Raw genomic sequence first — 57671 nt, forward strand, 5'->3', positions numbered from 1 at the left:
AATTTTTGCCTTGTTATCGACGAGGTTTTATTGCCTCAAAATAGACCACTTAATTAAGCGAATTGGTATAACTCTTTACTAAATTGTAGGCAAAAGAAAAGCGCGTACTATCACTAGTCGCGCTTGCGGAATCTTCTTAATTTTTTGCATCCTGCAATTGAATCTAATCAACTCCCTAAACTTTGCCAATCCATGCGATTACACTTTACTTATTGGTTCTGTGCAATATAAGGCAATCCAGCCTTGTTTCCTTTTTAGTCCTTTACATCCTTGCTGGTAATTACTTTACCATTCCCTTACGTGCCATCCTAACACTATCCCTTTACTTGCAAATCCATTGCGATGCCCTAACGGCCTGTCCTTTATTCCACTTTTTGAACTTCCTGTATAACAACGTCCTGCTGTTATGCCATTCCACATCATCCTGATGTTGTCCGTAGGTTGTCACTCCATTGCGTTACTCTTCCTGAGCCTGTCCTTGATTCCTTATTCTCCTAATGAACCTTATTCCGCGGTTTTATGAGTAATGCTTCCTTATCCATCTACTCATTAAGCTTCTTGCTTAGTTGATGTAAGTAATTATAGAGAAATAGGAAGCGCTGAGTAGGTCAAAATCTTGTTTAAACTGCTGGTTATTTTATTGTCATTTAAACTAAGTTGTTTTATTTCAGCTGGTTATGGGTTTTTGTGCAGTGTTTGCTGGTGCTTTTTACTCAATAACTGCCATGCGGGTGAGATATTTCTTACATGTAAATTCCCAAATGGCAGCTTGGTTAGTTTATTTATGAGTTTAAACGGGTGCACTTTGCCCTAACTCTAGGTAAAATATTTTGATAATTGTTATTATTTAGGTGTAATAAAATGAAAAAAACAGCCTTTGTATTACTTAGCGCATTTTTAACTGCGCCAGCATTTGCTGCTGATGTAGTAAATATTTACTCGTTTCGCCAACCGTTCTTAATTCAACCTATTTTGGACGATTTCACCAAGCAAACAGGCATTAAAACTAATGTGGTATTTGCAAAAAAAGGGCTGATTGAGCGTGTTAAGCGCGAAGGTAAACACAGTAAGGCTGATTTAGTATTAACTTCAAATTTTAGTGCACTTATTCAACTAGAAGATTTAGGTTTAACGCAGTCAATCAATAGTGATGTGGTAAACGCGAATGTGCCAAGCACCTTTCGCGATGCAGATGGTCAGTGGATAGCACTTACTAAACGCGTACGTAATGTTTACTCTTCAAAAGAGCGCGTTGGTGCACTTGCAGAGCTAACTTACGAAGATTTAGCGGACCCAAAATACAAAGGTAAAATCTGTACTCGCTCTGGCAAACATCCATACAATTTAGGTTTAGTTGCTTCTATGGTCGCTCACCATGGCGAAGCAAAAACTAAGCAATGGCTTGAGGGGGTTAAAGCCAATTTAGCACGTAAGCCGCAAGGGAATGACAGAGCGCAAGTCAAAGCAGTAAAAGAAGGTTTATGTGATCTGGCGTTAGGTAACAGCTACTATTTTGGTAAAATGATGCAAGATGAGCAGCAAAAATCATGGGCTGAAGCGGTTTATATTAACTTTCCTAACCAAACAAACCGAGGTTCTCATATCAATGTATCGGGCGTTGTTATGACCCGTTATGCTAAAAACCCTGAAAATGCCTTGAAACTGATTGAGTATATGACCGACAATAAGGCGCAAAATATGTATGCTTCAGTGAATATGGAATACCCTGTAAAGCAAGGGGTTGCATTATCTGAGATGGTTGCATCATGGGGTGAGTTTAAAGAAGACAGTCTTCCTCTTGATGAGATAAGCAAATATCGCCCTGTGGCACTGAAGCTGATTGATGAAGTAAAGTTTGATTTATAACGAGAACATTCCTCGTTACACAATTTTATAAAAGCTGTTTTTTAACAGCTTTTATTTTATCTGGTATTAATCCACTTATGCATGTGAAGTTTTCGCTGTCGCGTTGGCAGCTTACAGCCTGGCTTATTGGCCTGTTGCTTGTTACGCCATTAGGCTTTTTGTTATTTGAATCTCTGCAAGGGGATTCAGATGTATTTCAGCACCTTTTCGATACGGTGCTGTGGGATTATACCCGTAATACGCTAATTCTCATTGCAGGGGTAGGGCTGTTAAGCTGTATAATTGCATTGCCGCTAGCTTGGTTAACTGCATACTGTGACTTTCCCGGGCGTAAGCAATTTGAATGGGCGTTAATGCTGCCTTTAGCAATGCCAACTTATCTTATCGCCTACGTGTATACCGACTTACTTGATTACGCAGGGCCTGTACAGATCGCACTCAGAGACTGGTTTGGTTGGCAATCACCAGACGATTACTGGTTTTTTGATATTCGTACATTGACTGGGGCTATTTTTATGATTGCCTTGGTACTCTATCCTTACTTATACCTAATTTTTAAAACTGCACTCAGAGAGCAGTCTTTTAAACTAGTACAAGCTAGTCAGCTGATGGGTTTATCGCCATTACAGAGTTTTTTGCGCGTTAGTCTGCCTCTTGGTCGTGGGGCGATTGTGGCAGGGGTTACATTGATCAGTATGGAAGCTATGGCTGATTTTGCTACTGTTAACTACTTTGCTGTGAGCACACTGACGACCGCTGTTTACGATACATGGCTTGGCTATTACTCATTAACTGCTGCGGCGAAAATCTCAGGTATCATGTTACTGATTTTGTTTTTAACCATCATGGTTGAACGCTTTAGTCGTCGCAATCAAGCCGTGTATGAACGTCAGTCAAGCGTAAACAGCGCAACCTTGTATCGCTTAAAAGGCGGTGCGGCGTGGGCTGCAAGCTTTGCTTGTACAGTTGTGCTGGTATTGGCTTTTATCCTACCGGTTGGGGTGTTAGTTAAATACGCCATTGTCTATGCAGATGAAGCATGGAATGGGGCATTTTTTAATTACGCTTGGCAAAGTTTTAAAGTGGCTGTTGTGGTGAGCATTGCAACTATCCTATTGAGCTTATTGGTATTGTTTTATCAGCGCATTGCTAAACAAGCTTACCCTTTGCTCCCAGGGCGTTTAGCAAGTACTGGCTACGCCTTACCTGGTACTGTGTTAGCGATTGCCGTATTACTGCCATTAACACAGCTGGATGATGCATTAAATAATTGGCTTGAGCCTTTTGGTTTATCACCGGGGTTACTTTTAAGTGGCACTTTATTTGCGATGATCTTTGCTTACGTTGTGCGTTTTTATGCGATTGCACATGGCGCACTTGAAAGCAGTTTTTTACGTATTAGCCCATCACTTGATATGGCCAGCCAATCAATGGGCAAAGGGCCCTTACAAACACTTTGGCGAGTACATTTACCGCTATTAAAACGCGGCATTCTAACAGCTGGCTTATTAGTGTTTATTGAGTGTATGAAAGAATTACCGGCCGCTTTATTACTTAGGCCTTTTAATTTTGAAACGCTGGCCACCCATGTTTTTCAATATGTTAGTGATGAGCAATTGGAGCTTGCGTCAATTTCGGCCTTGTTTATCGTGTTAGTTGGGTTAATCCCTTTGTATTTCGTTAATCGTTCGATGGAGCAAAATCACTCATGAGTCATTTGATAATTAAAGACTTAGCTTATCAGTACAATGCGACTCAGGTGTTGAGTGAACTAAACCTCAATGTTGAACAAGATGAAATCGTCTGTTTGCTTGGCGCAAGTGGCTGCGGCAAAACCACAACCTTAAAGGCAATTGCCGGGATTTTACAGCCTGAGCAAGGCTATATGAGTATTGATTCAAAAGTGGTTAACGATAGTGGGCTATTTGTTGCACCGGAAAAACGTAATATTGGCATGATGTTCCAAGACTATGCGCTATTTCCTCATTTAACGGTGAGCGACAACATTGCGTTTGGCCTTAGCAACATGAGCAAAGCACAAAAGCGAGAGCGTGTAGATGAAATGCTTAGCCTTGTTAAACTCGATGGTTGTGCACAGCGATACCCGCATCAGCTTTCAGGTGGCCAGCAGCAACGAGTGGCAATAGCCCGTGCACTTGCTTACAAACCAAGTTTATTATTACTTGATGAGCCATTTTCGAATATTGATACACAAGTACGTTTTGAGCTTATCGCCGATATACGCCGCATTATTAAAGCTCAGCAGGTTTCTGCGGTATTTGTTACCCACTCAAAGGAAGAAGCTTTCGCATTTGCTGACACGCTTGCTGTTATGCATGGTGGAAAAATCGCCCAACAGGGCTCTCCGGAGCAGTTATTTAGTCAACCTAACTCAAAGGTGGTTGCAGAGTTTCTTGGTACGGGCATATACTTAACGGCAAAAGTATTAACGCCAACTGAATACGAAACGGCGTTTGGTGTGGTTCAGTCATTGACGGCAAGCAATACTAATTGCCAGCAAGGTCAAGTGTATATAAGACCGCACCATATTCAGTTGTGTGAAGCTGCGCACAGTGACGCAAACAGTTTAACTATCTTGCAAAGACGTTTTATCGGCACGCGTTATGTGTACCGTATCAATATTGCAGGTCAAGAGTGTGAAGTTGCCGCAGAGCAAGATCGCGTGTTAGCTGTTGAGCAGCCTGTAAAAATAAAAATAATGCCGCACACAGTCAATTTTTTTCATGATTAGTGATAAATAACAATCTTGAATCCTTGGCTTTGTGCAAATAACGAGAAGCTAAGGATTCACTATGGCGCAAGCGCAATCTGGGATTTGTGCTGAAGCAAACTTACATGGTTTGCACCTGTTTTTTAATGTTTACGATGGCCATGATGAGTCATTACGTAAAAAACTAAAACGCGTCAGCGTCATTCAAGATGAGTTTGCTGATCAGTTCTCAGAAGCCATGCTGTCGTGCGTGGTTGCCCTTGGTGCTCAGTATTGGCCGCATATCTTACCCGAGTTTATTCCTAGTCAATTGCAAAGCTTTCCGAATGTAACTCACAGTGATCATGTGATTAGTGCCCAGCCATTTGATTTGTTTGTACAAATTCGCTCAGACCGCGAAGATGTCAATCATCTATTTGCTCTGCAAATCCTAAAATTATTAACACCGGATGTTGAGCTGGTGGAGCAGGTTCGTAATTTTCGATTTTTAGACGGGCGTGATTTTAACGGCTTTATCTATGCGGGTGATACGCCGCATGGTCGCCAAAAGCGTAGTACAGCACTTATCGATAAACCGGGTCACTTTGAAGACCAAGGCAGTTATATCCATGTTCAGCGCTTTGTGCATGATTTGAGTGTCTGGCAGCATTTATCGTTATCTGAGCAAGAGCAAATCATGGGGCGCACGCGTTTAGATAACACCTTGATTGTGCCTGCTGTAGAAACCAGTCATGCGGTTCGTAGTGAATTAAAAGATGATCATGGCCAGCCACTATTGCTAAACCAAAGCATGCCATTTGGTGATGTGCATAAGCAGGGAATTTTAATGGTTTCGTGTGCTGCGCAAGGGGATGCGTTTGAACAGGTATTAAAGAGTCGCTTAGGGCAGGGCGATTGCTATGATCATTGGCTCGATTTTACTCAAGCCGATATGGGTTCTGCGTTTTTCGCCCCGTCAGTAAACTTCTTAAAGCAGCTTTAAACGGTATCGAATAAAGTGCGCACGCGCTCAAGCGTCACATCGATTTCAGAAATCTTCGCAGGGGCGATAAAAATAGTGTCGTCACCTGCAATCGTACCTAGTACACCATCTGCTTTACCGAGTGAATCAAGTAAACGAGCAATTAATTGTGCTGCGCCTGGACTGGTGCGAATAATGATCATCATTTCGTTATGCATAATATCAATAACAAGTTGGCGAAGCGGGCTTTTCGCTGTTGGCACACCCATTTCAGCTGGTAAACAATACACCATTTCTTGTTTTGCATTGCGAGTACGTACCGCACCGAACTTGCTTAACATGCGAGAGACTTTACTTTGGCTAATATTATCAAAGCCTTGCTCTTTTAATGCTTCGACAATCTCACCTTGTGAGCCGAAGTTTTCTTCTTTTAATAGCGCTTTAAACGCTTTGATCAGTGCTTCTTGTTTGTCTTGTGGTTGCATGTTGCCGTTTCTTTATTCATAAAATGTAGGGTAATTCTACACAACTCTGCATATTTATGCAGTATTAGTTTACAAAGTCGTCCAAAATGCTGTGTCTTTACAGCCAAGTTTACAACTATGGTCGAAATTATACGCGAAATAAGCAGGATAAATTTGTTTTTAGTCGCTAATTTCATTATCTTTAGGGCCACAAATATTTCCTACCTCAAATTACGGAGAATTCCAATGAAAGTTGCTGTTTTAGGCGCAGCTGGCGGTATCGGCCAAGCATTGTCTTTATTATTAAAAACAAGTTTACCTGCAGGTTCTGAATTATCGTTATACGATGTTGCCCCTGTTGTTCCTGGTGTAGCGGTTGATCTTTCTCACATTCCAACAGACGTTAAAGTTGAAGGCTTTGGTGCTGACAGCCTAGACGCAGCATTAGCTGGTTGTGATATCGTTCTTATCCCAGCGGGTATGCCACGTAAGCCAGGCATGGACCGTGCGGACCTTTTCAACGTAAACGCAGGTATCATCAAAACATTAGCTGAAGGCATCGTTAGAAACTGTCCTAAAGCGTTAGTGGGTATCATCACTAACCCAGTTAACGGCACTGTGCCAATCGTTGCTGAAGTATTCAAAAAAGCAGGTACTTACGATGCAGGCCGTGTATTCGGTATCACAACACTTGACGTGATCCGTTCAGAAGCATTTGTTGCTGAACTTAAAGGTTTAAGCGCAACTGACGTTAAAGTTCCAGTGATCGGTGGTCACTCAGGTACTACAATCCTTCCTCTTCTTTCTCAAGTTGAAGGTGTTACTTTCACTGACGAAGAAGTTGCAGCATTAACTCCACGTATCCAAAACGCAGGTACTGAAGTTGTTAACGCTAAAGCGGGTGGCGGTTCAGCGACTCTTTCAATGGGTGCTGCAGCAGCACGCTTCTGTATGTCTTTAGTTAAAGGCTTACAAGGTGAAGAAGTTGTTGATTACGCATACGTTGCAGTTGAAAACGGTGATGCAGCCTACTTCGCACACCCAGTTCGTTTAGGTAAAAACGGCGTTGAAGAAATCCTTTCTTACGGTGAGTTAAGTGCATTCGAAGAGCAAGCTAAAAACGACATGCTAGCTACTCTTAACAAAGACATCCAAGAAGGTGTTGATTTCATCAACGGTTAATTCCGACAGATGATAGGCGGTTTTTTAAATCGCCGAAAACAAAAAAGCCTGCATATGCAGGCTTTTTTAATGGCTCGAATAAATAGCGTTTAATGATCGCGGGCAACGGCGATGCGTGCCAAACTCTCTAATGCTTGTTTGTACGGTGTGTCTGGTAAGAAAGCAATGCAAGCAATCGCTTTGTCAGCTTCTTGCTCAGCTTTTTGCATTGCAAACTCAAGCGCTTTAGTATCAGCTAATGCTGCTAGAATGCTCTCTAAGTGATCCATACCATTGCCAAGCTCAATAGCGTCTCTAATTAGCTTCACTTGCTCTGGGGTGCCTTTTTGCATTGCGTAGATAAGCGGTAGGGTAGGTTTACCTTCAGCTAAATCATCGCCAATGTTTTTACCAAGTTGCTCAGCATCGGCGTTGTAATCAAGTACATCATCCACTAATTGAAATGCCGTGCCAAGATGCATACCGTATAAGTTTAATGCTTCAAGGGTTTGCTCATCTTGCTCGGTAATAATTGCAGCAAGGCCAGTTGCAGCTTCGAACAATTTTGCCGTTTTGCTGTAAATAACCTGCATGTAGCTTTGTTCTGTCGTGTCTGGGTCATTACAGTTCATTAGCTGTAATACTTCGCCTTCAGCGATGACATTCGTTGCATCAGCTAGAATTTGCATAATTGGCATTTTACCTAGGCCAACCATCAACTGAAATGAACGTGTATAGATAAAGTCACCCACCAAAACGCTCGCTGCATTACCAAATTCAGCATTGGCTGTTGGTGTACCACGGCGTAAATGTGACTCGTCGACAACGTCGTCATGCAATAAGGTCGCGGTATGAATAAACTCGATGATAGTAGCAAGCGTAATATGGTCTTTGCCCTCATAACCGAGTGCTTTTGCCGCTAAAATGGCCAACATAGGTCGAACGCGCTTACCACCGCTGTTTACTATGTATAAACCGAGTTGGTTAACCAATGCGACATCTGAGCGCATTTGGGCGTGTATAAGTTGATTGACGTCATCCATTTCATTTTCGATTAACGTCTGGATAGCTTTTATATCCATTGATCTCCGAGCCAATATTTATGGGTATACGGGGCTGATTGTACAACAAAAAAAGCGCTTGCTCGATATTTTGTGATGATTCATTAAAAAAACACTGTAAAGTTTTTTATTTCAGATCAATTTTGCTGACATAAATTTATAACCTTGATTAATAAGTGATCAGCTTTTTGAATTCACAAAGTCTGTATTATTGGCGTAATTTAATTGTCATGAGATCGTAAAAACCGCTTGGCATGTGGTGTTTTTAGGATAGAATAGGGGAAAATATTGAATTGCTCTCAATGCAGCTATTTTTTATTCATTTTATCGAAAAAGAGGCTTGCTAGTTTTTGCACATTAGCGTAAACTTCGCGCCCTATTGAAGAATATTTTAGTTGCGTCGATTTGAGGGCGCACAGACGGAGTTAATTATGTACGCGGTTTTCCAAAGTGGTGGTAAACAGCACCGTGTGACTGAAGGTCAAACAATTCGTCTTGAGAAATTAGACGTTGAAACTGGTGCAGCAGTTGAATTTGATTCAGTACTTTTAGTTGCTGATGGTGAGAAAATCGAGATCGGTGTACCGTTCGTAAACGGTGGTAAAGTAACAGCTGAGGTTGTTTCACACGGTCGCGGTGAGAAAGTTAAGATCGTTAAATTTAGACGTCGTAAGCATTCTCGTAAGCAAATGGGCCATCGTCAATGGTTCACTGAAGTTAAAATCACTGGCATTAGCGCTTAATTTAGAGGTACTGAGAAATGGCACATAAAAAAGCAGCTGGTAGTACTCGTAACGGTCGCGATTCAGAAAGCAAACGCCTAGGTGTTAAGCGTTTTGGTGGCGAATCAGTTCTAGCGGGTAGCATCATTGTTCGTCAACGTGGTACTAAGTTCCACGCTGGTGCAAACGTAGGTATCGGTAAAGACCACACTATCTTCGCAAAAGCAGATGGTAAAGTTCAATTCGAACAGAAAGGTCCTTTAAACCGTAAATACGTAAATATCGTAGCTGAGTAATCATCTCGATATTTGAAAAACCCCGCCTTTGCGGGGTTTTTTGTTTTGAGGCGCATACTAATGCGCATAAATATATACCTAAGCTAAGCCTGCAATCAGAAGGGCTTAGGTATATAATAGAGTTATTAACAAGCCAATCTTAAAGTGAGTAATCATGAAGTTTGTAGATGAAGTAGAAATTCGTTGTGACGCGGGTGATGGCGGCAGCGGTGTCGTATCTTTCCGACGTGAAAAATATGTACCAGACGGCGGTCCTGATGGCGGCGATGGCGGCGATGGCGGCAGCGTTTATCTACAAGCCGATGAAAACTTAAATACCTTAATTGACTATCAATTTGAGCGTTTTCATAAAGCAGAGCGCGGTACAAATGGCCAAAGCCGTAACATGACAGGTAAAAAGGGCGCTGATTTGACGCTTAAAGTACCTGTAGGTACGCGTATCACTGACGTTGATACAGAAGAGTCACTAGGTGATTTAACTAAACATGGTCAAAAAATTGTAGTTGCGAAAGGTGGTTTCCATGGCTTGGGAAATGCACGTTTTAAATCAAGTACTAACCGTGCACCACGTCAAAAGACACTAGGTACACCTGGTGAAGTTCGCAGCTTACGCCTTGAGTTAATGCTACTTGCTGATGTTGGCTTGCTGGGTTTACCTAATGCTGGTAAATCAACATTTATCCGTAGTGTTTCGGCGGCAAAACCAAAAGTGGCTGATTACCCATTTACAACGCTTATTCCTAACCTTGGTGTAGTACGCCCTGATGCGAATAAATCATTTGTTATTGCAGATATTCCTGGTCTGATTGAAGGCGCTTCAGAAGGTGCGGGTCTGGGTATTCGCTTCTTAAAGCACTTAGAACGTTGTCGTGTATTACTGCATATTATTGATATTATGCCAGTTGATGGTACTAACCCAGTTGATAATGCCTTTGCGATTATTAACGAGCTACACCAGTACAGCCCCAAACTTGCTGAAAAGCCGCGTTGGTTAGTATTTAACAAAATCGACTTATTGCCAGAAGATGAAGCCGAAGCCCTGTGTAATGAAATTGCCGAAGAGCTAGGTGAAGAGGTTAATGTTTACCGTATTTCTGCTGCAAACAAGCAAAATACCCAAGCATTGTGTCATGACATTATGGCGCTGCTTGATAGTATGCCGAAAGAGAAATTCGCTGAAGAAGAGAAAGAAGAAGTTGAATTTAAGTGGGATACTTACCATCAGAAAGCAACATCTCAAGATGATGATGATTGGGATGACGACTGGGATGATGATGACTACGATGTAGAAGTTATCTACCAACGATAAAATTTTAAACTGAAAAGGAGCCATGCGCTCCTTTTTTATTAATAAGAAAAAAGTATTAAGGTTTAGTGTGAAAATTTCAATGATTGCTGCTATGGCAAATAACCGAGTAATAGGCCAAGACAACCAGATGCCATGGCATTTACCCGCCGATCTACAGCACTTTAAAAAAGTAACTATGGCAAAGCCTGTGATCATGGGCCGTAAGACGTTTGAATCCATTGGTCGCCCTTTACCTGGACGTCAAAATATTATTATCACGCGCAACGCTGATTACACAGCAGAAGGGATTGAGGTGGTTACTTCACCAGAGGCTGCGCTGGCATTGGTTGCTGAAGTTGAAGAAGTTATGATTATAGGTGGCGGAAATATCTACGAACAATTTCTATCTCTGGCAGATCGACTATACTTAACATTCATCGATCTTGAAGTAAGCGGTGATACGCAGTTCCCAGATTACGAAAGTGTTGCTAATTGGACAGTTGTCGAGCAAGAACAGCATCAGCCTGATAACAAAAACCCTTACTCGTATACGTTTGTAACCCTGTACAAAAATTCGTAACATTATTGCGGTAAAATTAATTAGTTGGTACAATATTACACAATCTTGGTAAGAAGAAAGTATTACATAAGGGCAAAATATGATGAAGTTACCAAATATGTTACTTGCAGCGGCTGTTGTTTCAGCGTCAGTTGCGTATACAGCACCAGCAAAAGCTGATGATCAATTAGCGGTTTCAATCTGTGAGTATATTGCAGCAGATGATAAAAACCGTTTACGTGATAAGCTTAAGAGCTCACGTGTTAAAATCCGTAACATCTTTGATGCTGTACAGTGTAATGGTAATAACATGCTTCGTCATGCAATCGAAAGCGGCGCAGCAGATACAGGTGAATACATCGTTAAGAACCTATCTAAAAGTTCTTTAGAAGACGGTGCAGACATCGCATGGGCTGAAGCAAACGGCCACGGTGGTTCACCACTAATCGCTGTTATTAAAGACCGCGCAGGTCTTTAATTTAAAAGCCAATAGAATTTAAGAAACCGCACTCGTTGCGGTTTTTTTATGCCTGAAAAACGCTTCGCTAAATTAATTCCTACTCGCTGTAATACGTAATTATTTGCTATTAAAAAATGCGCCTATTTGGGAGGGGAGGCAGGCTAATATTAAGTGTAGTCAGCTCACAAGATAGGCGAATTGATATGAATACATACAAAAAAGCCGTGTTTTTTTTCACAAACACGGCTTCTATCTTTGTTAACTCGTAACTCGTAACTCGTAACTCGTAACTCGTAACTCGTAACTCGTAACTCGTAACTCGTAACTCGTAACTCGTAACTCGTTTACAGCTTCTTAAACTTTAAACGCATCGACCGATAAACGTAGTTCTTCTGCTAACTTAGCAACTTCTGAACTTGAAATATTGGTTTGGTTTGCGCCCTCAGCTGTTTGCTCTGCAATTGCCACAATCGACTCTAAGCGTTCGCTAATTTCTTGTGATACTTGTTGCTGTTCGTGAGCGGCTGTTGAGATCTCTTCACTTACATTATGAGCTTGTGCAACGGCTGCAGTGATTGAATCAAGGGCTGTGTTGGCAAGGTCTGACTGCTCAACACACGACTCAGCTTGTTGCTTACCTTTCGACATCGCCGATACAGCAGCCTCAGCGCCAACCTGAAGTGATTCAATCATAGCTTGGATCTCTTGGGTCGACTCTTGAGTCTTGCTTGCTAAAGAGCGAACCTCGTCAGCTACAACAGCGAAGCCTCGGCCTTGTTCGCCAGCACGTGCAGCTTCAATTGCAGCATTAAGCGCAAGTAGGTTAGTTTGCTCTGCAATGCCACGAATAACATCTAAGATACCGCCAATTGATGCGCTGTCTTTGTGTAGTTGATTGATAACTTGTGATGCATCATCAACTTCACGGGCAAGTTGTTCAATGGTTGCTTTATTTTGTGAAGAAATACCTTTAACACGGTCTGCTTCTTTATCCGCGTTTTTAATTTCACTCAGCGCTTGTTGAGCACTGCTGCTTACCGCTTGTGATGTACTGCTCATTTCAGTGGTTGCAGTTGCAGCTTGTTCAACTTGTGCTTGTTGATTACGAATCGCCTGGCTTGACTCTTCAGTGATTGCTGAAGTTTCCTCAGAAGCCGCAGCAAGCTGTGTAGAGCGAGAAATAATACCTTGAATAAGCGTACGCAAACTTTCGATGAGTGTATTACAGCTTCGTGATAACTCACCAAACTCATCTTTAGCTGAATCATCTAGGCGTTGAGTCATGTCACCACTAGCAACAATATCAAGAATTCGATTAACTTCAGATAGAGGTTTAGTAATACGGTTAACTGTAATCGCTGCTACTGCAATAGCAATTAAAGTCGCGATAACCATGGCAATCCAAGTCCAAATAGTCGCCGTTGATACATTACCGCTTACATCTTGCTGTAAGTCAAAGGCAAGGACAGTTGCTTGATCAACCAGCTCTTTAAGTTGTTTCAGGGCTTCGGTCGTTGATTTTTCTGCATTGGCTAGTTCAGATTCAGTTTGTGCAATTGCATCAATTAGGCGTTTTTTATTTGCAGATAAACTGTTGTTGCCGCGCACGTTATTGGCAAGGCTTTCAAAATAACCATTTAGGTCATTATATAAGTCAGCATTATTATCAATGATAGCTGGGCGAATAAGGCCAAGGCTTCGTTCAACTTCTTCCAAATAGTAAACTTGCTCGTTTTTAACAATATCTAACGTGTTAAGGGTTTTAACCGTTAACATATCAGTACTATTAGTGACGACTGACTGGAAGTTGTTTTCCATGTTGTTGGCAGCTTGATAAGCACGTGAGTGGTTTTCTTCAAGGCCATCAATATCAATGATATCTAGCACAACTGAGTTAGCATCTTCGGCGCTGATCTCGATACTTTCAAGCTGCGTGCGTAGCGTTTTATTCAGTTCTAGCTGAGTTTGTTTATCTGCGAAAAGGTTATCAACAGATTTAGCAAAACGTTTATAAGTTTGTTCAACTTCTTGGCTGCTTTGTTTCAGTTTAGGATCGTTACTCACTATCTGCTGTAGCTCTTGGTAAGAGCTATCGTAACGCTTTTTCTGTTCAGTAAAATTCTTGCGAAGAGCCGCTAACTCATCTTGTGATGTGGTGTAAAAGCTGGCTTGTGCCGATTTACTCATCAAAATGAATTCAACCTGCAACTCATAACTTTTATCGAGAGCCGGTAATGACAGCTGATTAACTCGCTGCGTTGATTGATCAATGTTGGTAATTCTGATCAACGAGTTACCACCAATAAATAGCAGGAGTAACGTAATAACAATAAAGCCACCCCAAATACGCTGTCTAACGGTCAAGTTCATATGTAATTCCAGAAAATAGTACTAATCAACACTTATCGGCAAGGTTGCCAATTAGTTAAGTATTTAAATTTAATTAGCTTTAAATTAAATTAACTTTAATTGTTATAAATCTAACAGATGTTCAGCTATTTTTCAGTTTATTTAGATAAAAGAGTGGGATTTTTCGACAAAACAGCCTTTTTGGCTGAGTTCCATGAGTGTCATAGCACCTCCCCATACACAGCCGGTGTCGAGAGCGTGAATATTTTTAGCTTTAACTTTACCTTCTAAAGCAGCCCAATGACCAAATGTGATCTGTTGCTTGAGCTTACTAATATTCGGATGCTCGAACCAAGGGATTATTGAGCTATCTTCACTAATGCTGGTTTTGTTACTGAAATCGAGTTCACCAAGCAAATTAACAAAGCGCATGCGCGTGAAGTAATTAACGATATAACGAAATTTAGCCTCGTTAGGTAATGTTGATTGCCATGCTAATGGATGAGGGTCATACATATTGGCAAAGTAATGGCTTGCATCAGCACCTTGATAGCAACGCTCTGCAAAGCGAGCACGCTTTAGTGCTTTTTTTATCGACCAATTAGGGTTTAAGCCAGCATGGCTTATGAGCATGTCATAGCGTTCAAGCCATAAGGCTAATGGTTGCTGTTGCAAAAAGTGAATATATTCAGCGCGTTTTGGGCTATCAAAAACATCAGCAAGTTTATCTTTTGGGTTTGCTGGTTTATTTAGATAATGACAAGCAATAAGGTGTAAATCATGATTACCAAGGGTAATACTGACACTGCCTTGCATTGTATAAAGGTGCTCGAGGCAGGCGAGTGAATCAGGGCCTCGAGCGACAATATCGCCGACTAAGTAGAGATGATCTTGGCTTGGGTTAAAATCGACACGTTTTAAAAGCGTATCAAATTCACTATAACAGCCCTGTAAGTCACCAATTGCGTAGTCAGCCATTGTTACCTAGTGCAAAATGTTTGGACGGGCTAAACGAAACACCTCGATTGGTGCTTCAAATTCAGTACCAAACTCGTTGCGCATGGTGTAGTGGCCTTGCATTGTCCCTACAGGGGTATCAAGTACCGCACCGCTGGTGTATTTGTAACTTTCACCAGGGGCAATGGTCGGTGTTTCACCAACAACGCCTTCACCTTGTACTTCCACTTCTTTGCCATTGGCATCGGTAATTAACCAGTAACGACTCAAAAGCTTAGCACTACATAAACTGTGGTTTTTTATGGTGATTGAGTAAGCAAAAACGTATTTATCTTGTTCAGGCTCTGATTGACCTTCTACATAGAAGGTCTCAACCGACACCTTAATTGGAGAACCTAAATTACTGCTTGTTGTCATAAATCCAATTAGCTATATCAATAAATTGTTGTAAAGACAGGCTTTCTGCACGAAGAGTGATATCTATACCGATACCTGTTAGCTCTTCAGCTGTAAGCAAGTTAGCTAAGCTGTTACGCAGTGTCTTACGGCGTTGATTAAACGCTTCTAAACATACTGTATTTAAAAGTTTAGTGCTTTTAGCTGTGCGTTGCTCTGGCTTTTTCGGGATCAAGCGAATAACCGCTGAATCAACTTTAGGAGCTGGCTTAAAACACTCTGGTGGCACATCAATTACTGGCATTGCGTGGCAGTAATATTGTGTCATTACACTTAAACGGCCAAACGCTTTACTGCCTGGGCCTGCTACCATACGCTTGACCACTTCTTTTTGTAGCATAAAGTGCATATGCTCAACGTTATCTGCGAACTCAAATAAATGGAATAGCAGTGGGGTCGATACGTTATAAGGTAAGTTACCAAAAATCTTTAATTTTTCGTCAGACTTGATCAGAGTGCTAAAATCAAACTTCATTGCATCGCCTTGATGCACCGTTAATTTTGGCCCTAAGAATGGGTGGCTTGTTAAACGTTCTGCTAAGTCTTTATCTAGCTCAACAACAGTTAGGTGGCCACTTAAATCAGCGACTGGCTCAGTGATTGCACCAAGACCCGGGCCGATTTCTACTAAATTGTCTTCAGGTTTAGGATCGATAGCCGTGACGATTTTGTCGATGATCATGTCATCGTTTAAAAAGTTTTGACCAAAACGCTTACGTGCGCGGTGTCCTAAATGTACTTTATCTGTCATTGATTCTGTGCTTTTTCATGGGCGAGCTTAATTGCTTCGCGGATCGCTAATTCAAAACTACCTACATCAGCAGTACCCGTGCCGGCTAAATCGAGCGCCGTACCATGGTCTACTGAGGTGCGAATAAATGGCAGGCCAAGGGTGATGTTGACCGAATTGCCGAAACCTTTGTATTTTAGCACAGGTAATCCCTGATCGTGATACATTGCTAGCACTGCATCTGCTTGCGAAAGGTATTTATCTTGAAAAAGGGTATCAGCAGGCAATGGTCCAATTAAGTTCATGCCTTGGTTATTTAACAGCTCTAACGTTGGCGCTATGGTATCAATTTCTTCAGTGCCTAAATGACCATCTTCGCCAGCATGTGGATTGAGGCCACAGACGAGGATACGTGGTTTTTCAATACCAAACTTAGTTTGCAAGTCATGGTTTAAAATAGTGGCAACTTTACTTAAACGCTCAACGGTGATTGCGCGCGATACGTAAGCAAGCGGTATGTGCGTCGTGACAAGTGCTACGCGCAAGCCTTCGGTTGCTAACAACATCACGACATCAGCAGTATTCGATTGCTGTGCAAAATACTCAGTGTGACCGCTGAATGAGATACCTGCTTTGTTGATAATTCCTTTATGTACTGGGCCTGTAACAACTGCGGCAAAGGTACCGTCCATATTTTTTTCACTGGCGATACGCAATGTATCGAGTACATATTGACCATTGGCGTCATTTAGTACACCTACTTCAACGTCTGTGCCTAAATCTACTTGGTGTAAGTAAACACTGCCAGCAGGCGCAATACTAGGCGTTTGGCTATCATCAAAGTCAATTAAGTTAATGTCTAAGCCAAGCAACTTGGCGCGCTGTTTTAACAGCGCACCATCAGCAATCACCACCAGTTGGGCATCCCACTGGTGCTGCGCTAACTTGATAAGTAAATCAGGGCCAATACCGGCTGGCTCACCTGGGGTAATTGCAATTCTAATGGTCATAATTTTTATTCTGTTGGGAAAATGTCAACGTGTGCTTGCTCACGCATTTCTTGCTGCCAGTTGAAACTTTCTTCTTTAAATTTACGATTAAACAGTAGTTGGTGAGCGCGGTTACGCTTAGCTTGCTCTGTTTTATCTGCTACACGCTTGTCAAGTAGCTGTACAATGTGCCAACCAAACTGTGTTCTGAACGGCTCGCTGATTTCATTTTTTTCTAGCGAAAGCAGAGTATTTTTGAACTCTGGTACATAAGTACTTGGGTCTGTCCAATCGTACTCACCGCCTTTTAATGCAGAACCTGGGTCTTCAGAGTACTCTTTAGCAAGCTCAGCAAAGTCAGCTTTACCTTCTCGAAGGTCTTTTGCAAAGCCTTTAAGCATGTCACGAGCTTTTTCTTCGCTTAAAATAATTGATGGTTTAACTAAGATATGACGCGAACGAACTTCAGTAGTTTCAACTACTTGACGGCCACGAACATCTTGTACTTTAATAATGTGGAAACCAGCGCCAGAGCGAAGCGGGCCAACGATATCATCTTTTTTATGACCTTTTACCGCTTCAGCGAATAGTGATGGCATTTCGTTAATGCTCATCCAACCAAGCTGACCACCTTCAAGTGCTTTTGAACCACTAGAAGATGAAATAGCGATACGTTTAAATTCTTTGCCTTCTTTTAAAAATTCGATAACTTTGTCCGCACGCGTTTTAGCACTGGTGATTTCATCCGGTGTTGCATCACTTGGAATATCAATCAGGATGTGACCAATATCGTACTCTTCGGCACTTTTACCTTGAGTTTCCATAATTTTTAAAAGGTTATCGATTTCTTGCGGGCTGATATAAATGCGACGGTCAACGTTCGCACGCATAACTTGTTGCGTGGTGATCTCTTTACGAATTTCTTCACGGTATGCTGGGTAGCTCTCGCCTGCAGCTTCAATTGTACGGCGTAAATCAGCGATTGAACCACCTTGCTCGCGCGCCATGTTTTCTAGCGTTTGGTCTAACTGAGAATCAGAGATTTCTAAGCCCATGCGTTCAGCAAGTTGCATCATCAGAGTTTGGTTAACTAAACGTTCAATTGCTTGAATGCGAAGCGTGTCATCAGAAGGTAATTCTTGACCTTGCTCTGCAGCTTGAGTTTTTACTCGGTTGATTATGGTATCTACTTCACTTTGTAAAATAACACCTTGGTTAACTACACCAACGACTTTGTCGATTTCGACAGGTTTTGCGAAAACGCTTTGGCAAAGGCCAACTGTTAATAATGCAGATGCAAATAATTTTTTTAAATTCATACTTTTTCTAATACTCTTGCTAATAGTACTGCGGTACTAGTTATTAAGAAAATACGGTCTACGATAGCCAAAAATACCTTGTTGTAATAATTTTTGTGCATCATAACGGCTTTTACTTCCAAGCCCTTTTAATACGATATTGAAGCCAATACTGGTATCAAAGGTTGCTTGCTCTTGACCAATCGCCTGGTTTAAATCAGTTTCGATTTGACGACGGCCTGTGATTTGAAACGCCCAACAGCACGATTCATACTGAAGACCGCTGAAAACCTCAATACTACGACCACTTTCTAAATCGCGGTGATAGCTGCCAACAAACTGCCAATCTTGCGATAGCGGAATGCTGGTAAATAGACCAACTTGCTCGATTGTATTGCCTGAGACATCATTTGCATAGCGATGGTTCAATTGCACGAGCTGTTTATCGTCACCTTTATAATCTAAGGTGATATTTGATTGAATAATTTCTTTACCATCAGTGTCGTATTGAATACCACCTGATAAATACCAGCGACGGTGCCAATGTAACATGGTTTGCGCTGCGAACAAGGCATTGTAGTTAGTATCAACATTAATACCTTGTGATGTAGGTTTAGCATCATCACTTAAATAGAATATTTGGCCAGCGCTGAAATTAAATACTTCTTCGTTTTCACTGCTAAACAGGCGAGTTGTCGCACCTAACGTAAATTGGTTCGCAGTGGCAATGCGGTCGATGCTTGAGAATCGACGGTCTCTAAATAAACCAAAAAAGTCGTCTTGTAATTTTGTTGTATCGTAAAGGCCAATGTTTGATTGGTCTTTATTAGGGGTGTACAAGTACTGAATTTGTGGTTCAAGTGTTTGAATACCATCTTTAAAGAAAAACGCAGTATCACGCTCAAAATTTAATTGGCTGTATAATCGCACTTTTGGCAGGGTACGGGTGACTTTTTCGTCGTAGTCGGTACCTGTTAAATCACCATGCTGATTATATTCTGTATGCAGTAAACTGAATTCAGATAAAAACGACCAGGCATATTCTTGATAACCAAAACTTGCTTTCGGTTCTATGTGAACACGGCTTGCTTCATCAATGACGGCATCATCATTCGTGAAGTAGCTAAGCTCACCATCTAAGGTTAAATCAACGCCATAAAAGTTATAGGCATCAGTTTGCGAAAAGCTAATTTGTGGCAGCGCCGCGTATGATTCGCGGTGATCACCAAGCACTTCAAAACTTTGCAACTTGATATTAGTACGCCAAGTGTCACCTAAGTGGGTGAGTGAACCTGTGCGGTATAACTGAGTGTCTGTACGGGTCGCATAACCAGAATTTAAATCGGTTAAGTAGTTATCATCACTAACGTTAGTAATATCGATATTACCGCGCCAGTTCTCACCAAAGTAGCTTTGCTGCTGCCAATGGAATAGATAACGCGAGTCAACATTTGGCTCTTCATCATCTTTATCTAAGTATTCAACGGCAATGAGACCGTTGTTTTGCTCAGTTAAATAACGAAACTCACCAATCATTTGTAAGCCGCGCTTCGACATATAGCGAGGCGTAATGGTGGCGTCGTAATTAGGTGCAATATTCCAATAATACGGAGTGATAGTTTCAATACCGTAGCGACCAGAACTTGAGAAATTAGGTGTTAATAAACCTGATTTACGGCGGTCATCTAACGGAAACGTAAAATAGGGAATATAAAGCACGGGCGTATCAAATACTCGTAATACGGTATTGTGGGTTTCGCCCCAGCCATCTTCACTTGATAAGTCAATTTCGTCAGCTTCGATTGCCCACACCGGTGTTTCGCCGGGGCAGGTAGTAAAGCTTGCGTTCATCAGGTTTAGGCCAGACTCGTTGACTGTTAGTTTTTCTGCGCCACCATGACCAAGTTGGTCGGTGAGCTTATAATCAGCACCAAGCAAGCTTAATTCAGAATTATTTAAATCCGCATTGAGCCCAGAGCTATTAATTTGGCTTACTTTATCGCGATAAACGATAGGGCCGGTTGCATTAAGTAACCCACGTTGTTTGTCAATCAGTGCACTTTGTGCGGACAAATTCATCGTTAGGGTGTTAATATCTACATTACCGGTAAATTCTGCGCTTTGGGTACCCAATAGTTCAATATCATCGGATTTGATATCGATCATATTAAGTTCAAGGCCAGGGAGCGGTTGCCAAGCTCTGGTTTGCATTGAAGTGCCACAAAAATTGTGTGTCAGTTCAGTTTCGGCGAACGATGGTGCGCTAAGTACGCTTAGCATCATTATGCCCCAGGTTTTGCTCATTTAATGACCTTAATGCTCTTTGGTTGGATATAAGCTAGACATAATAAAGGAAAACAATGGCAAATACAGTAATTGACTTAGTGAAAAATAGATATCTTACTAAATGAATCGTTATAAAAGTTTACAGCAGTTTTTAAATCCTCACTTTAAAGAGGATGAATATCAATTAGCCGCCATCACTGGGGATGCGAGTTTTCGCCGTTATTTCCGTGTAAATACAGGTGATCAAAGCTATATTGTCATGGACTCAGATCCAGACAAACTAGATAACACACCTTATATAGAACTTAACAAAGTATTTTCTCAGCATGGGTTTAAATTACCAAAAATTCTTCAGGCAGATGAAAAGCAAGGCTTCTTCTTGCTGAGTGATTTAGGCAATACTCATTTGGCTGATTTACTGGGCGACGAAGACCGCACTTTACACTACAAACATCTAATAAAGTTAAGTGCACAGTGGGCGCAAATCCCGCCTGCCCAATATATGAAAGTATTTGATGGCGATTTTTTACAATTTGAGCTAAGCATTTTTAGAGATTGGTTAGTCGATAACTTTATTGGTGAGCAACTCTCTGCTGATGAGCAGCAAATGTGGCAACAAGCCTGTGAGTTATTAATTAATAATGCGCTTGAGCAACCAATTGTTACGGTGCACCGAGACTTCCATAGCCGCAATATTATGCGCACAGGGCAGCAATGGGCAATCATCGATTATCAAGATGCCGTACAAGGGCCGGTGTGTTATGACCTTGTTTCGTTATTAAGGGATTGCTATTTCAAGCTACCAGAGCAAGAACTCGACTACCTTTTACATTACGCTTATGACGAATTTAGCGAGCAGCAGCTATTGCAAGACACCTCATTTGCGATGTTTAAACGTTGGTTTGACTTAACCGGCGTGCAGCGTCACTTAAAAGCTGCGGGCATATTTTGCCGCTTAAAATTACGTGACGGTAAGTCTGGCTATTTGAATAATGTGCTGCCAACCCTTACATACATCAGTAATGTCAGTAAAGAATACCCAGAGTTAACAGCCCTTGGTCAGTGGATAGAGCAGACAATTATTCCACAGACCAAGCAGCGTTTAACGAAAGAGTCGAAATGAAAGCAATGATCCTAGCGGCAGGGCGTGGTAAACGCATGATGCCGCTAACCGAAACGCAACCAAAGCCGATGCTAAAGATTAACGGCAAGCCACTATTAGAGCATCACATTAATAACTTACGTCAAGCCGGGGTTACCGATATTGTTATTAACCTTGCCTGGCAGGGCGACAAAATAACAGAGTATTTCGGTGATGGTTCGCAGTTTGGTGTATCGATCACTTACAGCCAAGAGCAGGCTGGGGGGCTTGAAACCGCTGGTGGTATCATTCAAGCATTGCCGTTATTGGGTGAGCAATTTATTGTCATCAATGGTGATGTGTTTACTGATTACGATGTGACTTCGTTAATGCAGTTGCACCTGCAAGTCGGTGAGGCGCATATTGTCCTTGTTGAAAATCCTGCGCATAATCCTGATGGTGATTTTGCGCTGAGTCATCTAAGCCATGATAGTCAAAAGTATACTTTTTCCGGTATAAGTCGTTATCATGCTGATTTCTTTAAAGGTCTCAGCACTGGTGTTCGTCCACTTGGGCCTATTTTGCGAGAAAAGCTCAGTGAGCATCAGGTTTCGACTGAACTTTATTTAGGTCAATGGGATGACATTGGCACACCTGCCAGACTCGACGAAATCAATCAGCGTTTCGCTTTGTAATAACAACAGAGGTTTGCCAGATTATGTGGGGAAAAGTACTCGGTTTTTGTTTTGGCTTTATGTTTGGCAAGTTTATAGGAGCCTTACTGGGCCTATACCTAGGCCATATGTTCGATCGCAGCTTAAAACAAGATTTTGATAAAGCCGGTGGTTTCTCTGGTTTGTTTAAAGGCGATGATATTAACGAACGCCAAGCACTTTTCTTTTCTAGCTGTTTTGCAGTGATGGGGCATATTGCCAAATCAAATGGCCGTGTTAGTGAAACGCATATTCGTGCTGCCAGTGTCTTTATGGACGAAATGGGGCTCTCAGGCGATGAGCGTCGCGAAGCACAAGATGCCTTTCGAAGCGGTAAAGAAGCTGACTTTTCACTAAAAGAAACGGTTCATGACTTTAAAGAGCGCTTTGCTCGACGTCATGACCTATTGCAACTATTCCTTGAAATACAAATTCAAATGGCCTTTTCTGATGGTCACCTTGCAGAGCAAGAAAAGCAGCTTTTGCAAGAGGTGAGCAAGCAGTTAGGTATATCGCGTACTCAGTTTGCAATTTTATTAAAACGCTACCAAGCCGAATTTGCATTTCGCCAGCAACAGCAACGTTTTTATGAACAGCAGCGTCAACAAAGCCAGCAAAATCGTAGCACCCATAGAGAAGAACGTGGTCATCGTGTGCCACCTAATAATGCTATGAATCGCGCCCAAGCATTAGCGCTTTTAGGCTTAAACAGTGATGCATCGGCACGAGATATAAAAGTAGCTTATCGAAAACTCATGGCTCAACATCACCCCGATAAGCTGGTATCACAAGGTCTACCAAAACATATGATGGAAGTTGCAGTAAAGAAAAGCCAAGATATTCAAGCGGCTTACGAGTATTTAAAAAAGGCGGCGTAAAAAGCCGTCTACTTCTTTGAGCAGCCGCTGATGCTGCTCAGGCTCTGAAGGAACACCAAATAACTCTCTTTGTCGGTAGTCATATTTAGCGTGTTTTCTTACCCAGCGTTTTCTGTCTTTTACACTTTGCAGTGTGTCAGGGTTACCCTCACTATAAAAAATATCCAGTAACGGTGGGCTGATAGTCGAAAGCGTGGCATTGAGATGCTGGTTTCGAACACTGTTAGGTAAATAACTTCCTAGGCTAATAAATGCGTTTAATTCGTTATTTGGAAAGCTAGCATAATGCTCAATCAATAGCCCCGCACTGGCACCTTGAGCTACTACAATAATGTTGCCGCCTTCGTCCATTGCACTGTTATACAAGGCATTGAATCTGGCAATTAGCTTTAATTTATAATCATCAAGCACGGCTTCACTAATATTAGGTTCACCTGTAACAAAGTGAGGCGCTTGTTGTGTTTCGGCTAGTGGAGCAGGAACTGCTTGCTCATCACTTTGTGTCGTAGATTCAGTTTTAGAGCTTTCTGATGGCTTAGGCGTTGCCATATCAGCAGGGTGCCAATCAATGTCAGGCATGGTCATGGCAAGGGTTGCATAGCCAATTTCGTTTAACTGCTTACGCAAAAAGTTAATACCGGCATTATTAGTGGGTAGGTGCTGCCAATCAGGAATAATGAGCACAATCCCGCGTTGGCTTGCTGCCATCGATTGACGATATAAGCTAATGAACTCATCTTCACCGGCAAGCAGAGTACGTACTTCATCACTTGGTAAAAAGCGTTGAATATCGTTAGTAACCAAACTTGACCAAGGGGTCGGTTTAATAAAATCGGCAGCATTCACATTGCCCATCAACGCAAAACAGGCTGCGTAAGCTAAGCGATGTGCGGGTTTTAAATTCATGCCGATATTACCTGAGTCTTTAATTAAATCAGTGATTAATTAACTATCGGCAGTCTTTATTAAATATTTAGCGAATTGTCTTAAAACTCAGGAGCAGCTTCAAAAATCAGTGTTTCGCCGCTGACTGGGTGAGCTAAAGTTAGCATTTCGGCATGCAGTTGTAAGCGAGGAGCCATGGCAAATGCCTCGGGATGCGCATACAACTTATCGCCTAAAATAGGGTGACCTAATGACAGCATGTGCACACGTAGTTGGTGAGAACGCCCAGTGATAGGGGTCAGCTCGACACGAGTTGAACTCTGTTCACGCTCAAGTACTTTAAAGTGGGTCAATGACGGTTTGCCATTGTCGTGATCAACCATTTGCTTTGGGCGGTTCGGCCAATCACAAATAAGTGGCAAATCTACCGATCCTGTTTGTTGATCAAGCTTACCAAATACACGAGCAATGTAGCGTTTCGCGGTTTTTCTATCTTGAAATTGAATACTTAAATTACGATGCGCTTCTTTGTGCATGGCTAAGCAAATAATGCCAGAGGTTGCCATATCTAAGCGATGAACAATTTTCGCAGTTGGAAATACACGATTAACGCGTGAAATAAGACAATCGGCGTGTTTCGGATCTTTTCCCGGCACAGTAAGTAAACCACTTGGTTTATTCACAATAAGTAAATCATCGTCTTGATAAACAATACTTAAATAAGGTGTCATTGGGGGATTATAATTGAGTAACACAGCCAGCCTCGATGATATGCAAGGGCGCTATTTTAAAGGAGTATGAGCGCATACACAATGCTAGTGCAGGTTTTCGAGTATATGCTAACGAGTCGGACTCTCTTTATTTCGGCTTGTTGTAGTTAGCATAAAAAACGCGATGTGAAAGCACATCGCGTTTTTTGCAGACGTATAAAAATCTTAATCTTTACTACTTATGATAGCTTAAGCACGTTTCCACTTCGTTCTTCGAGCCTAAGATCACCGCAACACGTTGGTGAATTGCATCGGGTTGAATGTCCATGATGCGCTCAGTGCCTGTTGAGGCAATACCGCCAGCCTGTTCAATTAACATTGCCATTGGGTTTGCTTCGTATAGTAAACGTAATTTGTTCGGTTTATTTGGATCTTTCGTGTCGGTTGGGTAAGTAAAAATACCACCACGACATAATACACGGTGCACATCACCGACCATTGCAGCAATCCAGCGCATGTTAAAGTTACGACCACGTGGGCCTGTGTCACCAGCAATTAGGTCATTGATGTAATTTTGCATCGCTGGTTGCCAATGACGTTGGTTTGAAGCATTGATTGCAAATTCGCTCGTTTCTTCAGGTACGCTTGCAAAATCTTGCGTTAATAAGAAGGTACCGTGCGTTTTATCTAAGGTGAAAAAGCGTGTGCCTTTGCCGGTTGTTAACGCCAGCACGGTAGATGGGCCATATAATACATAACCCGCTGCAACTTGGTTTTTACCCGGTTGCATAAAAATACTAGGATCAGCCGGATCAGCCCCTTCAGGCGCCGCCATAATTGAGAAAATCGTACCAACGAGTGAGTTGATATCAGTATTTGATGAGCCATCAAGTGGGTCGAATGCAACAATGTAGTTGGCATCTGGATTACCCGCAACGGTGAAGTCTTCTTCTTCAGAGGCAATGGCTTTTACGTAGCCCGATTCTAATAAAATATCTTTTAAAAGTTGGTTAGTTAGAACATCGAGTTTTTTCTGTGTTTCACCCTGAATGTTTTCGTCTAGGGTTGAGCCTAATACGCCAGATAGGGCGCCTTGACCAACACGAAATGAAATTTCTTTACATGCCGCAAGTACCGTTCTGATCAATGAGATCAGTTCACGAGGGCAACCATCTTCTAACAATACCGGTGGGAGTCTACGCATTCTATTTTCCTGATAACGTTGTAGCCAGACATTTTTAGTGTGAGAGAGAATGTCTTAGCAAGCGCTGAATTTCGTCTTAAATAGCTGATTTTTATAAACGGTACTTTATACTGCTTAATACCTATACAGTATTTAAAACGCGAATAACAAAGATAAGATTATGCAAAAAATACCATTACTACGATATCTGCTCTTAGCTGTGCTACTTACTATGATAACTCAAGCACACGCAGCAATTAAGTCTATAAATGATTTTACTGAAAAAATGACTCATTTTTCAGGCTATTTTTCATTTTACTACGACACAGAAAACGGCAAATTGTATCTTGAGGTGGATAAACTCGAGCAACAATTTTTACTACAACAAAGCCTACCTTACGGTGTTGGTTCAAATGATATTGGCTTAGATCGCGGTCAGTTAGGTGACACACATTTAGTACAGTTTGAGCGTTTTGGCGATAAGGTGATGCTAAGAGCTATCAATACTTATTACCGCGCTAATACTAATAACCTTGCGGAACAACAAAGTATTAAAGAGGCATTCGCATCGAGTATTTTAGCGGGTTTTAGCGTTGTAGCTCAGTCAGACACTGCGGTACTCGTGGATTACACCCCTTATTTATTAAGCGATGTTCATGGTGTAAGCCGTCGTTTATTGGCAACCGGGCAGGGAGGCTTTAACTTAGATAGCAACCGCAGTGCGGTATATTTAGCGCGCTCAAAAGCGTTTGAAAAAAATACTGAATTAGAAGCCGTGCTTACTTTTCAAGGTAATAACCCAGGAGAGTATGTACGCCAAGTGAGTGCAGACCCTTACGCACTGACAGTACATATGCATCACTCATTAATTGAATTACCTGATGATAATTACACCCCGCGCAAGTTCCACCCGCAAGCAGGTTTTTGGAGCATTGAGCACAAAGATTATGCGGCAGCGCTGGGCGAGTCTATGTATGTGCGTTACATCCCGCGTCATCGTTTAGCGAAAAAAGATCCGAGCTTGCCAATCAGCGAGCCCGTTGAGCCGATTGTTTATTACTTAGATCCGGGCGTACCCGAGCCAGTTAAAACAGCGTTACTTGATGGGGCTAAATGGTGGAATGATGCCTTTAATGAAGCAGGTTATAAGAACGCATTTATCGTTAAAGTGCTCCCTGATGATGCCGACCCTATGGATATTCGCTACAACGTAATTCAATGGGTGCACCGTGCAACACGTGGTTGGTCATATGGAAGCTCAGTGATTGACCCTCGAACTGGCGAAATTATCAAAGGCCATGTGACACTGGGTTCACTTCGCGTACGTCAAGATATCCTAATTGCAGAAGCATTAGCAGCTCCCTATTTTGAAGGCAATGAAGTGGCTAAGCGTTTACAAGCCATGGCACTTGATCGTATTCGTCAATTAAGCGCTCATGAAGTAGGGCATACTTTAGGTATTTCGCATAACTTTGCAGCGTCAGTGGCAGACAGAGCCTCTGTAATGGATTATCCACACCCACTACTGAGCTTTGATGAGCAAGGTAAATTAGATGTAAGCCGAGGCTATGCTGCTGGTATGGGTGTGTGGGACACCCAAGTTATTAAATATGGTTATAGTGATTTCACTAATCAAGATGAAGCACAGCAATTGGCCGCAATTTTAGCTGAAAACAAAAGCAAAGGGCTGGAATTTATTTCAGACAGTGATGCCCGCGCTCAAGGTGGTGCTCACCCAACAGGGCATTTATGGGATAACGGCAGTTCACCAAGTGATGAGCTAATGCGTGTACTTGATGTTCGTAAACAAGCACTGACGAGCTTTGGTATCGAAAACATCAAAACAGGCACTGCTTTATCGCAATTAGAAGAAATGCTGGTGCCGCTTTATTTGTTCCATCGCTATCAAGTTGAAGCGGCGGTTAAATTAATTGCCGGTGTAAATTACGAATACGAAGTACGCGATGGCTCACAACCAAAAGGGGCGCAGGTTGTTACAAAGCAAACACAACAAGCAGCAGCCGATGCAGTGCTTGCGACACTAAAAGCTGAGAACCTTGTTTTACCTGAGTTGGTATTAGCACTTATTCCACCAAAAGCATATGGTGAATCAAAATCACGGGAGAGCATTGTTGGCCGCACAGGCCTCACGCTTGATGCGATGGCACTGCCAGAGGTTGCTGCAGCACATACCTTGAGCCTACTTTTTAATAGCCAACGCATTAACCGTTTAGCGCAGCAGCAAGCACGAAGCGATGCATTTTATGGTTTAGATGCGCTATTAGCACAAACTTATCAGCAAGTTTTCGAGCAAAAAATTGCTTCAGGTATGGCTGGTAAAATTAGTCAACGTGTGCAGCTTTTAACGGCGAAACAGTTTGCTGATTTAGTGGCAAGCAATGAGGTGGCACCCGAAGTACAAGCTCAGTTACGTTACTACTTAGCTAAACTTGCAAAGAGTTACCAGCAAGAATCAATGCTAGGCAGTGCATCCGTTGGTAACAGTGCATTTAAGCAATATTTAAGCGAGCAAATCAGTCACTTTTTAGAAAGCGGTGAATGGCCTGCAAACTTTAAAGTGTTGCCAATGCCACCGGGCTCACCAATTTAATCCACCTTTCTTTTAAGACGCCTAGCATAGCTAGGCGTTTTACTTGCATAAAATTGGATATTTGCTAATCTAGCGGCCTTCCTTTTTTGTCTTTTTGAGGTGTATATGGCGTTCTTTTCTCGCTCGTTGTTAGCAGCGGCCATTACATTCTCTAGCTTTTCCAGCTACGCAACCCTAGAAAAAAAACAATGCGATGTAGAGCTAAGCCATGGCTTGATCATCACTGATGATGTCATTCGTATTGTTGATAAAGGTCAAACTCGCGTACAGATCAACAACGATAACCAATTGTTTATACGAGGTTATTGGGTTGATTTAAGCCCTGAAGAAAGCAAAGTTGTGGAGCAGTTCAGTCGAGGCATTAGGCAAACCGTCCCTGAACTTGTTGACCTGGCGACCGATGGTGTAAACCTTGGTTTAAGTGCCATCGAGCAAGTTGTTGAGGGTATGTCAGACAAAGAGCCTGAAGTGCTAAAAACTCAGCTGCAATATGTTGAGCGTGCACTGATGGATAAATTTAAGCGTGGTGATGACTTTTTCTTTATTGCCCCGCAGTCGCTGTCGAAAATCGATGACTTTTTTACCAAAGAAATCAGCCAAAAAATTCACTCTGCAGTCCACGGTTCACTTGGCGCTATTTTAGTTTCGCTAGGCGATGCTTTTAAATCGCGCGAAGGTAACATCGAAGACCGTATCAATGATATGGGGCAGCGTATGGATATCATCTCAAAAGAAATTGATAAATCACTGCAAAAGAAAGCAGAGCAATTAGAGATGAAGGCCTCAGAGTACTGTGAGTGCTTGAACTCGTTAGATGTCACCGAATCACGATTACAACAAATGGTGCCGGGGATGGCCGATTTTGATTTGGTACAAATAAAGTCTTAATACGAATTTAAAACGAGAAAGCCCAGCAGTTGCTGGGCTTTTTCGTTTTTACTTGTTTGAATTAGCTAAACTTAGCGGTTTCAGTTTCTAAATCGCTAGTAAGGCCTTTGATCAAATCGGTTGCAGTATGAGCCTGATTAGATACATTAGCCGTTTGTGAAGCCGTGTCGGAGATAGTTACGATGCGCTTGGCGGTGTCTTCACCAGCATCAAGCTGTTCTTTTGCAGCAATGGCTATTTGATGGCTCATTTGTGCAATTGCGCTGAGTGAGCTGGCAACCCGTTTTAGTTCTTCATTGGCTTTAGTCGACTTTTCAACGGTTTGTTCGCTGGTACTAATACTAAGCGAAACAGATGATTTGGCATCTTGGGTTGCAGCCTGCAGTTTGCCAATCATATTGCGGATTTCTTCAGTGCTGGTTTGTGTGCGCTGGGCAAGCCCGCGAACTTCATCAGCGACTACAGCAAAGCCTCGTCCTTGCTCACCTGCACGGGCAGCTTCTATCGCCGCGTTAAGCGCAAGTAAGTTCGTTTGTTCGGCAATACCTTGAATAACGGTAAGTACATTTGCGATGTTATTTACTTCATCATCAAGTACTTGAATGTTATTACCAGCGCTGTCAATTTGCTGCTCTAAAAGCGCGATGGTATCAGCAGCCTCGCTGGTTAAGTGGCTAGCACTTTGACCTTGCTGCTCAGCTTCTTGCACTGAGTAAGCCGCTTGCTCAGCATGTTCTACAACGGTTTGTGCTGAGGCTGTTAACTCGGTGATAGCAGAAGCAACCATTTGTGTTTCTTCGTTTAGGCTACGAGTCAGTTTATCGAGCTCAACAGAGCGATATTCGTTATCGACACTTTGGTTTTTTAAGCTATCTGTAACACCTTTAATGCCGCCAACAACGCCACGTAAACCTTGCTGCATGTAATGCATGGCAGCAATAATGCTCTCAGGTGGAGCATCTTGGCGAATATGTGAGTTTAAGTTGCCGCGAGAGACGTTTTTAACAATACCAATTACTTCGTCAATTTCGCCGCCCAAGGCATTGGTGAGCGATGAGCCAAAGCGAGCAATGGCAAAAGTTAGCGCAATGGCTATAAGCATAGATAAGCCCAGCAACCACTTTGCAGTATTCCAATAACGTTCATCAACTTCTTTGGCGCTAATGCCTGTACCAACATACCAGCCAAACAGCGGTGTTTTTTGCACGACAGAAGTTAGATCAACGGTTTCCCCATTACGCACCGAATCCCAGTGATAGGTGATGATTTTATTGGTTGTGTTGCCTACTAGCTTTTCGACCATACGGCCGATGCTGTTGCCGCTGGCATCTTTAAAGTCGTTAAAGCTGGTGCCGTGCAGTTCAGGGTCGTGCGGCGTGGCGACAAAATCTAAGTTGTTGTCGACGACATACACATATTCTGAGTCGTGGTATTTATTTTCTCGAAGTACCTGAATAGCGAGTTTTTTTGCCTGTGCTTCTTCGAGTTGATTGTTTTTAACCATCAACTCAAATTGCTCAACAATATTAGTGGTGCTCTTCATGAGCTGGTTGATACGCGCGATGTTGTCGCTTTCGCTGGCATGGCGTAAAGATTGTAAGCCGAGTAACGCTATCGCAGATAACGCAATAAACATAGCAATAGCAAATAAGGTGATTTTTGTTTTTAAAGCTAATCCTGATAACACAGTCAGCCTCCTTTATTATTTCCCCTGTTAACTTCTACCACGTTTATCTGGTTTTATTAAGGAAAAATGACAGCGTTATCATGATTTTTACTCAAGTACCTATTTAGAGCTTCAGTTCGGCTTCTGTTAGGGCACGATATTCACCGCTTGCAAGGTTTTCATCAAGGGTGATATCAGCTATTTTTTCACGATGTAATTCAACAACTTTATTACCTACAGCCGCAAGCATTCGCTTAACTTGATGGTATTTACCTTCGCAAATTGAAAGACGTAAGCTGTAGCTTGCAAGTTTTTCAACAATCGCAGGGCGAGTGAGCTCTTTTTCGTTGTGCAATTGCACCCCTTGCTCTAACGCTGCAATCGCTTCATCATCAATAGTGTCTTGAATTTCAACTAAATATGTTTTGAATTTGTTGTGCTTTGGTGCTGTAATTTTATGTGACCAGTCGCCATCATTGGTGATGATCACTAACCCTGTGGTATCGATATCTAAGCGACCAGCAACATGAAAGTCGCTCATATTTGGTTCATCAAGTAAATCAAATACCGTTGGGTGAAGGTCATCTTTGTTGGCACATACATAGCCCGCAGGCTTATTAAGCATGTAGTAGCGCTTACCTAAAAATACCAGAGGCTCGCCTTGCCAGCGCACGTCGTCATCTTGGTTGACAGAATAGTCAAATGAGGTGATCACCTCGCCATTAACGGTGGCGTATTTACGTTTGATACCTGCTTTGGTTTTACTGCGAGGTAACTCGGCAATATGGCTGATAAATTTATCTAAACGGCATGGAAATTTCATTGGGATCACATTTTTAGTCGGCTACAATGGCGGCGAGTATAGCGGATACTAGTTACCTATGACAGTACAGCAAGGACAAATATTACAGTATTACCAAGCGCAAATAGCCAAAGGTGATTTGCAAGAAGACCATGCCCAGCGCACAGCGATTAATGCTCTTGATAAACTAGCCACCGAACTGGCTTCACCAAGCCATTGGTGGCAAAGCGCAAAGCCAGTAAAAGGGGTTTATTTATATGGCCCAGTAGGGCGTGGTAAATCCATGTTAATGGACGTGTTTTTTAAGCTTGTTAATATTGAGGCTAAGCAGCGTTTGCACTTTCACCATTTTATGAAGCAAGTGCATGAGCGTTTGACTCAGCTGCAAGGGCAGAAAAACCCGCTGACGGTGATTGCTAAGGAGTGGGCAGAGCACATTCGCTTGATTTGTTTTGATGAGTTTTTTGTGTCTGATATTGGCGATGCCATGATCTTAGGTGGCTTATTCAACGCCTTGTTTGAGCAGCAAGTGGTGTTAGTGGCGACCTCAAACTGCCAACCGGAGCAGTTGTATCGTAACGGTTTACAGCGAGCACGATTTTTACCCACTATCGATTTATTAAATGAGCATTGCCATATTTTGAGTGTCGAAGGCGACAAAGATCATCGTTTTCGCTTTGGCAAACAAACCGAACACTATTTTATTGATAACAAAGAGGCGCTAACAGAGCGCTTTTTAAAGCAAGAGCAAGCGGTACAAAAGCAAACAACGATAGAAGTTTGCCATCGCAAGCTTAGCTGTATCTTGCTCGCTCAAGACGCCATTATGTTTGATTTTATGGCGCTTTGCTCAGGACCCAGAAGCACCGCGGATTATATTTATTTGGCAGAGCGTTTTCAGCGCGTTTATTTAGTCAATGTGCCGGTCATGGGGTGCGGAGCCACGGGCAAACAAATTGTGCATGGCATTGAAGATAGCTATCAGCGAGAAAAGCAGGATTTACAAGAACACTTTTTAGATGATGAAGCGCGGCGCTTTATTGCTTTGGTTGATGAGTTTTATGATCGCAGCCGATTACTGGTGATTTCGGCCAAGATGGGAATTAGCGATTTATATCAAGGTCAAAAGCTGGCATTTGAGTATGCGCGTACCGAGTCTCGATTAGTTGAGATGCAAAACTGGTAGAATTCGAAAAGATAAAAGGCGCATTAAAAATGCGCCTTTGTTGTCAGCCTAGCTGGGGATCTTCATATGTGCTTAAAAGCTATATTGAGCACCTACATACACGTAGCGACCTGCACCACCGCCGTATGCGCTATAGTAATTACCGCGTCCTGAAGGGTAGAAATCCCCTTTATTATCGAACACGTTATTTACACCACCGAATACGCGCAGTTGGCTCTGCTCACTCAGTGACATGGTGTAAGACGCTGAAATGCTGTGTTTTAAGAACGAGCCATAATCTTGGTAGGCAAGTTTCTCTGGGTTACTGATACATGTATCTTCACCAGCCTCACAGCGAGCATCGTTTTCGGCAACATACTCTTGGTAATCTTCTTCAAGACTTTGGCTTGCAATGAATGAACCTAAGTAATTAGTGCGCCAGCGAATACGTAAGTTGTCGTTTCGCCATGTTACTGACATCGAAGCTTTATCTTTGCTGCTACCGTAACCTGCGTAGTGGCTAGTCACTAAGCTGCCATCAAGCCCTTCATAGGTTTGCGAGTTTTCGATTACATGGTTGTAATCTAGTTTAAACGATAACTGACCTAGGTTATCTAAATCGAGTTTGTACTGTGCAACTACATCGTAACCGCGAGCAGTGAGCTCATCGAGGTTATATTGACGTTGTAAGATTTTAATAATATTACCTTCGCTGTTACGGGTAATGTCATTACAAAATACGTTGTCTTCGCCCCATGCAGCTTCAGAGTTGTAGCACTCACGCATGATGTTTTCATTACTGATCTGCGAAATCGCATCAACAATGGCAATATCGTAGTAATCAACGGCAAGATTAAAGTTTTCTAAAAATGCTGGAGCGACGGTGATACCAAAGGTGTAAGTATCTGCGGTTTCCTCTTTTAGATTTTCGTTACCAGTCCCCGGTGAGTAGCTGTTGTTCTCATCGCTAAATTCAAAGTCTGGATCAGCAGCAAGCTGCGAAGCTAACGTAGGCTCTTTGCGGCAGTTATCGTGACCAGGTTTGGTTGATGTTGCCGTTAAACCGTCACAAATATCATCATAGCTGTCGTAATCGCCACGCGGTGGTGACATTAGCTCTGTGATTGTTGGCGCACGTTGAGCACGGGCGTAGTTTGCTCTAAATGCATAGCCTTCGACTGGCTCCCAAAATACGCCTAGCTTGTAGCTGGCAACGGTATCCACATTATCCATGCTGTAATTTGCTAAACGTAATGAGGTTTCTGCGCTTAGGCTTTTTGCTAAAGGGGCATCTTTTAACAGCGGGATTGCAAGTTCTGCAAAGGCTTCATAGACTTCAACTTCACCATAAAAATTTGGTACATAGTTAAAGGTAATGCCGCCGCCTTTCATATCGTCGCTGGTTGAAAGGTCCTGACTATCTTTACGGTATTCACCACCAAATACAGCAGATACGGAGCCAGCTGGTAATTCAAATAAGTCACCTGTGATGTAGCCAACCACGCCATATTGTTTTATTTCAGTATCAATAATTGGGTTGGTGCGGATCCAAGCAGCCATTTCCTCGGTGACAGAGCCTTCACCAAATAGGTTAATTGGTACACAGCCCTCTGCGCGAGCTGCTTCATCAATACATTGAATGGTGCCATCTGCTAACTGTTCAGCTTGCAAAGCTTGATTAAGTTTTACGGTATTTAACTCATTGCTACGAACTTGGTGCTGGGTGAAACGACCATAACTTGCTGATAGATCCCAGTCCCACTCGCCGTTAAATAGGGTGCCTTGAAGACCTGCCCAGCTACGAATCGTTTTACGGGTATTATCGGTGCTGATATTACCCACTTCACTGAAGCGGCGATCCCAATAAATGCGATTTTTATATGGGTTAGCATCAAGGATTTCTTGTGGCACATATGGGTTGTCGATTGGGATATAACCCGGTGCCACATCTGCAAGGGGCTCGCCAGTGGTAGGGTCGTAACGTGGTACATAGGCACCTTCGTATTCATCTTCAGGTGACTTATCGTTAAACGAACCGCTTTCACTGTATTGTACTTGTGCGTAGAACATTACATCGTCAGTTAAGTCGTAATCGATTTTCACTGCCGCTGAAACGTTATCGCTTGGAACATCAAGCATCACGTATTGATTTGAATTCACACCGTAAATTTCTTCGTTGTCTTTCCAATCATCACGTAGAGTTTGACCGTCATACCAAAACTGAGTGTCGTTGTTACTATTTTCTAAGAACACACCGCCCGGAATACCGTCGCTCTTACTCACCCAATCAGCTTGTGTGATATCGCGCATACACTGATAACCATCTTTAGTCAGCATTTGGTTACACATCTGCTCATCATCATAGCGATAAGCGTCTTCTACTTGCGCGCGTTTACGGTCGTAATAGCTCATACCGAAATCACGGTCCCAGTTGGCACTGAAGTAAGCATAACCACGTTCGTCAGCAAACGAGCTGCCGTAGTTTAAATCAAGGGTAAACTCTTTACCGCCGCCATCGGTGGTTTCACCTGTGTTCGCTTTAAAATCAAAGCCTTCTTTTTTTGATTGGGTGATGATATTCACTACACCTGCTACAGCATCGGCACCATAGGTTGCAGATGCGCCACCACTGATTATTTCAACGCGCTCAACCATGCCGCTCGGAATGGTATTTAAACTTACATAGTTGCCGCTATAGCTATTAGAAACAACACGACGACCATCAATCAGTGTGAGGGTACGGTTTGCGCCTAAATCTCGAAGTTGAACCGTCGATAAACCGGTCGCTGAAACACTTGATTGGCTGGTGGTATTACCTATGCTCTCGCTAAGAGCAGGCATGTTATCAACCAAAATATCAGATAAGTTGGTTAAACCTGTATCGGCAATGGCTTCACGGTCCATTGTGACCAGCGGTGTCGGAATTGAAAAGCTATCGCGTTTAATACGTGAACCCGTTACAACGATTTTTTCCGGCTCTTCAGTTTGTTCATTGGCTGTTGGGGTGGTGTTGGCAGTGCGGGCAATCTCAGCCTCATTGGCAAATGCATGTTGGCTAAAACCACTGGCAACAGCAAGTGCAATAGCACAAGGTTTGGTTAGTAGATTTCTCACAGGCGTTCCTAGTTGTTTTATTTTTAGTTTTTGGAACCAGAGTGATGCTCTTTTAAGGGCAGTTAAAATATACAGTGAGCAGCACTCTGGTTGGTCGGTATTGACGTGAAAATATTTATAGAAATGTGAACTTAACTACAATATTAGGTGGCTCGTTTATGTCTCTATTTTACATCTATTGAATATCTATTCTTTATAAATCAGTTGTTTGCATGGTTGGTGTTGTTAACTGTTTTGCAACGTTAAAGCTGGTGAAAGGGCCATTTTTAAGATAAATTGTTAGGGCTTTATACTGCTGTACTTCTAAAATGGGGTTTTATTTAGAGTTAATGGAAACATTTAATCGCGCTTATCAGCTGGGCTCATGCATTGTTAACCCGCTCGAAAATAAACTGATCTGTAATGGCAGTGAACAGCTTTTGCAGCCTAAGTTTATTGAGCTGTTAGCTTGCTTAGTGGCGCGATACCCCGAACCAATCACCCGTGAAGAGCTCATCAATCATGTATGGGAAGGCAATTTTTACGTGGGTGAAAAAGCCCTAACAAATGCAATTTGGCATTTACGAAAAGCATTCAAAGAACTCGATCCAGAACAAACTTACATAGAGACATTACGTAAAACGGGTTATCGCGTTTTGTTAAAGCCCGAGCCAATAGACGCAGCGGATAAAGAAAACCCTATAGGCTTTAGTGTAACAGGGGCGCAAATTCGCCAGCTGTTTGTGGCTTTGTGTGTCATTAGCTTGGTGGTGATGTATTGGTTGTTCTCTTCGCCTGCTAAGCAAACAAATACAAGCTTTGTGCTACCGCTTAATAGCATCGAAAGCGTGACGGCAAGCCCCGGTCGTGAGATTTATCCTTCAATTTCTAATGACCAACACTATTTGGTGTATTCATGGCGACAGCTTGGTAAACAAAATAATCTATATTTACGGGATTTACATTTTCCTGAGCACCCAGCAAAGCAATTAACAGACTCACCGTTTACCGAAGGACGCTCAGTGTTTAGCCCCGATGCCAATACTTTGTACTATTACCGCACGGCCTCTGATGTTTGTGAAATTGTAAAACTGTCTTTGATAAACGCCACTAGTGTCGTGCTAGGGCAGTGCAGTAATAACTATGCGCCTGATCTTGATATCAGTAGTGATGGTAAAACCTTAGCCTACATTGCTGATCACACTAGCGAGTCTGGTGACTATGTCACTCGTATCAAACTGCTTGATTTACAGGCAAAACAAACAAAAGAAACCGTTATTCCTTGTAATGATGATTGCGGCACTGTATATGAGTCTGTGTCGTTTTCGCCTGATGCACAGCGAGTTGTGGTTACACGTAATGTTAAAAACAATCAAAAAGCGCTGTTTTTAATTGATGTAAAAACAGGACAAAGCCAACGCTTAACTCATGACTTTGTTGATATTCATGGTGTGGATTGGCATCCATCTAAGGAGCAACTGGCGTTTAGTGCTGTTGAGGGTGGTAAACGTTATGGTTATTTCTACGATATTAATAATCAGACCCTAATCAACACGCAAATTGCTGGCATGAGCTCACCTAATTACAGTAGCGATGGCAGTGTTTATTATCATCAGTGGGATTTAGATAAGGTGATCACGCGGCTGAAAATCGACGAACAAGTGGCCAATTCGCCGTTTTCTATGTTGTCGACCAATTTTAGCTCGCTATTCCCTGAATATAATCAGCAGCAAAATAAACTGCTGTATGTGTCGAATGAATCGGGCAGTTCACAGCTTTGGATTGTTAACCCCGATAGCAGCTCGCGAAAGCAGCTTACTGACTTTGCTCATAACACCGGGGAAATTCGTGATCCAACTTGGTCAGCCGATGGACGCTATATTTTGTTTTCATTGTATGACAATGGCAGCACCCGCTTATATTTTTATGATTTCAAAGTAGAGCAAAGCCAACAAATCAAACTGCCATTTAGTCATGCAGTTAAACCCAAATTTAGCGCGGATAGCCAGCATATTTTGGTGTCTGATGGAGACTATCTTTACCGTTATGACTTAACAGGTAAAAGCCTCGGCAAAGCAATTGAGGTGCCAGCGCAGTATGGCGTAGAAACACAAACGGGCGATTTTTTATTTACTAATTCCCGCCATGCTATTTGGATTAAACATCATGATACGGGTGTTGAAGAAATGCTGGTGAATGATATTAAATTAGCGCGCAGTTATGCCTGGTTGCTGGTGGCAAAGAACGCGTACCATGAGGGGCGTATTTATTATTATAAAGAGCGCCTAGGTGATTACCGGATTAGCTACTACGACTTAGCAAGTAAGCAGCATCATGATTTAATTGCCTTACCTGAGCGAGCTTATAGTCGCTCATCGGGTCTGACCTACATACCCAATGAGCGTTGGCTAGTTTACACTGCGTACTTATCGCCTGAGATAGAAATCAAGCGCTTACCGGCAGCCTATTTGCCAAAGTAATTAACACTTACGGTAAATATCAGCATCCATATCGTAAATATTAACGCTTAGGCTATACGAGCGGCGACAATATGTTTTTAAGCAACTTAGCAATTGCTCACTGAGCATTTGCTTTTGCTCTATGGTTCTGCCTGCCATGATTGATGCGCCGATGTGGATAAAGCCATCTTTACCTTCTCCTAATTCGTAATGCTGATAAGCAATTGCACGAGTCTTTATGGTCGAAAGTTCAAATAAGCCAGAGTCAAACGCAGCTTTATGGACTTTTTCAACTAACACTTGTGGCAGAATTGGTAAGTCTTCTGAGTGTTCTATAACAATGTGCGGCATGGGGTCTTCCTTAAAAGCGGTAACTAAAACCGATGTTTGTTTGAAATTGGTTTAACACATCACCATCAAAGTGCCATAGACATTGATTGTCTTCTGAGGTTGGCAATGTGCACGATACGTTACTTGCATTATTTACAATAGTTGCCAGCCAGCGAGTTTCAACATAAACCCGGGCTTGTTCGGTAATTAAATAATCTGCGCCGGCATAAAGGCCTGAGGTAAAAAACGTATCGGAGTCGGCAAAGTCAGTACTGACATGATTTGCGCCAATTTGGGCACCCACAAAACCAACTACACGGTCAGCTAATGGCACTTCTACAGCACTTTGAAAGAGCAGGTATTGCATCTCGACTTGATTTTTGGTTTGGTCTTTCATATCTAGTTCGGTTGCTGAATAAAAGAACCCATAGCGAGCATTATCAATGGTTCTATCTAGGCTGACTGTAAAATGGCTGTCATCCTCAAGCTCAATTTTTAGGTTTTCTTCGGTTTGCACCGAGTTAGTAAAGTTTTTGCCGAAACCAGCGCTAATAGAGTAGCCAGCGTGAGCGGTACTACTTAAGAACATTAAACACAGTAAACCAAGCGATTTTTTCATTGTTTAGGTGCTCGTTGTTGAAGATATTTTGAGATAGTATTGAAACATAGCAAGCAAATCGTTGTAAACGGACAACTATCGCTTTTTAATAAGGAACACTAGGATGAAGTTACTAAAATTAGCGGCACTTACTGCGCCATTGATTTTGTTGAGCGGTTGCTCGGATGACGCTGCTTCGGTGAGTTTAGGATTATTCACGACCAAAGATATTAAAGTGGTATCACAACAAGATCCGCTTATAAGCGGTGTTACTTGCCACATCAGCCATATTGAAGCGAATCTTGATTTTGCTGATCCATCTGATATGTCTATTGCATGTCGTCAAACTGGCCCCATTACCGCTGAACAATTACAGCAAATTGACCGTAGTAAATCGGGCGAAGTGGTTTTTAAGTCATCGAAAAGTATTTTGTTTAAATCGTTAAAAGTACGTCGTATTTATGATGCGCCAACACGTACTCTTTTATATTTGTCTTATTCAACGAAAGAGTCGAGCGGCAGCCATCATCATGCTTTATCAACTGTGCCTCTTTACAATACGGATGCATGGCAATGGGCACAATCACAAGAGTAATTTATGTTAGCGTTATTTAAGTCAGCTCCAGTTGTTGATGAGCAAGAGCAGCAGTGGTTAATCGATACCTTTTTATGGGCAGTTGAGCACTTTGATAGTGAATATTTTTTAAAACACACACAAATCATTTTACCTAACGGGCAGTTCTTTCCGGATAGGGTGTCGAGCGTCAGTGAAATGGCTGAAAAGGTATTTAGTCGGGTTGTTGAGTATGCGGGTATGCAGGCGTGGCCAATTAACTTAGTTGCGCCATCTGGGCTTACACCGCAGGTGTTTCCGCATTTTGAGTTTCAAGACAGTTTACGCGGTAGCGAGGCAAGTTTAATTGTACCGGCAAATCATCCGGTGAATATCTCGTTTAACCCGAACCAAATCAATCAACCACAAGATTTAGTGGCAAGTTTTGCTGGTACCTTAGCGACTATTTTGATTCACCATGTGGGTGTCTTACCGCCCGGCGGTAAAGAGTACTTACCGCAAGCGAGCGATGCATTGGCATGCTATTTAGGCTTTGGGGTAATGATGAGTAATACGGTGTATCAATTTAAAGGAGGCTGCGGCTGCGGTTATAACCCTTATGCCAATCGCCAAGCGGCGCTGACTGAGCCACAAACGCTATTTATGCATGCGCTAGTTACGCATTTTAAAGGGGATAATCAGTCGAAGAAGTTTTTAAAACCCCATTTACGCAGCCAATATAAAAAAGCGCAAAAGCAAATTAAAGCATTGGTGAGTGACAGTGCAAATCCGTTGTTATTGGCATTAGATGAACAAGCAGTAGGGTAATATTGAGTGCAGTATTTAGATGAGTTTTTATTGATAGCCATTGCTCACTTTTTTGCAGTAGCAAGCCCAGGCCCTGATTTTGCAATTGTACTCAAGCAAAGTATTCAACAGGGTCGTAAAAATGCGCTGTGGACCAGTGCCGGTGTTGGTGCGGCTATTCTTTTGCATATTGCTTATTGTGTATTAGGTGTGGCGTTAATTTTATCGCAGTCGCCTAGCTTATTTATGGCTTTAAAATACCTTGCAGGGGCTTATTTGGCTTTCTTAGGTGTACAAGCATTACGTAGCGCAAAACCTACCGATAGTACGCAGCAAACTCTTGCTCCTGCTGAGCCTGAATCTGTGTATAAAGCATTTCGACGCGGCTTTTTTACCAATGCCCTTAACCCCAAAGCAACACTGTTCTTTATGTCGTTGTTTACTCTTGTGATTAGCCCTGACACACCTGTTTTAGTGCAGGCTGGATATGGCGTGTATATGGCAATGGCGACTTGGCTGTGGTTTTCATTTTTATCATTGGTGTTATCAAAAGCATCAGTGCGAGCATTTTTCTTAAAAAGCGGATACTGGTTTGATAGAGGCATTGGGGTGATCTTAATTGCCTTAGCTATTCGCGTTGTTGTGTGAGGTGAATATGGCGCTGTATAACTTTTCATTTGGTTCAAATATGTCATCGAGTCGATTGCTGGCAAGGTTGCCTGAAGCAAAGCGGGTGGGCACAGCTATTTTAAAAGGCTATGAGCTGACGTTTGATATGGTGAGTACCGATGGCTCTGCGAAATGCAGCGTGCGTAAAACAGCGCAGCTAGATGCCTTAGTGTATGGCGTTGTGTATCAGTTAAACGAAGCTGAAAAGTCGATTCTAGATGACATTGAAGGGCCGCGTTATGACTGTGTGGATATTACAGTTGAACTCATTGATGGCGAGCAACTTGCTGCCCATTGTTATATTGCTAACACCTTAGATGAGTCTTTACTGCCATTCGACTGGTATCTTCAGCATGTTCATCGCGGAGCGCTTGAAGCAGGTGTACCAAATCATTACAGTGAAGCAATACTCGCAAGACCAAGTTGCGATGATCCAGATAAAACCCGAGCAGCGAGAGAGTTCGCTATTCACAACAATAAAAATCACCAAGGGACATTATGACATTTCGTAAATTAGCCGTTGCCGCGGCGCTGTTATCAAGCTGTTCGTTTTACAGTTATGCTGATATCGATAGTAAGAAAATTGAAAAAGTAATCGAAACTTCAATGGCACGTTTTGATGTGCCGGGTATGGCAGTGGCGATTGTTGAAAATGATAAAGTCGTATTAGCTAAAGGCTTTGGTATCGCAAACCTTGATACGGGTAAAAAAGTAAATAAAGACACCTTATTCGGTATCGCGTCAAACACCAAAGCATTCACCGCAGCAGCGTTAGCTAAATTAATTGATGAAGGTAAGCTGAGTTGGGATGACAAAGTGATTGATCATCTACCAGAGTTTCGTCTTTATGACCCTTATGTCACGCGTGAAATGACCATTCGCGATTTACTAAGCCACCGTAGCGGCTTGGGCTTAGGACAAGGCGACTTAATGATTTGGCCTGATACTGACAAATCAATTGAGGAAATCATCGCAGGTCTAAAATACTTAAAACCAGCGAGTAGCTTTCGCAGTAAATACGCGTATAACAACTTAATGTTTGTAACAGCCGGTGAGGTAGTAGCCCGTGTTTCAGGCATGAGCTGGAATGATTACATCGAGAAGAATATTCTTCAGCCACTTGATATGAAAAACTCACGTGCAGGTTTTTCACGTATTCCTAGTAGCAATAAAAACTGGGCGACAGGTCATATTCCAATGGATGGCCAACTTCATCCATTTTTTGTGAACTACCTTGAAGATTTCCGTGGCGCTGGTGCGATTGCATCAAGCGTGAGCGACATGAGCCAATGGCTACGCACGCAGCTTGCTCATGGCAAAATGCCAAATGGCCAGCAGTTATTCACTGAAAAGCAGCAGCAACAAATGTGGCATCCGCACATTACCTCAATGGCATCAAAAAGTGCTTATGAAGCTTACCACCAACAATTTAGAGGTTATGGTTTAGGTTGGAGCATTGAAGATTTCCACGGCATTAAAAAGCTAGGCCACGGTGGTGGTATCTTAGGTATGGTGTCTCAAGTGACTTTAGTACCTGAGAAAAACCTTGGTATTGTTATTCTGAGTAACCAGCAAGCGTTTAGCGCGCTCTCTGCAGTGACCTATGAAGTGCTAGAAGATGCATTAGATCTTGAAGATAAAGACTGGGTTGAAGATCTTGCCAAAAAGCACTTTGAAGGTAAAAAAGAAGCTTACGCAAACGCAAAACCAGAAACACCTGCGGATTATCAACCAAAATTACCGAACATCAACTACACAGGCACGCTGCATGACAACTGGTATGGTGATGTGGTTATTGAAGAGTTAAATGGCCAGCTACGTATTGATTTTACACATACAAAGCGTTTGAAAGGTCAGCTTGAGCATTACACAGGCAATACGTTCATTGTTAAGTGGGATGAAAAGTTACTTGAAGCCGATGCTTACATTGAGTTTCAAATGAGCCCTGATAACCGAGTGAGTAGTGCGAAAATGCGCGCTGTCTCAACGGCGGTCACAGACTTTAGTTTTGACTTTAGAAATTTAGATTTACGCGCTAAAAAGTAAACCAAAGTCGCAAAGCCACCGTTAGGTGGCTTTGTTATACTGGGGGAAAATAATTCAAGGAGCGTATTATGAGAACGGCAGTTATCTCACATCCATTTTGTCGTAAACATAAAATGATTGAGGATCACCCCGAATGCCCCGCGCGTTTAGATGTGATCACCGACCGCTTGCTAGCAAGTGGTGTTGATGTGGCAATTACTCACTTACAAGCTCCTAAAGCCAGCCGCGACGATTTTTTACGTGCTCATGATGAATCTTTGGTTAGTCATGTAGAGCAAACAATTCCCGCTGAAGGGCTTGCTGAATTAGACGGCGACACATGGCTGTGCCCAGATTCAATGAAAGCGATTGAACGAGCCGTTGGCGCTGGATTACTCGCCGTTGATGAAATCCTTGATGATAAGCTGGATGCCGCGTTTTGTTCTGTTAGACCACCAGGACATCATGCAAACCGCAGTACCTCTGCAGGATTTTGCGTTTTTAATAACCTAGCCATTGCCGTGAAGTACGCGCAAAGCAAAGGTGTAAAACGCATCGCTATTTTGGACTTTGATGTACACCATGGCAACGGCACACAAGATATCTTTTTAGATGATGACACTGTGTTGTTTTGCTCTTTGTTTCAACACCCGTTTTACCCAAATACCGCCGTTGAAAATAACGCGACGTTAGTGAACTCACCGCTGCCAATTGCCAGTGATGGTAATGACTTAAAAGCTGTTTATCTTGAGCAGTGGTTGCCAAAACTCAATGAATTTAAACCTGAACTATTGTTTATTAGCGCCGGGTTTGATGCTCATCTTGAAGATGACATGGCAAGCTTGAAGTTTGTTGAAGACGATTACGCATGGCTAACCACACAGCTAGCAGAGTTTTGTCAGCAACAAGATTGCAAGGGGATTATCTCTTATCTTGAAGGTGGCTATGCTTTATCAGCCCTTGGTCGCAGTGCCGTTGCGCACATTAAAGCGCTGGTGGATGCCCCTTAATCTACCAGCATCGCAAAGGCTTGCGGTGGTGCAAGCCGAGTAACCTTACTTAAGCAGCACACTCCTTCTTGTGCTAGATATTCTGTCACTCTATTCGCAAGCTCAACGTCAGTTAACGCTTTCACGCTTTCTCCCTGCAAGTTGACATACTGCCCTGTTGTTAAAAGCAAGATAGCTTCTTGCTGCTGCTCTTCACTCAAACCATATACAAAGCTTTCTATATCGGCTTCATCTTCTACTAACGCTATTTCATGAGCAGAAAAGATAATCTTAGGAAATGATGAGTGCATTTATTGTCCTGTGTCAAAGTTGCCAAGGTTGAAATGATTATAATTGCCAATTCATGTAAGAACTAGGAAAGTCGACTTATGAATCAACCAAGACGACATCAAAAGGTCAGTGATGTCTTTTCGCAAAAGCTGGTATCGTGTCCTGCGCATACGCCTTTGGTCGATGCGGTGAGGTTGATGCATGTTCACAATGTGACGGCGATTTTTATCAAGCATGAGCAATCCGTGGTTGGGATTTGGACGGAAGCTGATTGTTTGAAAATTGACATCAGCAGCCCGCTTTATAAAAACCTAGCCATTCACGAGGTCATGTCAGCGCCTGTTATTACGGTGCCAAATCAATGCTCAGTCAGTGATGCAACCTTGCGTTTTCAACAGCATGGCATTCGCCATTTATTGGTGATGGATAGCGAGAACCAGCCTGCAGGTATGTTAAACCTTTCAGATATTGTGCATAACCAAGGTTTGGACCACTACCTACAATTTCGGCCTATTCATGAGCAGTATCGCACTGACCTAAAGATAGTTGATGCGCAAACACCGATAGAAGAGGTTGTGCAACTGATGCGGGCAGGCCGCCTTGATAGTGTACTGGTTTATAACCAAGAGCTTGAACTGCACGGTATTATTACTCAGCGTGATATTGTTGAGCTGATCATTCAAACCGAGTGGCTAAATCCTTGTTGGCAATATGCTAGCTACCCGCTCATTGAAATTGATTGTGAAAGCAGTTTATTTGATGCGTATCGCACTATGACAGAGCGTAATGTGCGTCATTTGGTGGTCAGAGATGATGAAATTTGCGGGGTGATTTCATTTGCTGATTTGATCACAGAGATTGAGTCAGCTTATTGCTGCGAACTTGAGCGGGCAATTGAGCAGCGTGATATTGCTTTGCAAAAGTCACAACGTAACTTGTTTTTGGCAAATAAAATTATTGATGCTTCACTCGATGGCATCATGCTAACCCGTAAAGACGGCACGATTATTCAAGTTAACCCTGCTTTTACTAAACTGACCGGCTTTGCCGAGCATGAAGTAATTGGTAAGCGCCCCAATATTTTAAGCTCTACAAAACATAGTCGCTCGTTTTATCAAAAAATGTGGCATGCCATTGAATACGAAGGGGTCTGGCAAGGAGAGATCTGCAATTGCAAAAAAGATGGTGAAGAGTATGTTGAGTGGCTCACCATTATTCAAATAAAAGATCCTAACTTTGATGAAGTACTTTATGCGGCAATTTTTAGCGATATTACAGAGCGCAAACGTGCAGAAGAAAAAATTGCCCAGCTCGCCTATTACGATGAGCTAACAGGCCTGCCTAATCGCCGCTTATTTCATGACAGACTCTCAATTGCTCTTAGCACCGCCAAGCGAAACCACGATCTATTAGCGGTGATGTTTATCGACTTAGATCGCTTTAAAGAGGTTAACGACAGCTTAGGGCATGACGCTGGCGATAACTTATTGCAGCAAGTGGCAGAGCGTATTTTATCAATTCTACCTGAAGGGGATACCCTTGCACGCTTAGGTGGCGATGAGTTTGTTCTGCTATGTGAAGTAAATCGGGTTGAAACACTTCTAAACTTTGCCGAGCAAGTCTTGCAGCAAGTGAGTATGCCGCTTGCTATTAACGAGCACGTGGTTGCGATTACTGCCTCTATTGGCGCGGCGGTTTACCCTGATGATGGCGTAGATAGCGCTACACTGCTTAAGCATGCTGATATTGCTATGTACCGTGCTAAGGAGGTGGGCCGTAATTCATTTCAATTATTCAAACCAGCGATGAATGCACGCTCTTTAGAGCGATTGGCTATGATGAGCCGATTACAAAACGCCATCGAAAGCGATGAGTTTGAGCTTTATTTCCAACCTAAGCAGCAATTAAATTCAGGCAAAATTTTAGGGGTAGAGGCACTGTTACGTTGGCATGAGCCAAACCTTGGAGTGATTTCACCTGCTAAGTTTATCCCTCTTGCTGAAGAGCTAGGCCTAATTGTGAAACTTGATTTATGGGTCATCGAGCAGGCCTGTATAGAGTTAGAAAAATGGCAGCAACAAGGCATTGAAGCTGGGCGCTTAGCAATTAATATTTCGGCTAATCACTTACGTCAGGGACAATTAGCATCGAATGTTGAGCGCTTACTTGAGCGTTACAATGTAGACCCACACAAGCTTGAAGTAGAGCTTACTGAAAGCTGTTTTATCAGCCACTTTAGTGAGGCTAAGCAAGAGCTACTCGCGCTTAAAAAGCTAGGTGTGCATATTACGTTAGATGACTTTGGAACGGGCTATTCGGCTTTAAGTTACTTAACCAAACTGCCAATTGATACGTTAAAAATAGATGCCAGCTTTATCGCAAAAGTGCCCGATGAATACGGTAATAGTGAAATTGTTACGGCGATTATTAGCCTGGCGAAAAGCTTGAGTATTCATGTTGTCGCAGAAGGGGTAGAGAAGGTAGAGCAGTTAAATTACTTACGTTCACTTAACTGCGATACCATTCAAGGCTATTACTTTTGCCGCCCAATAGCGAAGCAGCAATGGTATGACTTTTATCTTAATACCGAAAAAAGTGCTTAAGCTAGGCTAATTTCGTAAGAAGTAAACTTACGAATATTAATGACGCCAGTATCAAAAATTAAGTACTGGCCTTTAATGCCTTTTAAAATACCCGATACTTCTGGTGCTTTATCAAAATTAAAAGAGCTGATTTTGCTTGGGTATTCACTTACTGGGTAATCTAGCTCAACCACCCCTTCATCGAGCTTTTCAATGGCTGTTGCGCCAAATAGCTCTGCAAGCTCACTCAGCTTAGCATCAATCTGTGGGATCAACTCTCTGGCAGCGGCTTTTAAATCAATCGCTTCAGATTGGCCTTTTAGCATGTTTCGCCAATTGGTTTTATCAGCAATAAACTCGGCTAAGGCAACCTCAACTAAACCCGATTGAAGACGGGTTTGTACTTTGAAGATAGGTAAAGCTTGCGTCGCACCTTGGTCAATCCAGCGTGTAGGAATTTGAGTATGGCGGGTAATACCTACTTTTAGGCCTGAAGTGTTGGCTAAATACACGTAATGCGGGATCATGCAGTTTTCTTCACCCCACTGTGGCTCACGACAGGTGCCCTTATCAAAATGGCACGTTTCAGGTTTCATGATACACATGTCACAGCTAGCCAGTTTACGCATACAGACAAAACAGTGGCCTTGAGAGTAGCTTTTCTTGGTTTTTTTACCACAGTTACAGCAAAAAATATTGCCGGTGAAAGTCAGCGTGAGCGGCTTACCAATATAGTCATTTAATGAAACTAGCTCATCACCGATAGGTAGTTGATATTCGACAGGAGAGGTCAGTGTCGACTTTAATTTTCTGATCGTACCTTGCATCTTTACATGGCCCCTAAAGATGTTAAAAAAGGCAGTGTAACACGGCCTATTTAAATTGTGAGGCAATAAAGCTTAGATACTCATTAATCGGCACCGCTTTGCTGTAATAATAGCCTTGCCCTTGATCTGCGCCCATCTTGATCAGCATTTTTTCTGTTTCTTGGTCTTCAATTCCTTCGATGGTGATATTCATATCGAGGTTATGGGCCATATCAATGGCCGTTTTTACCACTACTTGGTTGGTGGTGTTATTCACTAAATCCAGAATAAAGCTCTTATCGACTTTAATCGTGCTAAATGAATAATTTACCAAGTAGTTTAACGACGAGTAACCAGTACCAAAATCATCGAGTACCACCTTGCTACCGAGTTTATTAAGTTCGCTGATAAAGCTAACCATTTCATCATGGTTTTTTATAAGCGCAAACTCAGTTAACTCAAACTTTAACTGACTCGCAGTAATGCCATGTTTTAAAATGGTGTTTTCGACTTTTTCGACAAGCTTAGGGATCGCGAGATTCTTGGCACTTAAATTAACGCTAATGGTATGGTCGCGATAGCCTTGTCGATTAAGCTGGGCTGCGGCTAGGCAAGCCTGATCAATCACCCATAAGCTCAACTCGTTAATTAAACCAGTACGTTCAGCCAATAAAATGAGTTGCTCAATATCCAGGTATTTCCCTGCTGTAGGCCAGCGTAACAATGCCTCTGCGCCACAGATAGCACCGCTGCGCAAATTAATAATGGGCTGTAAGTAAATGGCTAAGGTATTGCTTCGCATTGCTTGTTGTAACTCGGCGGCAAGGCTGACATCCATATCGATATGCGGTGTGTTAAAGTCGATGTTTTGCTGCTTTTGTGACAGACCTAAGTAGCCACGTTGTAGCCAAATATCAAAGCCATCATCACTCACCGGTTCGGTAATGCTATGGCGGTAGTAAAGCTGCAGGTCTAAGCCTGCCACTTTATATTGCTTAGGCAGCTGTTTGCATAAGTTGCTAAGTTCTTGGTGTAGCTCTGCTTGTGATTGAATTTTGGTAGAAATAAAAGCCAGTACACCATTGCCTAAGTCAGCTACTTTTGGACTATTATCTAACGCCGATTCTAAATTAATAAATTGCCTATTCTTATTAATTTGGTGCTCTAGCGATTGGGCAACAGTGATAATTATTTGGCTGCTTTGGCTTGGCTTTAGAATACTCATTAGGGCATTAAATTGCTCGATTTTCACTAAGCAAAGGTTAGCGAGTCTTTGCTCCGAGGTAATTGCCATATAGGCTTGTTTGAGCATTGCTTGGTTAAGTAGCTCAGTCTGTTGAGTATGGGTTGCATGATACAGCGCTTTTTCACGTTGATAACGAACGCGGTCTGCCAGCGCCATTGCCATGAGCACAATCTCACAGAGAATGGCGACTAAAAATATGTGCCTAACGGCAAAGCTGTAGGGAATAAAGCCTGTAAGTTCTAACGGCTGAATGGCTGCGCCTACAATCAGTGGCACCCACGACATGACATAAAACTTTGCCCACCTAAAACCGCTCACCAACTTTTTGTAAATCATGCAAATACATAAAATGTATAACGGCACCATGATGGCAAAAAAGATTTTTGAAGAATGGTATTCCAGCATAAAAAAGCTGATAAGACTGAGACTAAACAGCAGGGCTAAAAAGCTGATACTGAGCTTGTATAGGCGACAATTATCTTTATGGTAGCGTAAGAACATGGTGCAGAACGCGACGGTGAAAAATGCAATCGCATAGTTACTGAAGACCACTTGCTCATTAAAAAAGATTTGCCACGATAACGGCCATAAATAAAAACCAAAGCCGAGCACTGAGCCCATAAGTAGCAGTGCTGAGATGATGTAGCCTATATAAATAAGGTAGACGCGGTCACGGATCCCTAAAAATAATACCAAGTTATACAGAGCTGCCATGATCAGCACACCAATGAAGATCCCCCAAATTCCTGATTGCGAACGTAGTAGGTCTTGAAACTCTTTTTCACCATAAATATTAATAGGTGTTTTGCTAATCCCAACCGTATCTATTTTTATAATGAGGGATGTTTGTTCATAGCCCTGCATTGTAAGCATGCTGTGCGGTGTACTGTACTGAAACAAACTAAGACCAGATACTTTATCACCCAACTCGGTTGTATCTATAAGCTGCCCCATATCATCAACATGATAAACGCTAAGGTAATCAACCATAGGGTTATCAAAGTGAATTGCCAGCTCCACAGGTTTTGCTTGGCGGTTTTCTAAATCAAGCTTTAACCAATAATCTTGCGCCGCTAAATCCCATTCAACATCTTTAAAAGGGCGATGTTTAAGCTTGTCTGGCTCTGCTAAAAACTGCTCGAGAGTCAGCGCTTTACTGGTATCAATTCGATACGCCGTATTACTGTAGATGGGGGCTGTTTTATCTATGGTGTAGCGGGTAGGGCTGGCTAAATGTGCAGCGAGGGTAGCAATGATAAAAAACAAAATTGTCAGAATAAGAAATGAAACAAAGTTATATTTCAGTGCTTTATTATTCAAAATTAGTTCTTTATCTAGGTAAATGTTCTTAACAGTGTAGCATTAAAAAAGCGCAGATAAACTGCGCTTTTTTCAGAATTAGACTGGTTTGACCTTAATTCTGTTCGCGAGCAATAGCACGGTAAGCGATATCAGTACGATATTCCATGCCTTCCCAGCTGATTTGATCAACCAGTTTATAAGCACGTTGCTGCGCTTCAGTTACTGTGTTACCAAGTGCCGTAGCACACAGTACACGACCGCCAGCTGTTACTACGTTGTCGCCGTCTTGCTTAGTCCCTGCGTGGAATACTTTCTCACCTTCAGGGTAAGTAACTTGCAAGCCATTGATAGTGTCACCTTTCGGGTAGCTATCTGGGTAGCCTTTAGCTGCTAATACAACACCGACTGCTGCACGTGGGTCGAACTCGATTGCTGTTTTATCTAGTTCTTCACGGTTAGCCGCTTCGATAAGTTCAACAAGATCAGACTTAAGACGAAGCATCATTGGTTGTGTTTCAGGGTCGCCAAAACGACAGTTGTATTCGATTACTTTTGGCGTGCCATCAGCGGTGATCATTAAACCTGCGTATAAGAAACCAGTGTAAGGGTGGCCTTCTTTTGCCATGCCTTCAACCGTTGGGTAGATCACTTCGTTCATAATACGTTGGTGAATTTCATCAGTCACTACTGGTGCCGGTGAGTATGCCCCCATGCCGCCAGTGTTTGGACCTTGGTCACCATTGTAAGCGCGTTTGTGGTCTTGGCTGGTTGCAAATGGCAGTACGTTTTTGCCATCAACCATCACGATGAAAGAAGCTTCTTCACCTTCTAAGAACTCTTCGATAACTACACGGCTACCCGCTTCACCGAAGCTGTTGCCTGCAAGCATATCGCGGATAGCTTCTTCAGCTTCAAGCTCTGTCATCGCAACGATAACGCCTTTACCAGCTGCTAAGCCATCAGCTTTAACAACAATTGGCGCACCTTTTTCTTTAAGGTAAGCCAGTGCAGGGTCGATTTGTTCAAACGTTTGGTAATCAGCTGTTGGAATGTCGTGACGTGCTAAGAAGTCTTTAGTGAATGACTTCGAGCCTTCTAGCTGTGCAGCACCTGCTGTTGGGCCAAAGATAGCTAGACCGTTTTCACGGAATGTATCAACTACACCTAAAACAAGCGGTACTTCTGGACCAACAATGGTTAATTCAACGTTGTTTTCTTTAGCAAAAGTAACTAAACCTGCTAGGTCTTCAACATTGATAGCAACGTTTTCTAGTTTTGGCTCAAGTGCAGTACCTGCGTTACCTGGTGCGACGAAAACGGTGTTTACTTTAGTATTTTGTGCAGCCTTAAACGCAAGAGCGTGTTCGCGGCCGCCACTGCCGATGACAAGTACATTCATGGCGTATAATCCTATTTATAGCGGTTTTTTAAACTTCAGCGTCATACGATCACTTTCACCAATTGCTTTATACTTCGCGGCATCTTGCTCGCCTAAACGAAGGCTTGGTGGTAGTGTCCACACCCCTTTAGGGTGATCTGCTGTATCAAGTGGGTTTGCATTAATGTCACTGCTTGCCACCAGTTCAAAGCCAGCTTGCTTTGCAATATCAACTACATAGCTTTGCTTCATATAACCTGATGATTTCTGATCCTCATCACTGCGCGCTTCAGGTAGGCGGTGTTCAACCACACCTAAAGTGCCGCCAGGTTTAAGTGCTTTATAAAATGCTTTAAACGCACTTAACGCGCCTTCTTTATCTTTACCCATGTACCAGTTGTGTACATTTCTAAATGTTAAGACAAGATCTGCGCTACCCGCTGGTGCAATATCAAGATGCGTCACTGGCGCAAACTCAGTCAGTTTTACTTCACTGAAGCGTGCGTCATCGCTCATCTTTTTCTTAAAACCAGCTAATGAACGTTGGTAATAACCCACGTCAGAATCAGCAGGGAAATGTGCCGCGTAGTAAACACCATGGCCTTTAACAGCCGGTGCAAGGATTTCACTGTACCAACCACCGCCCGGTGCAATTTCAACAACGGTCATGCTTGGCTTGAAGCCAAAGAACTCAAGTGTCTCAACTGGATGGCGATATTGATCACGTGCGCTATTTTTAGCATCACGTTCGCTTGATTGCACGGCTTGTGTAAGCGCTGATTCATGGCCATGGCTTAAAGCCTGTGCTGATGTCAGTGCGAGGCCTGCAACAAGTAACGACTTAACGGCAAATTTCATCATCTGTTCCTTCATTATATGGGTAATTATTATTATTAATCAGAATACGTGAATTTGTGGCAAACAAAAAGGGTTAAGCTATTTGCTTAACCCTTTATGTGATTAGTGGCGGAAATGGCGCATACCAGTAAATACCATTGCCATACCAGCTTCGTCAGCTGCAGCGATAACTTCTTCATCGCGCATTGAACCACCTGGTTGAATAACAGCGGTGATGCCAGCTTCTGCAGCTGCATCAATACCGTCACGGAATGGGAAGAATGCATCCGATGCCATAACTGAACCTTTTACTTCAAGGTTTTCGTCAGCGGCTTTGATACCTGCAATTTTAGCTGAGTAAACGCGGCTCATTTGACCTGCGCCTACACCAATCGTCATACCATCACGTGCATAAACAATCGCGTTAGACTTAACGAATTTAGCTACTTTCCAGCAGAATAATAAATCTTTTAATTCTTGCTCAGTTGGTTGACGCTTAGATACAACTTTAAGGTCGCCTTGCGTTACCATGCCTAGGTCGCGGTCTTGAACTAGAATACCGCCATTAACACGCTTGATGTCGTGACCTGTTGCATTACCCGTCCATTCACCACATTCTAATAAACGAACGTTTTGCTTAGCAGATACGATTTGTGCAGCTGCTTCAGATACTTTAGGTGCAATGATAACTTCAACGAATTGACGAGAAACAATTGCTTCAGCTGTGTCTGCATCAAGCTCTTTGTTGAATGCGATGATGCCACCAAATGCTGATGTAGGGTCAGTTTTGAATGCACGATCATAGGCTTCAAGAATGTTGTCACCAATTGACACACCACAAGGGTTCGCATGTTTTACGATAACACACGCTGGTACGTCGAATTCTTTTACACACTCTAATGCTGCGTCAGTGTCAGCAATGTTGTTGTAAGAAAGAGCTTTACCTTGCAGTTGAACCGCAGTCGCAACAGATGCTTCAGTTAAGTCGTTTTCAACATAAAAAGCAGCGTCTTGGTGTGAGTTCTCACCGTAGCGCATATCTTGCTTTTTAGTGAACTGCATGTTGATAGTGCGTGGGAATTTAGTCTCTTCAGCAGCTTCTTCTGTGTAGTCAGGAACCATTTTGCCGAAGTAGTTTGCAATCATGCCATCGTACTGAGCTGTGTGCTCGTAAGCTGCGATAGCTAGGTCAAAACGTGTTTTATACGTTGTAGAGCCGTTGTTGCTTTGCATTTCGCTGATTACACGGTCGTAATCTTTTGCATTTACCACGATAGTCACGTCTTTATGGTTTTTCGCCGCAGCGCGAACCATAGTTGGACCACCGATATCAATGTTTTCAATCGCATCTTCTAGGCTGCAGTCTTCTTTCGCAACAGTGTTTGCGAAGGGGTATAAGTTAACTACAACGATATCGATAGCAGAGATGTTATTCTCGCTCATTACGTCTTCATCTTGACCGCGACGCGCTAGGATGCCGCCGTGAATTTTAGGATGAAGTGTTTTTACGCGACCATCCATGATCTCAGGGTGACCAGTATGGTCAGATACTTCAGTGACTTTGATGCCGTTATCAGCAAGTAATTTGCAAGTACCGCCAGTTGATAAAATATCCACGCCTTGTGCTTCAAGAGCGCGAGCAAATTCAACGATACCGGTTTTATCTGACACACTTAGTAGTGCGCGACGAATTGGACGATGTGTATCCATTGTAGTTTTGATTACCTCAATGTTTGAGCTAGCTTAGAAAGGCGGTATTTTAACTGAATATGCTTTAAAAAACGACGTTTAAAGCGTGAGGATTTTGCATAGTTTTTAACAGCTATAAAAAAAGCACCTTAAGGTGCTTTTTTCAATAACTTATTACCAGTTACTATGAAGCTGTAAGCAATTATAACGATAGCTCGTTAGAATGATTACGGATTCAATATAACGGGTATTAGTTCATGCCGTATTTTTTAAGCTTTTTACGTAAAGTACCACGGTTGATACCTAGTAAGATTGCAGCACGAGTTTGGTTACCACGTGTGTACGTCATTACTTCTTCAAGTAATGGTGCTTCTAGCTCAGAAAGAACAAGGTCGTACACGTCTTGTACGTCTTGACCATTAAGTTGCTTTAAGTAGTGATGAACAGCTTTTTTCACTGCATCACGCAACGGCTGTGGTTTCTCGTGTGACTGTACATGAGGGTTTGTGATAAATGGAGAAGTCACGTTTTGTTCGAACATCGTTATATGTCTCTTTCTTTCTTAGTTAGCTGCTAGTGTTTTAAAGTATTCTTCTAATGCGTCGACTTGTGCCTGTGGGTTATCTAACGCATTAAATACTCGCCTAAACTGACCGTCACTGTCATGGGTTTGCAAATACCAAGATACATGCTTTCGAGCGATACGCGCTCCCATCGGCTCCCCGTAAAACTGATGAAGATTGTCTAAATGCTCCATCAAAATGCTACGCACCTCTGCAATTTCAGGTGCTGGCAAATGTTCTCCAGTTCGCAAATAGTGGTCTATCTCCCTAAAAATCCAAGGGCGACCTTGGGCGGCTCGACCAATCATAATGGCATCTGCACCCGTATAATCCAAAACCTGCTTTGCTTTTTCTGGTGAAGTAATATCACCATTGGCAACTACAGGGATAGACACTGAACGTTTTATTTCCCTAATCGTGGCGTATTCTGCTTCACCTTTATACATACATGCGCGCGTTCGCCCATGTACCGCCAGTGAGGCAATGCCATAACGTTCAGCAATTCTCGCAATCTCGACACCATTACGGTTATCCTGATCCCATCCAGTACGGATTTTTAAAGTGACAGGGACATCAACAGCGTTTACAACGGCATCGAGTATCTCTTGTACTAATTCAGGAAACTGTAATAAGGCAGAGCCTGCGAGTTTCTTATTCACTTTTTTAGCAGGGCACCCCATATTAATATCTATGATCTGTGCACCATTGCTGACATTGAATTGTGCTGCCTGCGCCATAAGCTCAGGATCGGCTCCGGCGATTTGCACCGAGCGAATTCCCGACTCACCGCTGTGATCCATACGGTTCATCGATTTTTCGGTTTTCCATACTTTCGGGTTTGACGAGAGCATTTCAGAAACAGCTAGGCCTGCACCTAAGCGACGGCAAAGTTGTCTAAATGGTCTGTCTGTAATGCCTGCCATTGGCGCGACAATTACGTTGTTCTCAAGTTGGTATGAACCGATACGCACGTTATTCAATAGGCCTCTTTTCAAGGGGCGCTAAGTTTACGGTTTTTTTTGCAAAAATCAAAGGCTATAAATTGAACAAAAGTGACTTTTTTTTGCCCTTTTTGTATTGACATTTGATAACAGTTTGACGGAAAGGTTGATTTGTTTGATATTTGAACAAAAATATTTTTGCTGTTTGAAAAGTGAGAATCTACTAACTGTAAAAATAAGGTAAAGCCTGTTAAATACTGGCTTTACCTATTAGATTAGAGTAAATACTCTTTAGCTGTTAAGCGTGCTTAGTACCACTGACTCGGGTCCATTCACCTTCAACTGCAATCTCATCAAGCGCTAAAAATGGCGCATAAACGTCGGCTACAGACTGAGCTTGTTCTTCTAAAATACCCGACATGGCAATTTTACCATTAGGTTTTAAAAGACCTAAGATCACTTCATGTAGTTCGCGAAGCGGTTGTGCAAGAATATTCGCCACGACAATATCAGCTGTAAACTCAGGCTGATCTTCTGGTAAATAGACTTCTAGTTTATCTGCAACGCCATTACGCTGCGCGTTATCTCGGCTTGCTTCAAGAGCTTGAGGATCAATATCGATACCAATCATACGCTCAGCGCCTAGTTTGATCGCTGCTATTCCTAAAATACCCGAGCCACAACCAAAGTCGACCACGGTTTTACCTGTTAAATCTTGGCTTTCGAGCCATTTTAAACAAAGTGCAGTCGTTGCATGGGTACCGGTGCCAAAAGCAAGACCCGGATCGAGTAATACATTAACAGCATTAGGATCGGGAATATCACGCCAGCTTGGGCAGATCCATAAGCGCTCACCGAATTGAATTGGGTGGAAGTTATCCATCCATTCACGTTCCCAATCTTTATCTTCTAGCTGTTCAATTTTATAAACAAGCTGATCGGCAAGTGTTGCTTCAGCTTTGAGTGTCTCTACAACGCTGTCCATATCGTGGTTTGCGTCATAAAGGCCAATCACAGTGGTATCAGCCCATAGTTGAACGGTACCAAGCTTTGGCTCATAAATTGGGGTATCTTTGGCGTCAACATAGGTTACTGACGCACTGCCAGTGTCCATTAATAAGTCGCTGATTAATTCTGCGTTGTCAGCGTTTGCATTGATGCGAATTTGGATCCAAGCCATGAATATCTCTCGAATAGAAAAAAGGCCGCAACAGCGGCCTTTTAGTTAATAACGCGATACTAAATTACTTAGCATCTAAGAAGCTTTTCAGTAAGTCAGAACGAGAAGGGTGACGTA

At 42.5% G+C, this 57671-nt stretch carries 51 protein-coding genes (1 of these 51 running past the window's edge); 24 read left to right on the plus strand and 27 right to left on the minus strand.

The window, feature by feature from the left end; all coding sequences use genetic code 11:
- The first annotated feature begins 861 nt into the window (after positions 1-861).
- The 4 genes from CWC28_RS13590 (at position 862) to CWC28_RS13605 (ending at position 5579) form a co-directional block, all read left to right on the plus strand.
- Complete coding sequence (locus CWC28_RS13590) at positions 862-1866, plus strand: Fe(3+) ABC transporter substrate-binding protein (protein WP_063702948.1); 1005 nt, start codon at positions 862-864, stop codon at positions 1864-1866.
- 77 nt (positions 1867-1943) lie between these two features.
- Entirely contained in the window at positions 1944-3578 is a 1635-nt protein-coding gene (locus CWC28_RS13595) for an ABC transporter permease (RefSeq protein WP_063702950.1), read from the plus strand.
- Positions 3575-4618, plus strand: a complete 1044-nt coding sequence (locus tag CWC28_RS13600; RefSeq protein WP_063702952.1) for an ABC transporter ATP-binding protein — start codon at positions 3575-3577, stop codon at positions 4616-4618. The genes CWC28_RS13595 and CWC28_RS13600 overlap by 4 nt, the downstream gene beginning before the upstream one ends.
- A gap of 61 nt (positions 4619-4679) precedes the next feature.
- Complete coding sequence (locus CWC28_RS13605; protein ID WP_063702955.1) at positions 4680-5579, plus strand: Dyp-type peroxidase; 900 nt, start codon at positions 4680-4682, stop codon at positions 5577-5579.
- Here CWC28_RS13605 and argR read toward each other — a convergent pair.
- On the minus strand, positions 5576-6043 hold the full coding sequence (argR, locus tag CWC28_RS13610; protein WP_063702957.1) for a transcriptional regulator ArgR: 468 nt from the start codon (positions 6041-6043) through the stop codon (positions 5576-5578). The two genes, CWC28_RS13605 and argR, sit on opposite strands and share 4 nt — an antisense overlap.
- A gap of 225 nt (positions 6044-6268) precedes the next feature.
- Here argR and mdh point away from each other — a divergent pair, with 225 nt between their 5' ends.
- Complete coding sequence (gene mdh / locus CWC28_RS13620; protein WP_063702960.1) at positions 6269-7204, plus strand: malate dehydrogenase; 936 nt, start codon at positions 6269-6271, stop codon at positions 7202-7204.
- Between the two features lie 89 nt (positions 7205-7293).
- On the opposite strand, the gene ispB is transcribed toward mdh, so the two are convergent.
- Positions 7294-8265, minus strand: coding sequence for an octaprenyl diphosphate synthase (gene ispB / locus CWC28_RS13625; RefSeq protein ID WP_063702963.1), 972 nt, complete (start codon positions 8263-8265; stop codon positions 7294-7296).
- A gap of 410 nt (positions 8266-8675) precedes the next feature.
- Here ispB and rplU point away from each other — a divergent pair, with 410 nt between their 5' ends.
- The 5 genes from rplU to CWC28_RS13650 all read left to right on the plus strand — a co-directional run bounded on the left by rplU (position 8676) and on the right by CWC28_RS13650 (position 11587).
- Positions 8676-8987, plus strand: a complete 312-nt coding sequence (gene rplU / locus CWC28_RS13630; protein WP_036965957.1) for a 50S ribosomal protein L21 — start codon at positions 8676-8678, stop codon at positions 8985-8987.
- Between the two features lie 17 nt (positions 8988-9004).
- Complete coding sequence (gene rpmA, locus CWC28_RS13635) at positions 9005-9262, plus strand: 50S ribosomal protein L27 (protein ID WP_036965960.1); 258 nt, start codon at positions 9005-9007, stop codon at positions 9260-9262.
- Positions 9263-9416: 154 nt separating this feature from the next.
- A complete protein-coding gene (gene cgtA / locus CWC28_RS13640) occupies positions 9417-10571 on the plus strand; it encodes an Obg family GTPase CgtA (RefSeq protein ID WP_063702966.1) in 1155 nt (384 codons plus the stop codon).
- 79 nt (positions 10572-10650) lie between these two features.
- Positions 10651-11130 carry a type 3 dihydrofolate reductase gene (gene folA, locus CWC28_RS13645; RefSeq protein ID WP_082874031.1) on the plus strand — a complete coding sequence of 160 codons (480 nt, stop codon included), beginning with the start codon at positions 10651-10653 and terminating at the stop codon, positions 11128-11130.
- Between the two features lie 79 nt (positions 11131-11209).
- Complete coding sequence (locus tag CWC28_RS13650) at positions 11210-11587, plus strand: DUF3718 domain-containing protein (RefSeq protein ID WP_063702967.1); 378 nt, start codon at positions 11210-11212, stop codon at positions 11585-11587.
- A 336-nt stretch (positions 11588-11923) separates the two neighbouring features.
- Here the strand turns inward: CWC28_RS13650 and CWC28_RS13660 are convergent, their stop codons facing one another.
- The 7 genes from CWC28_RS13660 to lptD form a co-directional block, all read right to left on the minus strand.
- Positions 11924-13939: a methyl-accepting chemotaxis protein gene (locus tag CWC28_RS13660; protein ID WP_063702969.1), complete on the minus strand. Its 2016-nt coding sequence runs from the start codon at positions 13937-13939 to the stop codon at positions 11924-11926.
- Between the two features lie 141 nt (positions 13940-14080).
- A complete protein-coding gene (locus tag CWC28_RS13665) occupies positions 14081-14896 on the minus strand; it encodes a symmetrical bis(5'-nucleosyl)-tetraphosphatase (RefSeq protein WP_063702971.1) in 816 nt (271 codons plus the stop codon).
- Positions 14897-14902: 6 nt separating this feature from the next.
- The gene (gene apaG, locus CWC28_RS13670) at positions 14903-15292 is read right to left on the minus strand and encodes a Co2+/Mg2+ efflux facilitator ApaG/CorD (protein ID WP_054550996.1); all 390 of its coding nucleotides are present in this window, start codon (positions 15290-15292) and stop codon (positions 14903-14905) included.
- A complete protein-coding gene (gene rsmA, locus CWC28_RS13675) occupies positions 15276-16082 on the minus strand; it encodes a 16S rRNA (adenine(1518)-N(6)/adenine(1519)-N(6))-dimethyltransferase RsmA (RefSeq protein WP_063702973.1) in 807 nt (268 codons plus the stop codon). The genes apaG and rsmA overlap by 17 nt, the downstream gene beginning before the upstream one ends.
- Positions 16079-17071, minus strand: a complete 993-nt coding sequence (gene pdxA / locus CWC28_RS13680; RefSeq protein WP_063702974.1) for a 4-hydroxythreonine-4-phosphate dehydrogenase PdxA — start codon at positions 17069-17071, stop codon at positions 16079-16081. The genes rsmA and pdxA overlap by 4 nt, the downstream gene beginning before the upstream one ends.
- 5 nt (positions 17072-17076) lie before the next feature.
- Positions 17077-18369, minus strand: coding sequence for a peptidylprolyl isomerase SurA (gene surA / locus CWC28_RS13685; RefSeq protein WP_063702976.1), 1293 nt, complete (start codon positions 18367-18369; stop codon positions 17077-17079).
- Positions 18370-18405: 36 nt separating this feature from the next.
- Positions 18406-20652 carry an LPS assembly protein LptD gene (lptD, locus tag CWC28_RS13690; protein WP_063702978.1) on the minus strand — a complete coding sequence of 749 codons (2247 nt, stop codon included), beginning with the start codon at positions 20650-20652 and terminating at the stop codon, positions 18406-18408.
- 103 nt (positions 20653-20755) lie between these two features.
- Here lptD and CWC28_RS13695 point away from each other — a divergent pair, with 103 nt between their 5' ends.
- From CWC28_RS13695 to djlA, 3 genes are read left to right on the plus strand one after another with little or no spacing between them, the layout of a single operon-like run.
- Entirely contained in the window at positions 20756-21757 is a 1002-nt protein-coding gene (locus CWC28_RS13695; protein ID WP_063702980.1) for an aminoglycoside phosphotransferase family protein, read from the plus strand.
- Positions 21754-22410, plus strand: a complete 657-nt coding sequence (gene murU, locus CWC28_RS13700; protein WP_063702982.1) for an N-acetylmuramate alpha-1-phosphate uridylyltransferase MurU — start codon at positions 21754-21756, stop codon at positions 22408-22410. The genes CWC28_RS13695 and murU overlap by 4 nt, the downstream gene beginning before the upstream one ends.
- A gap of 23 nt (positions 22411-22433) precedes the next feature.
- Positions 22434-23306, plus strand: coding sequence for a co-chaperone DjlA (gene djlA, locus CWC28_RS13705; RefSeq protein ID WP_063702984.1), 873 nt, complete (start codon positions 22434-22436; stop codon positions 23304-23306).
- Here djlA and CWC28_RS13710 read toward each other — a convergent pair.
- The 3 genes from CWC28_RS13710 to CWC28_RS13720 form a co-directional block, all read right to left on the minus strand.
- Complete coding sequence (locus CWC28_RS13710; protein ID WP_063702986.1) at positions 23289-24212, minus strand: DUF3530 family protein; 924 nt, start codon at positions 24210-24212, stop codon at positions 23289-23291. The two genes, djlA and CWC28_RS13710, sit on opposite strands and share 18 nt — an antisense overlap.
- A gap of 80 nt (positions 24213-24292) precedes the next feature.
- Complete coding sequence (gene rluA, locus CWC28_RS13715; RefSeq protein WP_082874028.1) at positions 24293-24946, minus strand: bifunctional tRNA pseudouridine(32) synthase/23S rRNA pseudouridine(746) synthase RluA; 654 nt, start codon at positions 24944-24946, stop codon at positions 24293-24295.
- Between the two features lie 190 nt (positions 24947-25136).
- On the minus strand, positions 25137-26105 hold the full coding sequence (locus tag CWC28_RS13720) for a class 1 fructose-bisphosphatase (RefSeq protein ID WP_063702990.1): 969 nt from the start codon (positions 26103-26105) through the stop codon (positions 25137-25139).
- Positions 26106-26265: 160 nt separating this feature from the next.
- Here CWC28_RS13720 and CWC28_RS13725 point away from each other — a divergent pair, with 160 nt between their 5' ends.
- Complete coding sequence (locus tag CWC28_RS13725) at positions 26266-28695, plus strand: zinc-dependent metalloprotease (RefSeq protein ID WP_063702992.1); 2430 nt, start codon at positions 26266-26268, stop codon at positions 28693-28695.
- 105 nt (positions 28696-28800) lie between these two features.
- Positions 28801-29583 carry a YggN family protein gene (locus tag CWC28_RS13730; RefSeq protein ID WP_063702994.1) on the plus strand — a complete coding sequence of 261 codons (783 nt, stop codon included), beginning with the start codon at positions 28801-28803 and terminating at the stop codon, positions 29581-29583.
- 61 nt (positions 29584-29644) lie between these two features.
- On the opposite strand, the gene CWC28_RS13735 is transcribed toward CWC28_RS13730, so the two are convergent.
- Positions 29645-31219 carry a methyl-accepting chemotaxis protein gene (locus CWC28_RS13735; RefSeq protein WP_063703524.1) on the minus strand — a complete coding sequence of 525 codons (1575 nt, stop codon included), beginning with the start codon at positions 31217-31219 and terminating at the stop codon, positions 29645-29647.
- Positions 31220-31373: 154 nt separating this feature from the next.
- Positions 31374-32072 carry a 16S rRNA pseudouridine(516) synthase RsuA gene (gene rsuA, locus CWC28_RS13740; RefSeq protein WP_063702996.1) on the minus strand — a complete coding sequence of 233 codons (699 nt, stop codon included), beginning with the start codon at positions 32070-32072 and terminating at the stop codon, positions 31374-31376.
- A 58-nt stretch (positions 32073-32130) separates the two neighbouring features.
- Here rsuA and zapE point away from each other — a divergent pair, with 58 nt between their 5' ends.
- Positions 32131-33237, plus strand: a complete 1107-nt coding sequence (zapE, locus tag CWC28_RS13745) for a cell division protein ZapE (RefSeq protein WP_105174890.1) — start codon at positions 32131-32133, stop codon at positions 33235-33237.
- A 72-nt stretch (positions 33238-33309) separates the two neighbouring features.
- Here the strand turns inward: zapE and CWC28_RS13750 are convergent, their stop codons facing one another.
- Positions 33310-36330, minus strand: coding sequence for a TonB-dependent receptor plug domain-containing protein (locus CWC28_RS13750; protein WP_105174889.1), 3021 nt, complete (start codon positions 36328-36330; stop codon positions 33310-33312).
- A 329-nt stretch (positions 36331-36659) separates the two neighbouring features.
- Here CWC28_RS13750 and CWC28_RS13755 point away from each other — a divergent pair, with 329 nt between their 5' ends.
- Complete coding sequence (locus CWC28_RS13755) at positions 36660-38789, plus strand: winged helix-turn-helix domain-containing protein (protein ID WP_063703002.1); 2130 nt, start codon at positions 36660-36662, stop codon at positions 38787-38789.
- On the opposite strand, the gene CWC28_RS13760 is transcribed toward CWC28_RS13755, so the two are convergent.
- Positions 38790-39119, minus strand: a complete 330-nt coding sequence (locus tag CWC28_RS13760; protein WP_063703004.1) for a 5-carboxymethyl-2-hydroxymuconate Delta-isomerase — start codon at positions 39117-39119, stop codon at positions 38790-38792.
- 10 nt (positions 39120-39129) lie between these two features.
- Positions 39130-39717, minus strand: a complete 588-nt coding sequence (locus tag CWC28_RS13765; protein WP_063703006.1) for an outer membrane beta-barrel protein — start codon at positions 39715-39717, stop codon at positions 39130-39132.
- 103 nt (positions 39718-39820) lie between these two features.
- On the opposite strand from CWC28_RS13765, the gene CWC28_RS13770 reads away from it, so the two are divergent.
- From CWC28_RS13770 to CWC28_RS13795, 6 genes are all read left to right on the plus strand, one after another.
- On the plus strand, positions 39821-40291 hold the full coding sequence (locus CWC28_RS13770; protein ID WP_054551027.1) for a CreA family protein: 471 nt from the start codon (positions 39821-39823) through the stop codon (positions 40289-40291).
- 3 nt (positions 40292-40294) lie between these two features.
- Positions 40295-41077 (plus strand): hypothetical protein, encoded by a 783-nt coding sequence (locus tag CWC28_RS13775; protein WP_063703008.1) that lies wholly within the window; start codon positions 40295-40297, stop codon positions 41075-41077.
- A 6-nt stretch (positions 41078-41083) separates the two neighbouring features.
- Positions 41084-41704, plus strand: coding sequence for a LysE family translocator (locus CWC28_RS13780; protein WP_138625276.1), 621 nt, complete (start codon positions 41084-41086; stop codon positions 41702-41704).
- A gap of 7 nt (positions 41705-41711) precedes the next feature.
- Positions 41712-42227: a gamma-glutamylcyclotransferase family protein gene (locus CWC28_RS13785; protein WP_119852453.1), complete on the plus strand. Its 516-nt coding sequence runs from the start codon at positions 41712-41714 to the stop codon at positions 42225-42227.
- Positions 42224-43771, plus strand: coding sequence for a serine hydrolase (locus tag CWC28_RS13790; RefSeq protein WP_063703012.1), 1548 nt, complete (start codon positions 42224-42226; stop codon positions 43769-43771). Before CWC28_RS13785 ends, CWC28_RS13790 begins: the two co-directional genes overlap by 4 nt.
- Before the next feature lie 68 nt (positions 43772-43839).
- A complete protein-coding gene (locus CWC28_RS13795; RefSeq protein WP_063703013.1) occupies positions 43840-44760 on the plus strand; it encodes a histone deacetylase family protein in 921 nt (306 codons plus the stop codon).
- On the opposite strand, the gene CWC28_RS13800 is transcribed toward CWC28_RS13795, so the two are convergent.
- A complete protein-coding gene (locus tag CWC28_RS13800) occupies positions 44757-45050 on the minus strand; it encodes a hypothetical protein (protein WP_105181316.1) in 294 nt (97 codons plus the stop codon). The two genes, CWC28_RS13795 and CWC28_RS13800, sit on opposite strands and share 4 nt — an antisense overlap.
- A gap of 78 nt (positions 45051-45128) precedes the next feature.
- Here CWC28_RS13800 and CWC28_RS13805 point away from each other — a divergent pair, with 78 nt between their 5' ends.
- Positions 45129-47633, plus strand: coding sequence for an EAL domain-containing protein (locus CWC28_RS13805; protein ID WP_138625277.1), 2505 nt, complete (start codon positions 45129-45131; stop codon positions 47631-47633).
- On the opposite strand, the gene CWC28_RS13810 is transcribed toward CWC28_RS13805, so the two are convergent.
- The 9 genes from CWC28_RS13810 to rpoD form a co-directional block, all read right to left on the minus strand.
- The gene (locus tag CWC28_RS13810; protein ID WP_105181314.1) at positions 47630-48439 is read right to left on the minus strand and encodes a DUF2797 domain-containing protein; all 810 of its coding nucleotides are present in this window, start codon (positions 48437-48439) and stop codon (positions 47630-47632) included. The two genes, CWC28_RS13805 and CWC28_RS13810, sit on opposite strands and share 4 nt — an antisense overlap.
- A 46-nt stretch (positions 48440-48485) precedes the next feature.
- Entirely contained in the window at positions 48486-50984 is a 2499-nt protein-coding gene (locus CWC28_RS13815) for an EAL domain-containing protein (RefSeq protein ID WP_138625278.1), read from the minus strand.
- 94 nt (positions 50985-51078) lie between these two features.
- Entirely contained in the window at positions 51079-52365 is a 1287-nt protein-coding gene (gene purD, locus CWC28_RS13820; RefSeq protein ID WP_063703023.1) for a phosphoribosylamine--glycine ligase, read from the minus strand.
- Between the two features lie 15 nt (positions 52366-52380).
- Positions 52381-53202, minus strand: coding sequence for a class I SAM-dependent methyltransferase (locus CWC28_RS13825; RefSeq protein WP_063703025.1), 822 nt, complete (start codon positions 53200-53202; stop codon positions 52381-52383).
- A 102-nt stretch (positions 53203-53304) separates the two neighbouring features.
- Positions 53305-54891, minus strand: coding sequence for a bifunctional phosphoribosylaminoimidazolecarboxamide formyltransferase/IMP cyclohydrolase (gene purH / locus CWC28_RS13830; protein ID WP_063703027.1), 1587 nt, complete (start codon positions 54889-54891; stop codon positions 53305-53307).
- A 229-nt stretch (positions 54892-55120) separates the two neighbouring features.
- The gene (gene fis, locus CWC28_RS13835; RefSeq protein WP_002957804.1) at positions 55121-55411 is read right to left on the minus strand and encodes a DNA-binding transcriptional regulator Fis; all 291 of its coding nucleotides are present in this window, start codon (positions 55409-55411) and stop codon (positions 55121-55123) included.
- Between the two features lie 21 nt (positions 55412-55432).
- The gene (gene dusB, locus CWC28_RS13840; RefSeq protein ID WP_171038310.1) at positions 55433-56404 is read right to left on the minus strand and encodes a tRNA dihydrouridine synthase DusB; all 972 of its coding nucleotides are present in this window, start codon (positions 56402-56404) and stop codon (positions 55433-55435) included.
- Positions 56405-56672: 268 nt separating this feature from the next.
- The gene (gene prmA / locus CWC28_RS13845; RefSeq protein WP_063703032.1) at positions 56673-57554 is read right to left on the minus strand and encodes a 50S ribosomal protein L11 methyltransferase; all 882 of its coding nucleotides are present in this window, start codon (positions 57552-57554) and stop codon (positions 56673-56675) included.
- Between the two features lie 64 nt (positions 57555-57618).
- A protein-coding gene (gene rpoD, locus CWC28_RS13850; RefSeq protein ID WP_063703034.1) for an RNA polymerase sigma factor RpoD crosses the window boundary here: on the minus strand, positions 57619-57671 show its end. Its footprint extends 1816 nt past the window's final position; only the last 53 of its 1869 coding nucleotides appear in the window; its start codon lies beyond the right edge, outside the window; it ends in the stop codon at positions 57619-57621.

Origin of the sequence: Pseudoalteromonas sp. S4492, assembly GCF_005886115.1 — a bacterium.
In the GTDB taxonomy this organism is placed as follows: domain Bacteria; phylum Pseudomonadota; class Gammaproteobacteria; order Enterobacterales; family Alteromonadaceae; genus Pseudoalteromonas; species Pseudoalteromonas gelatinilytica.

Excerpts from the sequence above, each read along its gene's own strand:
- CWC28_RS13590 (WP_063702948.1), top strand. The coding sequence starts at position 862 with ATGAAAAAAACAGCCTTTGTATTACTTAGCGCATTTTTAACTGCGCCA.
- CWC28_RS13595 (WP_063702950.1), top strand. The coding sequence starts at position 1,944 with ATGCATGTGAAGTTTTCGCTGTCGCGTTGGCAGCTTACAGCCTGGCTT.
- CWC28_RS13600 (WP_063702952.1), top strand. The coding sequence starts at position 3,575 with ATGAGTCATTTGATAATTAAAGACTTAGCTTATCAGTACAATGCGACT.
- CWC28_RS13605 (WP_063702955.1), top strand. The coding sequence starts at position 4,680 with ATGGCGCAAGCGCAATCTGGGATTTGTGCTGAAGCAAACTTACATGGT.
- argR (WP_063702957.1), bottom strand. The coding sequence starts at position 6,043 with ATGCAACCACAAGACAAACAAGAAGCACTGATCAAAGCGTTTAAAGCG.
- mdh (WP_063702960.1), top strand. The coding sequence starts at position 6,269 with ATGAAAGTTGCTGTTTTAGGCGCAGCTGGCGGTATCGGCCAAGCATTG.
- ispB (WP_063702963.1), bottom strand. The coding sequence starts at position 8,265 with ATGGATATAAAAGCTATCCAGACGTTAATCGAAAATGAAATGGATGAC.
- rplU (WP_036965957.1), top strand. The coding sequence starts at position 8,676 with ATGTACGCGGTTTTCCAAAGTGGTGGTAAACAGCACCGTGTGACTGAA.
- rpmA (WP_036965960.1), top strand. The coding sequence starts at position 9,005 with ATGGCACATAAAAAAGCAGCTGGTAGTACTCGTAACGGTCGCGATTCA.
- cgtA (WP_063702966.1), top strand. The coding sequence starts at position 9,417 with ATGAAGTTTGTAGATGAAGTAGAAATTCGTTGTGACGCGGGTGATGGC.
- folA (WP_082874031.1), top strand. The coding sequence starts at position 10,651 with ATGATTGCTGCTATGGCAAATAACCGAGTAATAGGCCAAGACAACCAG.
- CWC28_RS13650 (WP_063702967.1), top strand. The coding sequence starts at position 11,210 with ATGATGAAGTTACCAAATATGTTACTTGCAGCGGCTGTTGTTTCAGCG.
- CWC28_RS13660 (WP_063702969.1), bottom strand. The coding sequence starts at position 13,939 with ATGAACTTGACCGTTAGACAGCGTATTTGGGGTGGCTTTATTGTTATT.
- CWC28_RS13665 (WP_063702971.1), bottom strand. The coding sequence starts at position 14,896 with ATGGCTGACTACGCAATTGGTGACTTACAGGGCTGTTATAGTGAATTT.
- apaG (WP_054550996.1), bottom strand. The coding sequence starts at position 15,292 with ATGACAACAAGCAGTAATTTAGGTTCTCCAATTAAGGTGTCGGTTGAG.
- rsmA (WP_063702973.1), bottom strand. The coding sequence starts at position 16,082 with ATGACAGATAAAGTACATTTAGGACACCGCGCACGTAAGCGTTTTGGT.
- pdxA (WP_063702974.1), bottom strand. The coding sequence starts at position 17,071 with ATGACCATTAGAATTGCAATTACCCCAGGTGAGCCAGCCGGTATTGGC.
- surA (WP_063702976.1), bottom strand. The coding sequence starts at position 18,369 with ATGAATTTAAAAAAATTATTTGCATCTGCATTATTAACAGTTGGCCTT.
- lptD (WP_063702978.1), bottom strand. The coding sequence starts at position 20,652 with ATGAGCAAAACCTGGGGCATAATGATGCTAAGCGTACTTAGCGCACCA.
- CWC28_RS13695 (WP_063702980.1), top strand. The coding sequence starts at position 20,756 with ATGAATCGTTATAAAAGTTTACAGCAGTTTTTAAATCCTCACTTTAAA.
- murU (WP_063702982.1), top strand. The coding sequence starts at position 21,754 with ATGAAAGCAATGATCCTAGCGGCAGGGCGTGGTAAACGCATGATGCCG.
- djlA (WP_063702984.1), top strand. The coding sequence starts at position 22,434 with ATGTGGGGAAAAGTACTCGGTTTTTGTTTTGGCTTTATGTTTGGCAAG.
- CWC28_RS13710 (WP_063702986.1), bottom strand. The coding sequence starts at position 24,212 with ATGAATTTAAAACCCGCACATCGCTTAGCTTACGCAGCCTGTTTTGCG.
- CWC28_RS13720 (WP_063702990.1), bottom strand. The coding sequence starts at position 26,105 with ATGCGTAGACTCCCACCGGTATTGTTAGAAGATGGTTGCCCTCGTGAA.
- CWC28_RS13725 (WP_063702992.1), top strand. The coding sequence starts at position 26,266 with ATGCAAAAAATACCATTACTACGATATCTGCTCTTAGCTGTGCTACTT.
- CWC28_RS13730 (WP_063702994.1), top strand. The coding sequence starts at position 28,801 with ATGGCGTTCTTTTCTCGCTCGTTGTTAGCAGCGGCCATTACATTCTCT.
- CWC28_RS13735 (WP_063703524.1), bottom strand. The coding sequence starts at position 31,219 with ATGTTTATTGCGTTATCTGCGATAGCGTTACTCGGCTTACAATCTTTA.
- rsuA (WP_063702996.1), bottom strand. The coding sequence starts at position 32,072 with ATGAAATTTCCATGCCGTTTAGATAAATTTATCAGCCATATTGCCGAG.
- zapE (WP_105174890.1), top strand. The coding sequence starts at position 32,131 with ATGACAGTACAGCAAGGACAAATATTACAGTATTACCAAGCGCAAATA.
- CWC28_RS13755 (WP_063703002.1), top strand. The coding sequence starts at position 36,660 with ATGGAAACATTTAATCGCGCTTATCAGCTGGGCTCATGCATTGTTAAC.
- CWC28_RS13760 (WP_063703004.1), bottom strand. The coding sequence starts at position 39,119 with ATGCCGCACATTGTTATAGAACACTCAGAAGACTTACCAATTCTGCCA.
- CWC28_RS13765 (WP_063703006.1), bottom strand. The coding sequence starts at position 39,717 with ATGAAAAAATCGCTTGGTTTACTGTGTTTAATGTTCTTAAGTAGTACC.
- CWC28_RS13770 (WP_054551027.1), top strand. The coding sequence starts at position 39,821 with ATGAAGTTACTAAAATTAGCGGCACTTACTGCGCCATTGATTTTGTTG.
- CWC28_RS13775 (WP_063703008.1), top strand. The coding sequence starts at position 40,295 with ATGTTAGCGTTATTTAAGTCAGCTCCAGTTGTTGATGAGCAAGAGCAG.
- CWC28_RS13785 (WP_119852453.1), top strand. The coding sequence starts at position 41,712 with ATGGCGCTGTATAACTTTTCATTTGGTTCAAATATGTCATCGAGTCGA.
- CWC28_RS13790 (WP_063703012.1), top strand. The coding sequence starts at position 42,224 with ATGACATTTCGTAAATTAGCCGTTGCCGCGGCGCTGTTATCAAGCTGT.
- CWC28_RS13795 (WP_063703013.1), top strand. The coding sequence starts at position 43,840 with ATGAGAACGGCAGTTATCTCACATCCATTTTGTCGTAAACATAAAATG.
- CWC28_RS13800 (WP_105181316.1), bottom strand. The coding sequence starts at position 45,050 with ATGCACTCATCATTTCCTAAGATTATCTTTTCTGCTCATGAAATAGCG.
- CWC28_RS13805 (WP_138625277.1), top strand. The coding sequence starts at position 45,129 with ATGAATCAACCAAGACGACATCAAAAGGTCAGTGATGTCTTTTCGCAA.
- CWC28_RS13810 (WP_105181314.1), bottom strand. The coding sequence starts at position 48,439 with ATGCAAGGTACGATCAGAAAATTAAAGTCGACACTGACCTCTCCTGTC.
- purD (WP_063703023.1), bottom strand. The coding sequence starts at position 52,365 with ATGAATGTACTTGTCATCGGCAGTGGCGGCCGCGAACACGCTCTTGCG.
- CWC28_RS13825 (WP_063703025.1), bottom strand. The coding sequence starts at position 53,202 with ATGAAATTTGCCGTTAAGTCGTTACTTGTTGCAGGCCTCGCACTGACA.
- purH (WP_063703027.1), bottom strand. The coding sequence starts at position 54,891 with ATGGATACACATCGTCCAATTCGTCGCGCACTACTAAGTGTGTCAGAT.
- fis (WP_002957804.1), bottom strand. The coding sequence starts at position 55,411 with ATGTTCGAACAAAACGTGACTTCTCCATTTATCACAAACCCTCATGTA.
- prmA (WP_063703032.1), bottom strand. The coding sequence starts at position 57,554 with ATGGCTTGGATCCAAATTCGCATCAATGCAAACGCTGACAACGCAGAA.